This is a genomic window from Lysinibacillus sp. KCTC 33748 (genome assembly GCF_002237755.1).
Lineage (GTDB): Bacteria > Bacillota > Bacilli > Bacillales_A > Planococcaceae > Lysinibacillus.
The window spans coordinates 1-57,671 of sequence record NZ_MWSJ01000021.1 but is presented as its reverse complement, the minus strand read 5'-3'; the positions used below and the strand labels follow the sequence as shown (position 1 = coordinate 57,671).

The 57,671-nt window shown below is 35.6% G+C and carries 57 protein-coding genes (1 of these 57 running past the window's edge); 22 read left to right on the top strand and 35 right to left on the bottom strand.

Annotation, left to right across the window (positions count from 1 at the left end; translation table 11 throughout):
* The 8 genes from B1B04_RS19905 to B1B04_RS19870 form a co-directional block, all read right to left on the bottom strand.
* On the bottom strand, nt 1-36 hold the 5' end (the start) of the coding sequence (locus B1B04_RS19905) for an S-layer homology domain-containing protein (RefSeq protein ID WP_079563118.1). 1,416 nt of this gene lie to the left of the window's left edge; the window shows 36 of its 1,452 coding nt (coding positions 1-36); it begins with the start codon at nt 34-36; its stop codon lies off the left edge, out of view.
* 282 nt (nt 37-318) lie between these two features.
* Nucleotides 319-1,986 (bottom strand): hypothetical protein, encoded by a 1,668-nt coding sequence (locus B1B04_RS19900; protein WP_240518351.1) that lies wholly within the window; start codon nt 1,984-1,986, stop codon nt 319-321.
* 160 nt (nt 1,987-2,146) lie between these two features.
* Nucleotides 2,147-2,320, bottom strand: a complete 174-nt coding sequence (locus B1B04_RS19895) for a YjfB family protein (RefSeq protein WP_079563116.1) — start codon at nt 2,318-2,320, stop codon at nt 2,147-2,149.
* A gap of 118 nt (nt 2,321-2,438) precedes the next feature.
* Nucleotides 2,439-3,020: a ribosome biogenesis GTP-binding protein YihA/YsxC gene (yihA, locus tag B1B04_RS19890; RefSeq protein ID WP_079563115.1), complete on the bottom strand. Its 582-nt coding sequence runs from the start codon at nt 3,018-3,020 to the stop codon at nt 2,439-2,441.
* Nucleotides 3,021-3,024: 4 nt separating this feature from the next.
* On the bottom strand, nt 3,025-5,349 hold the full coding sequence (gene lon / locus B1B04_RS19885; RefSeq protein WP_079563114.1) for an endopeptidase La: 2,325 nt from the start codon (nt 5,347-5,349) through the stop codon (nt 3,025-3,027).
* A gap of 229 nt (nt 5,350-5,578) precedes the next feature.
* A complete protein-coding gene (gene clpX, locus B1B04_RS19880; RefSeq protein WP_079563113.1) occupies nt 5,579-6,850 on the bottom strand; it encodes an ATP-dependent protease ATP-binding subunit ClpX in 1,272 nt (423 codons plus the stop codon).
* A gap of 757 nt (nt 6,851-7,607) precedes the next feature.
* Complete coding sequence (gene tig, locus B1B04_RS19875; RefSeq protein WP_079563112.1) at nt 7,608-8,897, bottom strand: trigger factor; 1,290 nt, start codon at nt 8,895-8,897, stop codon at nt 7,608-7,610.
* A 111-nt stretch (nt 8,898-9,008) separates the two neighbouring features.
* Complete coding sequence (locus tag B1B04_RS19870) at nt 9,009-9,998, bottom strand: hypothetical protein (protein ID WP_079563111.1); 990 nt, start codon at nt 9,996-9,998, stop codon at nt 9,009-9,011.
* A 575-nt stretch (nt 9,999-10,573) separates the two neighbouring features.
* Here B1B04_RS19870 and B1B04_RS19865 point away from each other — a divergent pair.
* The 7 genes from B1B04_RS19865 (at nt 10,574) to B1B04_RS19835 (ending at nt 18,466) form a co-directional block, all read left to right on the top strand.
* Entirely contained in the window at nt 10,574-11,041 is a 468-nt protein-coding gene (locus tag B1B04_RS19865; protein ID WP_079563110.1) for a hypothetical protein, read from the top strand.
* Nucleotides 11,042-11,324: 283 nt separating this feature from the next.
* Nucleotides 11,325-12,167: a DUF2785 domain-containing protein gene (locus tag B1B04_RS19860; RefSeq protein ID WP_079563109.1), complete on the top strand. Its 843-nt coding sequence runs from the start codon at nt 11,325-11,327 to the stop codon at nt 12,165-12,167.
* An 833-nt stretch (nt 12,168-13,000) separates the two neighbouring features.
* Nucleotides 13,001-13,960 carry a cytochrome aa3 quinol oxidase subunit II gene (gene qoxA / locus B1B04_RS19855; RefSeq protein WP_079563108.1) on the top strand — a complete coding sequence of 320 codons (960 nt, stop codon included), beginning with the start codon at nt 13,001-13,003 and terminating at the stop codon, nt 13,958-13,960.
* 32 nt (nt 13,961-13,992) lie between these two features.
* Entirely contained in the window at nt 13,993-15,936 is a 1,944-nt protein-coding gene (qoxB, locus tag B1B04_RS19850; RefSeq protein ID WP_079563107.1) for a cytochrome aa3 quinol oxidase subunit I, read from the top strand.
* Nucleotide 15,937: 1 nt separating this feature from the next.
* Nucleotides 15,938-16,537, top strand: coding sequence for a cytochrome aa3 quinol oxidase subunit III (gene qoxC, locus B1B04_RS19845; protein ID WP_079563106.1), 600 nt, complete (start codon nt 15,938-15,940; stop codon nt 16,535-16,537).
* The gene (qoxD, locus tag B1B04_RS19840) at nt 16,537-16,821 is read left to right on the top strand and encodes a cytochrome aa3 quinol oxidase subunit IV (protein ID WP_079563105.1); all 285 of its coding nucleotides are present in this window, start codon (nt 16,537-16,539) and stop codon (nt 16,819-16,821) included. The genes qoxC and qoxD overlap by 1 nt, the downstream gene beginning before the upstream one ends.
* Before the next feature lie 799 nt (nt 16,822-17,620).
* Entirely contained in the window at nt 17,621-18,466 is an 846-nt protein-coding gene (locus B1B04_RS19835) for a DUF6612 family protein (protein ID WP_079563104.1), read from the top strand.
* A gap of 458 nt (nt 18,467-18,924) precedes the next feature.
* On the opposite strand, the gene B1B04_RS19830 is transcribed toward B1B04_RS19835, so the two are convergent.
* From B1B04_RS19830 to B1B04_RS19810, 5 genes are all read right to left on the bottom strand, one after another.
* A complete protein-coding gene (locus tag B1B04_RS19830; protein WP_079563103.1) occupies nt 18,925-19,479 on the bottom strand; it encodes a GNAT family N-acetyltransferase in 555 nt (184 codons plus the stop codon).
* A gap of 61 nt (nt 19,480-19,540) precedes the next feature.
* Nucleotides 19,541-20,002: a tRNA (N6-threonylcarbamoyladenosine(37)-N6)-methyltransferase TrmO gene (tsaA, locus tag B1B04_RS19825; RefSeq protein WP_079563102.1), complete on the bottom strand. Its 462-nt coding sequence runs from the start codon at nt 20,000-20,002 to the stop codon at nt 19,541-19,543.
* Nucleotides 20,003-20,235: 233 nt separating this feature from the next.
* Entirely contained in the window at nt 20,236-21,435 is a 1,200-nt protein-coding gene (locus B1B04_RS19820; RefSeq protein ID WP_079563101.1) for a Ger(x)C family spore germination protein, read from the bottom strand.
* Nucleotides 21,432-22,529 carry a spore germination protein gene (locus tag B1B04_RS19815; protein WP_079563100.1) on the bottom strand — a complete coding sequence of 366 codons (1,098 nt, stop codon included), beginning with the start codon at nt 22,527-22,529 and terminating at the stop codon, nt 21,432-21,434. Before B1B04_RS19815 ends, B1B04_RS19820 begins: the two co-directional genes overlap by 4 nt.
* A 25-nt stretch (nt 22,530-22,554) precedes the next feature.
* Nucleotides 22,555-24,249, bottom strand: coding sequence for a spore germination protein (locus B1B04_RS19810; protein ID WP_079563099.1), 1,695 nt, complete (start codon nt 24,247-24,249; stop codon nt 22,555-22,557).
* A 313-nt stretch (nt 24,250-24,562) separates the two neighbouring features.
* Between B1B04_RS19810 and B1B04_RS19805 the strand changes: the two genes are divergently transcribed.
* A complete protein-coding gene (locus tag B1B04_RS19805) occupies nt 24,563-25,567 on the top strand; it encodes a nucleoid-associated protein (RefSeq protein ID WP_079563098.1) in 1,005 nt (334 codons plus the stop codon).
* A 178-nt stretch (nt 25,568-25,745) separates the two neighbouring features.
* Nucleotides 25,746-26,048, top strand: coding sequence for a hypothetical protein (locus B1B04_RS19800; RefSeq protein ID WP_079563097.1), 303 nt, complete (start codon nt 25,746-25,748; stop codon nt 26,046-26,048).
* Nucleotides 26,049-26,124: 76 nt separating this feature from the next.
* On the opposite strand, the gene B1B04_RS19795 is transcribed toward B1B04_RS19800, so the two are convergent.
* From B1B04_RS19795 to B1B04_RS19780, 4 genes are all read right to left on the bottom strand, one after another.
* Nucleotides 26,125-26,847, bottom strand: a complete 723-nt coding sequence (locus B1B04_RS19795) for a metallophosphoesterase family protein (RefSeq protein WP_079563096.1) — start codon at nt 26,845-26,847, stop codon at nt 26,125-26,127.
* 27 nt (nt 26,848-26,874) lie between these two features.
* Entirely contained in the window at nt 26,875-27,378 is a 504-nt protein-coding gene (locus tag B1B04_RS19790; RefSeq protein WP_079563095.1) for a DinB family protein, read from the bottom strand.
* Nucleotides 27,379-27,472: 94 nt separating this feature from the next.
* Entirely contained in the window at nt 27,473-28,018 is a 546-nt protein-coding gene (locus tag B1B04_RS19785) for a TlpA family protein disulfide reductase (protein ID WP_079563094.1), read from the bottom strand.
* Between the two features lie 49 nt (nt 28,019-28,067).
* Nucleotides 28,068-28,445, bottom strand: a complete 378-nt coding sequence (locus B1B04_RS19780; RefSeq protein ID WP_079563093.1) for a hypothetical protein — start codon at nt 28,443-28,445, stop codon at nt 28,068-28,070.
* Between the two features lie 494 nt (nt 28,446-28,939).
* Between B1B04_RS19780 and B1B04_RS19775 the strand changes: the two genes are divergently transcribed.
* Entirely contained in the window at nt 28,940-30,316 is a 1,377-nt protein-coding gene (locus B1B04_RS19775) for an MATE family efflux transporter (RefSeq protein WP_079563092.1), read from the top strand.
* Between the two features lie 62 nt (nt 30,317-30,378).
* Here B1B04_RS19775 and B1B04_RS19770 read toward each other — a convergent pair whose 3' ends face one another.
* On the bottom strand, nt 30,379-30,717 hold the full coding sequence (locus tag B1B04_RS19770; RefSeq protein WP_079563091.1) for a hypothetical protein: 339 nt from the start codon (nt 30,715-30,717) through the stop codon (nt 30,379-30,381).
* Nucleotides 30,718-30,994: 277 nt separating this feature from the next.
* A complete protein-coding gene (locus B1B04_RS19765; protein ID WP_053484870.1) occupies nt 30,995-31,195 on the bottom strand; it encodes a cold-shock protein in 201 nt (66 codons plus the stop codon).
* A gap of 491 nt (nt 31,196-31,686) precedes the next feature.
* Between B1B04_RS19765 and B1B04_RS19760 the strand changes: the two genes are divergently transcribed.
* Complete coding sequence (locus B1B04_RS19760; RefSeq protein ID WP_079563090.1) at nt 31,687-32,739, top strand: ABC transporter ATP-binding protein; 1,053 nt, start codon at nt 31,687-31,689, stop codon at nt 32,737-32,739.
* Nucleotides 32,740-32,800: 61 nt separating this feature from the next.
* Here B1B04_RS19760 and B1B04_RS19755 read toward each other — a convergent pair whose 3' ends face one another.
* A complete protein-coding gene (locus tag B1B04_RS19755; protein WP_079563089.1) occupies nt 32,801-33,721 on the bottom strand; it encodes a helix-turn-helix transcriptional regulator in 921 nt (306 codons plus the stop codon).
* Between the two features lie 164 nt (nt 33,722-33,885).
* Between B1B04_RS19755 and modA the strand changes: the two genes are divergently transcribed.
* Nucleotides 33,886-34,671, top strand: a complete 786-nt coding sequence (gene modA / locus B1B04_RS19750) for a molybdate ABC transporter substrate-binding protein (RefSeq protein ID WP_079563088.1) — start codon at nt 33,886-33,888, stop codon at nt 34,669-34,671.
* A gap of 3 nt (nt 34,672-34,674) precedes the next feature.
* Nucleotides 34,675-35,331 carry a molybdate ABC transporter permease subunit gene (gene modB, locus B1B04_RS19745; protein ID WP_079563087.1) on the top strand — a complete coding sequence of 219 codons (657 nt, stop codon included), beginning with the start codon at nt 34,675-34,677 and terminating at the stop codon, nt 35,329-35,331.
* A gap of 110 nt (nt 35,332-35,441) precedes the next feature.
* On the opposite strand, the gene moaD is transcribed toward modB, so the two are convergent.
* Genes moaD through B1B04_RS19720 form a run of 5 tightly spaced genes read right to left on the bottom strand, consistent with a single transcriptional unit; the run spans nt 35,442 to nt 38,952 of the window.
* Nucleotides 35,442-35,675: a molybdopterin converting factor subunit 1 gene (gene moaD / locus B1B04_RS19740; RefSeq protein WP_079563086.1), complete on the bottom strand. Its 234-nt coding sequence runs from the start codon at nt 35,673-35,675 to the stop codon at nt 35,442-35,444.
* On the bottom strand, nt 35,668-36,147 hold the full coding sequence (locus tag B1B04_RS19735) for a molybdenum cofactor biosynthesis protein MoaE (protein ID WP_079563085.1): 480 nt from the start codon (nt 36,145-36,147) through the stop codon (nt 35,668-35,670). The genes moaD and B1B04_RS19735 overlap by 8 nt, the downstream gene beginning before the upstream one ends.
* Entirely contained in the window at nt 36,144-36,668 is a 525-nt protein-coding gene (mobB, locus tag B1B04_RS19730) for a molybdopterin-guanine dinucleotide biosynthesis protein B (protein WP_240518350.1), read from the bottom strand. Before mobB ends, B1B04_RS19735 begins: the two co-directional genes overlap by 4 nt.
* Entirely contained in the window at nt 36,629-37,921 is a 1,293-nt protein-coding gene (locus B1B04_RS19725; protein WP_079563083.1) for a molybdopterin molybdotransferase MoeA, read from the bottom strand. Before B1B04_RS19725 ends, mobB begins: the two co-directional genes overlap by 40 nt.
* A 14-nt stretch (nt 37,922-37,935) precedes the next feature.
* On the bottom strand, nt 37,936-38,952 hold the full coding sequence (locus B1B04_RS19720; protein WP_079563082.1) for a thiazole biosynthesis adenylyltransferase ThiF: 1,017 nt from the start codon (nt 38,950-38,952) through the stop codon (nt 37,936-37,938).
* 119 nt (nt 38,953-39,071) lie between these two features.
* On the opposite strand from B1B04_RS19720, the gene B1B04_RS19715 reads away from it, so the two are divergent.
* From B1B04_RS19715 to moaC, 3 genes are read left to right on the top strand one after another with little or no spacing between them, the layout of a single operon-like run.
* On the top strand, nt 39,072-39,566 hold the full coding sequence (locus B1B04_RS19715; RefSeq protein ID WP_079563081.1) for a MogA/MoaB family molybdenum cofactor biosynthesis protein: 495 nt from the start codon (nt 39,072-39,074) through the stop codon (nt 39,564-39,566).
* Nucleotides 39,563-40,153 (top strand): molybdenum cofactor guanylyltransferase, encoded by a 591-nt coding sequence (mobA, locus tag B1B04_RS19710; RefSeq protein ID WP_079563080.1) that lies wholly within the window; start codon nt 39,563-39,565, stop codon nt 40,151-40,153. The genes B1B04_RS19715 and mobA overlap by 4 nt, the downstream gene beginning before the upstream one ends.
* Nucleotides 40,146-40,628 (top strand): cyclic pyranopterin monophosphate synthase MoaC, encoded by a 483-nt coding sequence (gene moaC / locus B1B04_RS19705; RefSeq protein WP_079563079.1) that lies wholly within the window; start codon nt 40,146-40,148, stop codon nt 40,626-40,628. Before mobA ends, moaC begins: the two co-directional genes overlap by 8 nt.
* A 356-nt stretch (nt 40,629-40,984) precedes the next feature.
* On the opposite strand, the gene moaA is transcribed toward moaC, so the two are convergent.
* The 3 genes from moaA to B1B04_RS19690 are packed head-to-tail and all read right to left on the bottom strand — an operon-like array spanning nt 40,985 to nt 43,222.
* Complete coding sequence (gene moaA, locus B1B04_RS19700; protein ID WP_079563078.1) at nt 40,985-42,001, bottom strand: GTP 3',8-cyclase MoaA; 1,017 nt, start codon at nt 41,999-42,001, stop codon at nt 40,985-40,987.
* Nucleotides 42,002-42,031: 30 nt separating this feature from the next.
* Entirely contained in the window at nt 42,032-42,862 is an 831-nt protein-coding gene (gene fdhD / locus B1B04_RS19695; protein WP_079563077.1) for a formate dehydrogenase accessory sulfurtransferase FdhD, read from the bottom strand.
* A 12-nt stretch (nt 42,863-42,874) separates the two neighbouring features.
* Nucleotides 42,875-43,222: a Na-translocating system protein MpsC family protein gene (locus B1B04_RS19690; RefSeq protein WP_079563076.1), complete on the bottom strand. Its 348-nt coding sequence runs from the start codon at nt 43,220-43,222 to the stop codon at nt 42,875-42,877.
* 617 nt (nt 43,223-43,839) lie between these two features.
* Between B1B04_RS19690 and fdhF the strand changes: the two genes are divergently transcribed.
* From fdhF to B1B04_RS19675, 3 genes are read left to right on the top strand one after another with little or no spacing between them, the layout of a single operon-like run.
* Nucleotides 43,840-46,773, top strand: coding sequence for a formate dehydrogenase subunit alpha (gene fdhF / locus B1B04_RS19685; protein WP_079563075.1), 2,934 nt, complete (start codon nt 43,840-43,842; stop codon nt 46,771-46,773).
* A gap of 4 nt (nt 46,774-46,777) precedes the next feature.
* Nucleotides 46,778-47,254 (top strand): helical membrane plugin domain-containing protein, encoded by a 477-nt coding sequence (locus B1B04_RS19680; RefSeq protein WP_079563074.1) that lies wholly within the window; start codon nt 46,778-46,780, stop codon nt 47,252-47,254.
* 12 nt (nt 47,255-47,266) lie between these two features.
* A complete protein-coding gene (locus B1B04_RS19675) occupies nt 47,267-48,313 on the top strand; it encodes an Mrp/NBP35 family ATP-binding protein (RefSeq protein WP_079563073.1) in 1,047 nt (348 codons plus the stop codon).
* A gap of 197 nt (nt 48,314-48,510) precedes the next feature.
* Here the strand turns inward: B1B04_RS19675 and B1B04_RS19670 are convergent, their stop codons facing one another.
* The 6 genes from B1B04_RS19670 to B1B04_RS19645 all read right to left on the bottom strand — a co-directional run bounded on the left by B1B04_RS19670 (nt 48,511) and on the right by B1B04_RS19645 (nt 53,757).
* Complete coding sequence (locus tag B1B04_RS19670) at nt 48,511-48,798, bottom strand: hypothetical protein (RefSeq protein ID WP_049667586.1); 288 nt, start codon at nt 48,796-48,798, stop codon at nt 48,511-48,513.
* 157 nt (nt 48,799-48,955) lie between these two features.
* Nucleotides 48,956-50,314: a lytic polysaccharide monooxygenase gene (locus B1B04_RS19665; protein WP_079563072.1), complete on the bottom strand. Its 1,359-nt coding sequence runs from the start codon at nt 50,312-50,314 to the stop codon at nt 48,956-48,958.
* A gap of 448 nt (nt 50,315-50,762) precedes the next feature.
* Nucleotides 50,763-50,963 (bottom strand): hypothetical protein, encoded by a 201-nt coding sequence (locus B1B04_RS19660; protein ID WP_079563071.1) that lies wholly within the window; start codon nt 50,961-50,963, stop codon nt 50,763-50,765.
* Nucleotides 50,964-51,687: 724 nt separating this feature from the next.
* On the bottom strand, nt 51,688-52,662 hold the full coding sequence (locus B1B04_RS19655) for a hypothetical protein (protein ID WP_079563070.1): 975 nt from the start codon (nt 52,660-52,662) through the stop codon (nt 51,688-51,690).
* A 402-nt stretch (nt 52,663-53,064) separates the two neighbouring features.
* Nucleotides 53,065-53,397 carry a hypothetical protein gene (locus tag B1B04_RS19650; RefSeq protein WP_079563069.1) on the bottom strand — a complete coding sequence of 111 codons (333 nt, stop codon included), beginning with the start codon at nt 53,395-53,397 and terminating at the stop codon, nt 53,065-53,067.
* Nucleotides 53,398-53,499: 102 nt separating this feature from the next.
* Nucleotides 53,500-53,757, bottom strand: coding sequence for a helix-turn-helix domain-containing protein (locus B1B04_RS19645; protein ID WP_240518349.1), 258 nt, complete (start codon nt 53,755-53,757; stop codon nt 53,500-53,502).
* Nucleotides 53,758-53,916: 159 nt separating this feature from the next.
* Here B1B04_RS19645 and B1B04_RS19640 point away from each other — a divergent pair, with 159 nt between their 5' ends.
* Complete coding sequence (locus tag B1B04_RS19640) at nt 53,917-54,627, top strand: hypothetical protein (protein ID WP_079563068.1); 711 nt, start codon at nt 53,917-53,919, stop codon at nt 54,625-54,627.
* A 326-nt stretch (nt 54,628-54,953) separates the two neighbouring features.
* Here B1B04_RS19640 and B1B04_RS25435 read toward each other — a convergent pair whose 3' ends face one another.
* The gene (locus B1B04_RS25435) at nt 54,954-55,166 is read right to left on the bottom strand and encodes a hypothetical protein (protein WP_139376990.1); all 213 of its coding nucleotides are present in this window, start codon (nt 55,164-55,166) and stop codon (nt 54,954-54,956) included.
* A 16-nt stretch (nt 55,167-55,182) separates the two neighbouring features.
* Between B1B04_RS25435 and B1B04_RS19635 the strand changes: the two genes are divergently transcribed.
* Nucleotides 55,183-55,500: a tyrosine-type recombinase/integrase gene (locus B1B04_RS19635; protein ID WP_079563067.1), complete on the top strand. Its 318-nt coding sequence runs from the start codon at nt 55,183-55,185 to the stop codon at nt 55,498-55,500.
* Between the two features lie 479 nt (nt 55,501-55,979).
* Nucleotides 55,980-57,440 carry a serine hydrolase domain-containing protein gene (locus B1B04_RS19630; RefSeq protein ID WP_079563066.1) on the top strand — a complete coding sequence of 487 codons (1,461 nt, stop codon included), beginning with the start codon at nt 55,980-55,982 and terminating at the stop codon, nt 57,438-57,440.
* Nucleotides 57,441-57,671 lie beyond the last annotated feature (231 nt).

Sequence of the window (57,671 nt, the reverse complement as noted above, 5' to 3'; positions counted from 1 at the left end):
AACTACTAACATTATTTTATATAAATGTTTTCGCATTCTTTTTCTGTTCCTCTCTTTCATTCCATGCATATCCGCATCTGGAGCTGTCAATTATTTAAGATAATAAAATAATCAGGTGTGTTGATGTAAGCAAAATGATAAGAAGTCTCCACGACTTTTGGTGATGAACCTAATCAACACACCTAAAAAATTTAAGGTTAAATTTGCTCGCCTTCTACTCCTAGCGCGACAAAGTCTTTCATCATTAGCAAGTACTAAAAAATTCGCTTAAGGCTGAATACCTTCGTCGTAAATATACTCGCAGAAAACTCACAGATATTAATCGACTAATATTAAATGAGCTTTGATAAAACGATCTGATAATACTACTAAACGATCAGAAGGTTTTAAATCAGATGCTTGAATAACTTTACCAGCTTTAATAATTGTTGCTTGGTCAATATTCATATCAATCATTTCACCAGCTTCATACCAACGACCATTTTGCCATTGACTAACGCTCTTCACATTGATTACAGCTGGGAATTTCGATTTAACTGACTGTAGTTTACCTGTTAACATTAATGGTGCAACAGGTTTCGCCTTATTCAGAATATGAAGGGCCTGTACATGTCCATCCTTCACATAGAAGTATCCATATTGACCTTCATATAAATGAAGTTCAATATCAGGAACAACACTGTATGTTTTGTTACCGTCATCTACTATTGCCTTTGTTGAATTACTAACAGATAGTACAGTACGATCTGTTTTCTTGAAGACATTTGACTCGATCTTCATTGCATCATCAATTTCGATTAAATAGCCATCTGCTTGTGATAAACGTCCATAATATAACTCATGACCTGCTAAGTTTGGTGACATAAAACTATCACTTGTTATTTGCACAACTTGGGCATAATGATCACGTGCAGCACCATCCGAAATAACAAAGGCTGTACCATAAGCTAATAGGCCTGTAGGTTCGATTAAACGACCATTTCGAATTAATATCGTTCCATCGTGGAAGTATATTGTACCTGCAGATTTAAGTTTAAATAGTTGATATTTAGAATCTACAGAAAGCATAGGCTCGTAGTAAGTTCGCTCGTTGTTTTTCAATACAACAATCTTTTCAATCACTTCTTTGCCAAATTGTTTAACTGTTGCATAATATGCTTCACTACCAATGTAATTTTTCAACTGATCTTTATTAATTTTTGTGTTTCCAACATATACTGGAACTTTCGATGAAAAATTCATCGTTGATAAAGCCTTTGTTGTATCAGAACCAAACTGCCAATTTATAAAAGCATGTTGATTTTTTACAGTTAATTTATTTGCATTGGCATTAACCGTTTGTATTTCACCTTTATATAGGTTTTCAACTAATGTACCTGTATCACTAATTTCGATTTTTGTGACAATGGATGCATTTTGATTTTTAAGGCTTAGCTTAACACGATCCCCTACATATAATGCGCTAATATCGGCTGCAGAGGAGTTTTTTTGGTAGCTTGTATCTTTATTTATATAGTAAGTCGTTTCTTTTCCAAAATCCGACTTCAACATAATAAATAGTCCATTTGGATCGATACTTGTCACTACCCCGGCAAGTGTTTTCGTATTGTGTGCAACTGTTGGAGATTCTGTTTCCTTTGTAGAATCAGAAGTACCTCGAAGCTCAACAACACTTCGAAGGGAAATGTCCGCTTCTACTTTCATCCCCATCTTAAAGCCTTCGATTGTTGTCTCTGTCTTATTAATATAAAGGCGGGCATTATTATTTATATTGTATGTAACTTGACGACCGCTATCATTTTGCAAAGTAATTTTACTAAGCTTTTTTTCTATTACTCCATTTGAATTTTCATATTCTGAAAATGTTACATCTACAAAAGTTCCAGTCACCATTTGGGTAGCATGTGCTGTTTGATTTGATGAGAACCCGAGAACCGCTAGTAACAAAATCATTAGTATGTATGGAATTTTCTTCAACAATCCCACCTCCTAAAAAAATGTTATTAATTATTATTAAATAGTATATCGTACTATTGGTAGTTTTTACTATCTAAAAAGATACATTTTAGTACTTTTAATTCCTTTTTTAATCTACCGTTAGACACAAAGATAGAGGTAGCTTCCAATTACAAGCTACCTTCCTTCATCAAACTTGAACGTCAATTGTATGTCCAGCTGTTGGATGTGGAGCATCTAACATTTCAACTAATTGTTCTGAATTTTGCTGTTGCATCTCCATAGCCTGTTTCGTTACAGCTAGAGATACATTTTGCATTAATGTTGCTTGATTCATTGCCATTGATAAAGCTGCGATATCCATTAAGTCCACCTCCTATTTAATTTATCGGTCAGTTATTTCATTCATCAAGCAATTCCATCCATTTTAATAAAAAAAACATCTACTGTCCTAAATAATAGACGCAATAGATGTTTTCTTATTACATTTTATTTTCGATAGTACGCCAAGCTTCTTCAAAACCAAGTCCTGTTTCTGAAGAAAAGACAATAATAGGATCATTTTTATCCATGTCTAGCGTTTCTTTCACGATTTTTTTGTGCTTATCCCATTTACCTTTTGGAATTTTATCTGCTTTTGTTGCAATGACAATACAAGGAATATTGTAATGCTTCAAAAAATCATACATCATGCGATCATCAGCTGTAGGTGGATGACGTAAGTCAATAATTTGAACGACTGCCTTTAATTCCTGACGCCCAGTTAAGTAACGCTCAATCATTTTTCCCCATGCTTCACGCTCAGTCTTTGAAACCTTTGCATAACCATAACCCGGAACATCTACGAAAAACAATTGCTCTTCAATCTTGTAAAAATTAAGCGTTTGTGTTTTTCCGGGCTTAGAAGAAATACGTGCTAAAGCTTTACGACCGATCATTCGGTTAATAAATGAGGATTTCCCCACATTTGAACGACCGGCTAGTGCAAATTCTGGCAGTCCATCTTCTGGATATTGGTCTGGTCTTACAGCACTTATGACCATTTCGACGTTATGGACTTTCATTTTCTTAAATACCTCCGTCCAGTGCAATGGCTAATACTTCATCAGCCGATGACACTAGTTTAAATGTTAGTTGTTCGCGTACACTTTCAGGAATATCCTCAATATCTCGCTCATTATCTTTTGGACAAATAATTGTCGTTAAGCCTGCTCGATGCGCACTGAGTGTCTTTTCCTTTAAGCCCCCAATTGGGAGTACACGCCCACGTAAAGTAATTTCACCTGTCATGCCGACCTCACGGCGTATTGGACGGTGTAAAATCGCGGAAACAATTGCGGTTGCCATTGTAATACCTGCGGAAGGACCATCTTTCGGCACTGCTCCTTCAGGAACGTGAATATGAATATCATGTGTTTCAAAATATTCCGCATCCACTTTTAGCTCTTCCATTTTTGAGCGGACATACGATAAGGCGGTTTGAGCTGATTCCTTCATGACATCGCCTAGCTTCCCAGTTAGCTGCAATTTTCCTTTACCAGGTGTTAATGATACCTCAATTTGCAATGTATCACCACCCACAGTTGTATAAGCAAGTCCAGTAGCTACACCGATTTGATTTTCTTCCTCGGCTTGTCCATATCGGAAACGATGTTTACCGAGTAATTCCTCTAACGATTTCGAGCTTACTGTTACTCGTTTTTTCTCACCAGAAACAATGATCTTAGCGATTTTACGACATAGGGTTGCGACTTGACGCTCTAGTCCGCGAACGCCCGCTTCACGAGTATAGTAACGGATGATATCCACTACTGCTTCGTCTTTCATAATAACTTGTGTTTTTTTCAAGCCGTGCTCTTTTAACTGTTTTGGTATTAAATGATTTTTCGTAATTTGCTCTTTTTCAATTTCAGTATAACCAGCAATTGAAATCACTTCCATACGATCTAGTAACGGTCCAGGAATTGTACTTAAATCATTAGCAGTTGCTATAAATAATACATTTGATAAATCATAAGGTTCTTCGATGTAATGATCACTAAATGTATTATTTTGAGCCGGATCTAAAACTTCAAGCATTGCTGCTGCTGGATCTCCCCTGAAGTCATTAGACATTTTATCAATTTCATCTAAAAGGAACACAGGATTAATTGTCCCTGCCTTTTTCATCCCTTGGATAATACGCCCTGGCATTGCACCAACATACGTACGACGATGCCCACGAATTTCTGATTCGTCTCGTACCCCACCTAATGAAATACGTATAAATTTACGATCCAAGCTTTCTGCAATAGATCGTGCTAATGACGTCTTACCTACACCCGGAGGGCCAGCCAAACACAAAATAGGTCCACGTAATGATGCTTTCAATTGACGTACAGCTAAATATTCTAATATACGTTCTTTTACTTTTTCTAATCCATCATGATCACGATTTAAAATATCTTCTGCATGTGCGATATTCATGCGATCTTCTGTCGCATTTGTCCATGGTAGTGCTACAATCCAATCAATATAGTTTCGAATTACGCCACTCTCTGCACTAGCTGCCGGTAGCTTCTCGTAGCGATCCAACTCTTTAAGCACTACTTCTTTCGTGGATTCAGGCATTCCTGTTGCGTCAATACGTTTACGTAATTCAGCGACCTCGCCAGTTTTCCCTTCACGGTCCCCTAGCTCAGTTTGAATAGCTTTCATTTGTTCACGTAAATAATATTCTTTTTGAGTACGCTCCATCGATTGCTTAACTTTTGTATTAATTTTCTTCTCTAGATCAAGTACTTCTTGTTCATCATGCAAACGGATAATTAAATGGTCTAAACGTTTTTTTACACTGAGCATTTCTAATACTTCTTGTTTATCTGCAATCTTGAATGGCAAGTGTGAAGCGATGATGTCCGCTAAACGACCTGGCTCTTCAATGTCTGCCACAGTACTGATGGTTTCGGAAGTAATCTTATTGGAGGCTTTCGCGTATCTTTCAAAATACGTTAACAGCGTCCGCATTAAAGCCTGTGTTTCAATATCCTTATCGATTGTTTCTTCCTTATCATCGATGTCAACAACCGTATATTTTTCTAACGCCCGATAGTTAGACCATGTTGCACGTGCTACACCTTCCACTAAAACACGCAGAGTTCCATTTGGTAATTTAAGCATCTGTTTAACATATGCCATCGTACCAACTGTGTAGAGATCTTGCTCATCAGGCTGTTCATCATGCATTTCTTTTTGTGTTACTAATAATATCAGTTGGTCCTCTAACATCGCTTGTTCTAGCGCCGCTACAGAACGATTTCTACCCACATCAATATGTAACACCATCGACGGGTATACTAAAAGTCCACGTAAAGGCAATAATGGTACATTTGTTGTTTTTTGTATTGTCACCATGCGGGTATTCACCTCCGTCAAAATTTTCTTATTCACTCCCACGCTACTAGTATGTGTCTAAAAAGCTGATTCACACTAGTTAATCAATTGAGCCAAAAATTTCATTTAATTACAGTTGGCTTTATGTATGAATGAATAAAAAGCTGACTGTCGAATGTGCGAATATTACACAATCGAAGTCAGCTAAATTACTCTTTATCTCATAACAATAGACAGCCACGTCTGTTCGTTATGCTGAAGTTTTTGTGTCGCTACCTTCATCGAGTTCAGTGCCATCTTCAAGAAGCAATTTCGGTTTTTCTTTATCCGTAATTGTTTTTGCCGTAATGATACATTTTTTCACGTCTTCACGTGAAGGTAGTTCGTACATTACATCAAGCATTGTTGACTCAATAATTGAACGAAGACCGCGTGCACCTGTTTTTCGCTCAATTGCTTCTTTTGCAATTTCAGAAAGGGCACCTTCATCAAACTCAAGCTCAACACCATCTAATTCAAGCATTTTTTGATATTGCTTAGCTAGTGCATTTTTAGGCTCTGTTAAAATTTGTACAAGCGCAGCCTCGTTTAATTGCTCTAGGCTTGCAAGTACCGGTAATCGACCGATGAACTCTGGAATTAAGCCAAATTTCAATAAATCCTCTGGAATCAGCTTTGCCATAATTGAGCCTTCATCCACATCAATTTTGTTAGGATCTGAACCGAAGCCAATTACTTTTTCACCCTGACGACGTTTAATAATGGATTCTATTCCATCAAACGCTCCACCCACAATAAATAAGATGTTCGTAGTATCGATTTGTAAGAACTCCTGATGAGGATGCTTACGGCCACCTTGTGGTGGGACACTCGCAACTGTACCTTCTAAGATTTTAAGAAGTGCTTGTTGTACACCTTCACCAGATACATCACGTGTAATGGATGGATTTTCAGATTTACGTGCAACTTTATCGATTTCATCAATATAGATGATCCCTTTTTCAGCACGCTCAATATCGTAATCTGCTGATTGAATTAATTTTAATAAGATATTCTCAACGTCCTCACCAACATAGCCAGCTTCAGTTAGTGAAGTAGCGTCTGCAATAGCAAAAGGAACGTTTAATATACGCGCCAATGTTTGGGCCAATAAAGTTTTACCGCTACCAGTTGGGCCGATTAACACAATGTTCGACTTCGCTAATTCTACATCATCAATTTTACTATTTGTATTAATACGTTTGTAGTGATTGTAAACCGCAACTGCTAAAGCTTTTTTAGCACGTTCTTGACCTATTACATACTCATCTAAAATCGTTAAGATTTCTTTCGGTTTTGGAATATCTTGGAATTCAATTTCTTCTTCAACGCCCAGTTCCTCTACAACGATTTCTGAACAAAGTTCGATACATTCATCACAAATATAAACACCAGGACCCGCAACTAGTTTACGTACCTGTTCTTGTGGTTTCCCACAGAATGAGCATTTTAAATTGCCTTTTTCATCATTAAATTTGAACAATATGTTTCACCCCTATTCAAGCAACAATCTTACAAGATTATTGAATCATTATCAAATAAATTGTCTGCATCCATTTACACCACGGCGTTTATGGTTCAAGATTTTTGACACTCATTGTACAAAAAACATGAATATTGCCACAAAGTTTCCATTTCATTAACTTAATAAATTCCAGCTCACCATCATAGCGTGTAGTTTAACAAATGCTATCCACCACTTAGGGCGAGTCCGAATTATACCAATCATACCTTTTATTACCACACGAGTGTAAGTGACTGATTCTTCAGAAAGCTCTAGCGACCAGAGACCTTACGTTTAGCCAATCTACCTGACCTTCTTCAGTTGGTATTGACTCGTGACTTCACGTTTATACTCGGTAGTATAAGTTACAATTTTTTTTAAATCTATTACATTCGCCAGAGGCTTAACTTCATTCAGAAGAGGATGTATTTCGTTGTTCCTCATTTGGAAGAATTGAGACATCAATCAATTAAACCCTATCTCTGCTGAATAAAGTCAAATTTTAGCATCGTGTGATAAGTCAAACAACACTATGTATTAGAGAAATGTAAAGGCTTTGCCTATCCCCTCTTCAAAAAAGCACTTCCTTTTGGAGGATGCTTTTGCGGTGAAAGTAGTCGTAAAACTAAACCTAACGTGGAATCAAGCTACACCTAAACACACAATATGTGATAAAACAAGGCACGGTATAATGCCGTACCTTGTTTTCATTTTTCTATCCAGTTACAAAAAAATCCTATTCAGTAATTTTAGCGTTTTCTACTAAAAATTCAACTGTTTTTTGAATTTTAATGTCGTTTTCAAGAACTGCTGTGCCACCTAAAGCACCAGTAATTTGCTCTTTTGTCATGTTAAATTGAGCAGTCATTTTTTCTAATTCTGCTTCGATATCAGCTTCAGTAGCTTCAACTTTTTCAGCTTCTGCAATTGCTTCAAGAGTTAAAGATACACGTACACGGCTTTCTGCTTCTTCTTTCATTTGTCCGCGTAAATCTTCTTCTGATTGACCTGAGAATTGATAGTAAAGGTCTAAGTTCATACCTTGCATTTGTAAACGTTGACCAAATTCTTGTAACATACGATCAGTTTCAGAGTTAATCATACCAGCAGGTACTTCAAAATCAGCATTTCCAGCTGCTTTTTCAACTAATTCGTCACGAAGTGCTGCATTTGATTCAGCTAGTTTTTGTTCTGCAGTTTGCTCTTTGATTTTAGCGCGTAAAGCTTCAACACCCTCAACTTCTGGGTCTAATTCTTTAGCGAATTCATCGTTTAGTTCTGGAAGAACTTTTGTTTTAACTTCTTTTACTGTTACTTTGAAAGTAGCTTCTTTACCAGCTAATTCAGCTGCATGGTATTCTTCTGGGAAAGTTACAACTACATCTTTAGATTCGCCAGTTTTAATACCTACAATTTGCTCTTCGAAGCCAGGGATGAATGAACCTGAACCAATTTCTAGTGGGTAGTCTTCACCTTTGCCACCTTCAAACGCTTCTTCACCTACGAAACCTTCAAAGTCGATAACAGCTGTATCGCCTTCTACGATTGCTTCGTCTTCTTTAATTTCTAGCTCTGCTTTACGAGCTAATTGTTCTTGAATTTGTGTTTCTACTTCTTCATCAGTAACTTCTACTGGAAGTTTCGTAACTTCTAAACCTTTGTACTCACCAAGTTTTGGCTCTGGTTTCACTGTTACTTGAGCAGTAAATGTGAAATCTTTACCATGTGCGAAGTTTTCTGTACCAGAAATTTCTGGGTAATCTACTGGCATAATACCAGCTTCATCGATAGCTTTTGAATAAGATTCAGGAACGATGATTTCTAATGCATCTTGGTATAAAGATTCGATACCAAAGCGTTGTTCAAACATATTACGAGGCATTTTTCCTTTACGGAAACCTGGTACGTTAATTTGTTTTACAACTTTTTTGAACGCTTGGTCCATTGCTGCGTCTACTTCTGCAGCAGGTACTTCAATTGTAAGAGTACCGATATTACCTTCTTGTTTTTCCCATTTTGCTGACATGTATAAATACCTCCAAATAAATAATCAAGTTTATTGTTAGACAATTCATTCGTAACTACGATTTTGACAACCATTTTAGTATAACATAGATGCGTATAGTTTCAACTTATTTCACACTTCATGTAGTTCCGTCATTTTTTCTAACATTTGTAAAAAGTCAATGATTTCATAGTTCATTTCCTGTACTTTTCCGAGCATAGATTGTACAAAGTCAATATAACTATAGGCAATATCATCAGCTTCATACTGGTGCCATTCAAACGGATATGTCACAATGGCATGCTTCGCCATTAAGTATTGTACCATTTCCAACGTCGATGGGTCTTGCTCTAATTTATTTTCGATTATTTTTTTTACTTCCCTATACTGAGGCAACTGATTTGGCAAGACTAAATTGATAGGGTTAATAATCTTTGTTCCATTAAATTTTGAGACCGTAATCTCAATTGACACTTCTTGTTCCACTAATAGAATTAATGCTAAACTCTGAACAAATGGATGGATTGTAGGAGATTCAATAATATCTTTCAATGCTGTCTTTAATTGCCTTACATTCGTCTCCATTAAACGATGCAGTCGAATAGATTGTTCATTTGCCGTTAAGGTACTAAATTCCGAAAGTTCATATTCTTGCTCTTCTAACAATCGTTTTGCATCCTCTTTTTTTTGGAGATTCATTGCAACATCTTGATTCAAGCTTCTTAAGCGTTCAAATTTCTCAAGCCGATCTTCCGGAAGTACATTTTCTTCTATTAATGTCGAAATTAACGACTCTACTTGGTGGTATTCCTTTAATTGCATACATACAGTAACATACAGCTCCATTACTTCCACATATAAAGTCGTACCCATAGCAAATAATTGCTCACAAACATTTTTAACCTTATCGTATGCTTTTAATTCATATAAAGCATACGCGTAAGCACTTAATGCCATTTCGTCTCCATCTTCATATAAAAATGCTTTTTCAAAGCTCGCCACTGCCTCTTCATATTGATAATTTTCCGCATACATATGTCCTTCACGTATTAATGTCTGAACAGCACCAGGAAAAACAACAATATTGTCATGTTTTATAACATGTCGTTTTCGCTTTGTCATTTTTCTCACCTCTTTACGACTATTTTACTTATTAGTTTCTATATGAATCATCACACTATCATGGAGTTGATTTACGAATCTGACCGAGGGCTTTACGAAGAGTTGCGATAAGCTACTGGGGGTTAGTCACAAAAGCGTTATTACTGAACTTTGTGCGTTCCTCTATTGATTCCCACCAGGGTCTCATCTGTAATGCTCCCCTCATTTACTCCAATTCAATCTTATTAAACAGTATACGTTTTAACATATATCATTTTTAACATTCAACGATGACAATATAAATTTACTCCCTGCTTATTTTAAAAAAATCATTGCTTTAGCATTACATATTTTGTAATAAATTGTATTATAATTAATAATATCTTTCATTTATTACTATTTACAGGCATTCAGCTTTCAGCAAACTACAGACAAAAACATGTGCTGCTGACGCTTCGCTTTCGCACAAAAAACATCTGTTGCTGACGCTTCGCTTTCGCACAAAAAACATCTGCTGGAATGCACAAAGCTGATTCCTGACGCAATTATGCCGTAGCATAATTGATGGCAAAAGTTCTTCACAAGGAGTGGAATACATGCAATTAATAGATACAGTTAGTGAATTCGGTAGTAGCATCTCTCCTATGTTTGAGGCACTACCAATTAAAGTTGTTTCGTTTTCTACAGCGGACAATCCTTATCAGAAGGATTACCCGATCGAATTTGAAATACTCACACGGACAAAGATTGATTTATACACGCAAGAAGCAAATACACATATTATAAGTATCCAAGGTTACATTCCTGGCTCCATTTCAATCGGGCACCAACATGAGTCACTTTTTATTATTCCCCAAAGTGTACACATTGAATGCAACTATAAACTTCTAAGTATCGACCAAAAAGATATGCAACGAATCTTACAGCACGCCGAACCGAATCATCATTATAGCGAATGGCTAATCGAAACCATTAAAAATGCAAATATTCTTGTTGAATTAAAAACCAACCAAAATACTTATACTGAATGGCCGCTCGGTATAAAGTCAGCCCTTATATCATGACTAAGATGAGACATACTTAAATAGGTATGTCTTTTTTATGTGCTCCTTGAATAAGTCTTTCCCTTTTTGTTGCTTGTCTATCATATCAACTTTTTGTTGTTTCTGGAATTCCCATTGCCAATATACTTCTATATCACTAGAAAACTTTACAAATCAACAAATTCATCGTTGAAGCGTTATAATAAAAAGACCTAGCTCCATATAAGCATTTTTACTATGTTCAACTAACACTTCGAAAAGAATGCTCTTATAGAGAATTAACTTAACCTCGGGGGAATTACATATGGATATTAAAAATACATTACAATCATTCTCAACCATGACATCTTCAGAACGACAAGAATTTATGATACAAAATGGCGAATGGTTGTTACAAGAAATGTTAACTCACATTGGTTCACCAGATGCTGAATTACGAGACAAATTAATTTATCGAACTTTTATTGATCTACTTAGCGACAATTTACTGAGCAATGAACAGCTACAATACTTATTTGATACTGTAATAAGCGATGATTATTTATTTTTAAACATAGGTGAAGAAATGACAGATAGTGTCTTCACTCGCTCGTTTTCTGCTTTACTTGTTGCAGGTATTCTCGTAAAAGATGCTGAACTACTAATTTTAAGTGATGAGCGTTTACAAATTTTCTTTAAAAAGATCGGTCGCTATTTATTATTGGAAAAAGATACGCGAGGACATGTTCAAGATAAAGGTTGGGCGCATAGCATTGCACATGGTGCAGATTTAGCGGCTATGACAATTAAACACCCCAAATTTGATTTACAACATGCGCCTTTAATCTTGCATGCTTTGAAACTTGTTACTTGGAAAGATACTGTTTTTGTCAACGACGAGGAGGAACGCTTAGTTACTATTATTGAAGCGTTACTAGCTCGTGACTACTCTGAGGAAGCATTAATAGAATTTGCCGAACAAGTATTTGATAAATTTGAACTGCATTTAATGACTCAAGGTTATAACGAAGCCTTTTTCAGTGGACGTACATGTACATTAAATTTAATGAAAACATTGTATTTTGCTTTAAAGATGCATAACCTAGCCCCAAAACTTCAAAATACTATATATGGCCAAGTCGCAAAATGGCTAAAACTAGGCGCATAAAATGTCTGGCGTAATTAGACGAACTTAAGCGAATTTCACTTTCTTTCTGCTTCATACATTTAATTTCGTTCCCATACCAAATTTAGCAAACTAAGAATCTCCTTAGTTTGCATTTTTTACTTTTTAAGTAAAATATCAAAAACCCAATAAACGGAAGTACATAATTATATTAACATAATTTATATTCGTTTCCGAAATACTCCTTTCCAATCATCCCTTACATTGAAAGTTTATCCTGATATATCCACATCTCTACTTTTTGTTTACTCATATTTTTTTAAAACGCAACAATAAAGCATTCAACAACCTAATTTAACAGCGATTTTATTACAAAATGAAGTCTAAAATGTGAAATGACATTTTCACAAAAAAAACTATTTACTTAGTTAAGGATAAGAAACTCAGTGTTTTCAACGTTTAAACAGTGTTTATTATATTAAACACAAAAATACTAATATTGAAATAACGATTTTCGTTCAAAGAATGTTCATATTTATCCCCAGTTTACTATTAAAAATATAAAAAAATAATTTTTTTTCTTTCAAACGGGGCGTATAATCCTATATGCAAACAACGACATTTGTGTCGATCGATTATGACACATTGTTTAAAAATCGATTACACAGATTAATGACTTTGCGAACGCTTGCATTAGACCAATCAAATACTACATTCAATGTTTCATAGTGAACCATGCCATTGTAAGTATTTCTGATTATTTGATTGGTACAACAATTAAAAGAGGTGACCGTATTACCCACTATTTATAAATTCGAATCTATATATAAACATATGAAATTTATGAATAGCCGTTTTATAGAAAGGAGTCAAACATGAAGAAAAAGTTAAGCTTAATGTTTGTTGCATTTAGTGCGCTAGCAATTCTTGCTGGCTGTGAACCCCTAACAGTTTTTGATCCTAAAGGGCCAAATGCCAAAACATTATCAGACACAATTATTTTATCCATTATTACAATGGCCTTTATATTACTAGTCGTGTATGTGCTTTTAGCATTTATGCTAACTAAATATCGTGCTTCAAAAGCATCTGCCGATTATGAGCCTCCTCACGAAGAGGGTAGTCATCTACTTGAAATAATATGGACAGTTATCCCTATTATCATAGTGGCATTCTTGGCAGTTGTTACTGTAAGAACAACAAGTACTGTCGAGACAACACCAGAAGGTTATGACAATAAAGAGCCACTTGTTATTTACGCATCATCTTCTAACTGGAAGTGGCATTTTAGCTATCCAGAGCAAGGTGTTGAAACTGTAAACTATGTAAATATTCCAACTGACCGTCCAATCGAGTTCAAACTTTACTCTTTCGGACCAATCACAAGTTTCTGGATTCCACAATTAGCTGGTCAAAAATACGCGATGAGTGACATGTTAACAACTATTCACCTTGCTGCAGATGAGGTTGGTTCATTCATGGGCCGTAACTCTAACTTTAACGGTCGCGGTTTTGCTGAAATGGAATTTGAAGCGCAATCTATGACACAAGCAGACTTCGACGATTGGGTTTCTAAAGTAAAAGCAAACGAAAAACCATTAACAGAAGAAAAATTTGATGAACTATTAAAAGCAGAACACGTTGGTCGTTCAAGCTATTCATCTACACACTTAGAATTTAGACCTGCTCCAATGGAACACAGTGAACACATGAAAATGGGCGGCATGGATCATAGTGATATGGACATGTCCGAAAAAGAAATGGATCACTCTAAAATGGATCATGGGAATCATTCTGATTCAGAGAAAAATTCTGAAGAAACACATTCACATTAATTTTATTTTCACACCTGAAAGGAGCGCATCCAATGAGCATGGAAGAAGTATTCCATCCTATGCAAGAACCGATGATTTTAGCGGCAGCTATTAGTATCGTAGTTGGAGCAGTGGTTATCGTAGCTGGCCTTACATATTTCAAAAAATGGGGCTATTTCTACAAAAACTGGCTATCAACTGTTGACCATAAAAAAATCGGTATTATGTATATCGCTACAGCACTTTTGATGCTAATGCGCGGCGGTATCGATGCACTATTAATGCGTGCACAAACGGCAGTTCCTGATAATGGACTTCTTGATGCACAACACTATAATGAGATTTTCACAACACACGGTTTATTAATGATTTTATTCATGGCTATGCCATTCGTAATTGGTTTAATGAACATTGTTATCCCACTGCAAATTGGTGCACGTGACGTTGCCTTCCCACGTCTGAATGCAGTCAGCTTCTGGTTATTTGCAGCTGGTTGTGGTTTATTAAACCTATCATTTATCATTGGTGGTTCACCTGATGCTGGTTGGACAGCTTACTTCCCATTAGCTGGGACAGAATTTAGTCCAACTGTTGGGAACAACTACTATTCTTTAGCTTTACAATTATCAGGGATTGGTACGTTAATGACTGGTGTTAACTTCATCGCAACAATCATTAAAATGCGTGCACCTGGTATGACATTAATGAAAATGCCAATGTTCACTTGGTCAATTTTAATTACAAACATTATTATCGTATTTGCATTCCCAGTATTAACTGTAGCACTTGCATTAATGATGCTTGACCGTCAATTCGGTACACAATTCTTTGCAATGCAAAATGGTGGTATGGATATGCTTTGGGCCAACCTATTCTGGGTTTGGGGACATCCTGAGGTTTATATCGTTATCCTACCTGCTTTCGGTATCTTCTCTGAAATCATTGCGACATTTGCACGTAAAAACTTATACGGCTATAAATCAATGGTTATGAGTATGGTCGTTATTTCGTTACTATCATTCTTAGTATGGGCCCACCACTTCTATACAATGGGTCACGGTGTAATGGTAAACAGCGTATTCTCTATTACAACAATGGCAATCGCTGTTCCGACAGGGGTTAAAATATTTAACTGGTTGCTCACAATGAGACACGGTAAAATTCAATTTACAACTCCTATGCTTTATGCTCTTGGCTTTATTCCTATCTTCACAATTGGTGGGGTTACAGGGGTAATGCTTGCAATGGCAAGTGCTGACTATCAATATCATAATACGATGTTCTTAGTTGCCCACTTCCACTATGTATTAATTCCAGGTACAGTATTCGGTGTACTTGCAGGTTACCACTACTGGTGGCCAAAAATGTTCGGTTTCCGTTTAAATGAAAAACTAGGTAAAGCTGCTTTCTGGTTTATCGCAGTATGCTTTAACGTAACATTCTTCCCTCTATTCATTTTAGGTTTAGATGGTTACGCTCGTCGTATGTACACTTACTCTGAGTCAACTGGCTACGGTCCATTGAACATGCTATCGTTCATCGGTGGTATTGGTCTTGCTGTCGGCTTTGCGTTAATCGTATATAACATTTACTACAGCTGGAAACATATGCCACGTAATGAAAAAGCAGATGTTTGGGATGGTCGTACGTTAGAATGGGCTACTCATTCTCCAGTTCCAGAATATAACTTTGCAGTAGTTCCAACTGTTACACGTTTAGATGAATACTGGTTCGCGAAAAAAGAAGGTCGCGATATTACAGCCGGTAAAATTGAAAAAATTCACATGCCTAACAACACTGGCACACCATTCTGGATGAGCGGATTCTTCTTCCTTGCAGCATTCTTCGCTGTATTCAATCTATGGGTTCCAGCAATCATTAGTATGATTGGTGTATTTGGCTTTATGATTCATCGTTCATTCGAAAAGGATCATGGTCGATACATTTCAGTTGAAGAAGTTATGGCAACTGAAAAAAGCTTGAGAGGTGATAAATAATATGAAAATCGATTCTTCACTTCCATTAGAATATAGTACAGAAGAAAATCGCCTGAAAATTTTCGGTTTCTGGATTTTCCTTGGTGCCGAAATCGTATTATTCGCCACACTATTTACAGTGTATTTCACACTTCAAACACGTACAGGTAGTGGCCCAAATGGCGCTGAGATTTTCGAATTAACACCAGTCTTATGGGAAACATTCTTATTATTAACAAGTAGTTTCACAATTGGTCTTGGTGTTCATGCAATGCGTATTGGCAATAAAAAAGCGATGATGGCATTTTTCATCATCACACTTCTATTAGGTCTTGGCTTCTTAGGCATTGAGATTGATGAATTTGTCACATATGTTGAAGAAGGTGCGACTATTCAAACAAGCGCATTCTTATCGGCATTAATGACTTTACTTGGTACGCACGGTCTCCACGTAACATTCGGTTTCTTCTGGGGCGTTGCAATTTTAATCCAAGTAGCTAGCCGTGGTTTAAACCCACAAACAGCTAACAAAGCGTTTATCTTCTCACTGTACTGGCACTTCCTAGACGTTGTTTGGATTTTCATCTTCAGCTTCGTCTACTTGAAAGGACTGATTAGCTGATGAAGGATTTATTCCCAAAACAACACGTGATGGGCTTCGGCTTCTCACTATTACTAACACTTGTAGCTTTAGCTGTTATTAAATTCGATATGTCTTATAACATGGCATTTGGTGTTTTACTAGTAACTGCTCTTGCACAAGCAACTGTACAATTAGTATTATTCATGCACATCGGTGAATCTGAAGACAAGAAAACGTTATATACAACGATTTTATATTCAGTATTCGTAGGTGTTGTCACAATCATTGGTACATTATTCGCAATGATCTGGGGCTATAATTGATAAACAGAGCCGAGAAAATGGTGTCATTTTCTCGGCTCTTTCTTTTTGTAAATATATTTTTCAACACTGGAAGACCAGCCCTATTTAAAAATACCACCCCTTCTAATATCGAACAACACTCTCCCTGTACATACTTATTTCTGTCTTATAAAAGCTACCAGCTGTAATGCTCCCTTACTACAACGTAAAATCATTAGAATCCTCCAAAAACTAATCAACTAGTGATAGTTTATTACCTTACCCCATTGGCTTATCACCAAATTCGTGGATGTCATTTCTTAAAACACATGACATGTTGATTGAAGTGAAGATTGAGCGACTCCTTCGGGATCAGCATCACACAGATAAGACCCTGCAGCGAACGAAGGTTTAGAGCATCAGGTCCTGTGCTAATGCTCTCATGACCAACATCTTCTTGTTGTCGCTACACTTCGCGCAAAAAACATCTATTATTGCCGCTACATTGCACTGATTTTCACAAATAAAACGTTTCTTGCCCGATGTTCGGAGGAAAGCGCCCAGCCAGAACGGAAATCAACCATGCGTTATGATGATGAGCTATACCATTGCGATATTTTACAATGCCAACAATAAATTTATTGATCGTCTCTTAATATTCATGAACTACTTTTCTTGAGACTTATCATAAGCATGGAGGCTTATAAATAAAGTTATGGGTTGGGCATTTACTATTATTTTACTATCAGACTAGTATTTTTTAGTAAAAAAAGAAATTTTTCCTATAATAGTTATGTATACTAGTAGATAATGTTTTCCCCAAGAATAGGAGATGAAAGTAATGAACAAAATTTTTAAAGTTTTGAGTGTTGGAGCATTGGCACTGACACTAGCAGCTTGTAACAGTAGCGCTACCCCAACGAAAGGTACTACTAAAACCAGTGACCTTACTTTAGAGCAAGTATTTGACAAAACAATGAAGCGTCTAGCAGACATTAAAAGTTCGAGTGCAAAAATGGATGTTACTCAAGAGGCAAAAATGGGGTCAGGTGAAAAAGCAAAGGAATTTACTAGTGATACCAAAATAGCGGTAGATTTAGTTTACGAACCACTTGGTACACACTTCTCACTTACAACAACATCCCCAGATACGCCAAGCGAAGAAGCGTCAGTTGAAATATACATGGAGCAGGATCAAGGTATTTTCGTAAAAGACGAAACGACTGGCAAATGGTTAAAGTTACCAGACGATAATTTCGATTCGATTTTAAAGGAAACTACATCATCTTCAAACGCGAAGGAAACATTAGAACAACTTAAAAAGTATGTAAGTGATTTCAAATTCGAGCAAACAGATGATGCATATGTCTTAACTTTAAATGCAAAGGACAATAAATTTAAAGAACTTATCGATTCTCAAATAAAAAAATCGATGAAAGGTATTAACCTTCAAGAAAATCCTCTTGATAACTTAATGATTAATAAAATGAACTACGTGCTATATATTGATAAAGAAACTTTTGATACAAATAAAATAGAAGTGGATATGGATTTGAAAATAAAAGTGGCCGATGAAGAATTATCTTCGAAAAGTAAGTCAGTTGTAACATACACTGATTTCAATAGCCTAAAAACAATCGATATTCCAAAAGAAATTATCGATAACGCACAAACTGTTGCACAGTAAAAAATACAAAAAAAGGAATCTGATACTTTAACGCAGGTTCCTTTTACTTTGGGTACTACTTCAATTAGATCATTTTTGCAAATTTAGTAGCTTAAAATCTATTAAAGAAGGCCATTACGATTTAAAACATATTACGAACAAAATCGCTGTCATTATGGATTTAAGAGAATTAACAATCAATATGTAAAACTTGCATTTAGAAACTGAAGGCTAAAAATCGTTCCCATGCTATTAGCTTACTTTATCAGCAAGGCATTATTTTATAAAATAAATGAAGGGGATTTCCCTCTCCCCTTCGTTGTAAAGTTTATTAAACCATTCTATTTGTACTCTGTTCTTTACATTTTAAACGACCATTAAGTGACCAATTCGGCCACATCCTTAAAACCTACTCAAATGGTCACGCTTAAGGATTTCTTTTATCAACTAAACATATACGCTTTACAAATTTAATTACTTCATTGACATGCTTTAGCCTCTATAGCGTAATGAAGTAATCCTTCAAAATCCTTCAACTCCGGATTAAGATTTATATACGTATATTCATAGTTCATTCCTAATTTAGCCACAATTCGTAAAGAAGCCGCGTTTTCAGGGTGAACGACTGCAATAACCTTAAGTAAACCAATCTTATTAAACGCATAATTTAGTAAAGCTTGTGCAGCCTCATACGCAATTCCTTGCCCTCTATAAGCTTTCGAAATACCATAATATATTTCGACCTCAGTTTCTTTTACATCATCTGGACCAAGGCCGCAGTAGCCAATTAACGTTTGTCTTTCTCTATCTACTATGGCTAGATTCAATTTATGTATTTTGGAAAGCGTATTTTTTTTGTTGCATTGAATGGACCACTCTATTATCCGCTGAACATCACCTCGACTAGGTACATCCTCTGGGATAAATTGATAAAAATCAGGCTCAGAAACGACTGCATACAATTCATCCAAATCCGTTAAAGCATATGGGCGAATGATTAGCCTCTCGGTTTCAATATGTAGATTTAAAAACATATTGTTTACTCCTTCAATTGAATTGAAATGAATAAATCTTCATTTCTTTTGTGTACATATACTAGTCCCAATAATTCTTCATTAAATCAGTTGCCCAACTTGGCTGCTTTAATTCACTTTTCGGTAAAAACTCTTTCATGACAGGTTTAATATCAATAATTGGTGTTCCATCAATAGCATCAAGGCCGCTAACGATTAATGTTCTATCCTTTAATTCCAATAATTCTACAACCGTTACACCTATTTTATTAGGTCTATTTTTACCTCTCTGAGCGAAAATACCGACTTCCGGATAATCCTTATTATTTCTTGGATGTCTCGCTTCAAATTGAATTTTCTCATCTGCAACTTTATCAAAATAAAAAATTATTTCTAAATGAGAAAAATCATCAATCCCTTTTAAGGACGATGCATGTATATCTTTTGTCAATTCAACAGTAGAAATGACGTCACCCCAATTGTCATCTTCAATCATTTTTCGACTATTGCTCACTACAGCTACTGGTTTAATACTGTATTCCATACAAAACGACCTCATCTATCGTTGTTTTCACTTGCGTATTTTCCGTTAAATTCCAGTATACTCCAATAATTACCGATGTCAATCTTGGGAGATTACCTGCTTTTATTCTTTATCTACAGTTTTTTAGGGATTAAGTGGTAGTATACCGAACTTAATCCCTTTTATATTTCCTAGCATTATATAAAACTTCACTACCATGTACATTTATTATCCTTCATAAAACGAAATCAGTTTTATTCCCCTGACGTCCCATAGTCTTTTATCGTTATTTTTACCTCACACTGAATCGGTACTTCGCTAAATGTTTGATCCCAATCTTTTTTTAGCTTTTTCCATACTTTTGGATACTCTATTCTCAGTCTTGTTCCAAACCCTGATACGTCCGTTTGATACTCTTTTTGTATCTTCTCTAAAACATTTTTCACAAGACGCTCTACCTCTTTTTCAGTAGCTCTTTCTGCTTTTTTCAAAAACTTATTATCAAATGTTTTCTCAGATAGAACCCAATGCTCAGCAATTCGCCCTTCAGATTCGATTTTTACATTAAATGAGATATTGTCTCCATCAACATGGGGTATAATTTTACTTTTCATTGACAGTATCTCGTATATAATCGGCTGATCTGTCCCTTCATAATAACTTGGTACTAAACCACCTTTGCCCTCTCCTGTTATCCACGTAATACCCTCTAATTCTTTTCCCGTAAGAAAACCCCGAAGTTTTTTAGTTTTACCTTCTATCACAGCTGCACCAGCAAATTTCATTTCTCCATTTTCTGAAGTTACACTTTGCAACAAAAAACTCGCTCTAGAATTTAATTTTCCTTGTAGCTTTGCAAGCGTCATCGGTGGTAGTATCTTTGTCGTCCTTTTATGCCCTTTCATCATCTCAACAAGTTGAAACGCTGGAATTGTAGTTGGTTCGATCGATTCAAGTATATTACTTGCACGATTTTTAGCGATGAGAAGAAGCCCACTTGGTCTCATTTCTATTTCTCTAAGAAAAAAATCCATTGTTTGTGTTAGATTGAATGTACTGGCAAAATTCTCTCCTATGACAATGACCTTTGAATGTTCTGCAAAAGCACGTTTGTCGTTTTTTTCTATCATACTACGTAAAGTGGGAAGAACAGCCTCTCCAGTTTCAGAAACATTTTTGTAAGCTTTTTGTTCCTTTTTACCTTCTTTTGCACCAGAACCAGTTGTCTCTGAGGTAACGAATTGATTGGTAATTGTAATGAGCTCTTTATTAGAGTTATTAGCTTCTTGTTCCTCCAATACCTCCCTAGAACTACTATCTGTTTCTAAATCTAGCGAAGTACCTACAATAAGACCTAAGTCTTCAATTTCTTTACTGCTCCAGCAGCCTGTAAGAAGTAGAAGAGATAACAGCAAACCTAGACGAAATCGTCCCTTCATATTGTTTAGTTTCATGTTTTTCTACCCTTCAACTTCGAAATAAAAAGTAAGATTACTGGAAAAACACCAAATAAGTATAATGCAGCATTCCCAATCATATCACCGAACTTAAAGAGGTCATTGATATTTTTAGGCGTCATAGAAATAATATAAATAATCGGTAACAACCCGAATATAAAGGGCTGTATGTTCTTTTTAAAGAGTTGAGCTAATCCTAAAGCTGCGGCAAAATAGGTAATAGTAAAGGTGGCGAATATTTGCATGATCCAAATCACGAGTAAAAAAGACTCAAATCGTTCAAAGATTAATCCTGGAATTTCAAAACTTCGCATAAGTTCTAATGTAGGCCATGTTCTCGTAACAACTCCATCGATTGATAAAGCTCCTATTACCATTACAACTGTTATGACATAAAAGATTAAAGGAATCGTTAAGCCTACAAGGACGACTTTTACTGCTTTCGTCTTCTCTGACTGCTTCATTAATGCGACAAGCAACAGCATAATTTCAGGACCTAAAAATGCAAGGGTCGCTGTCTTTACTCCTTTTAATACTGGCATGACTCCCAATCCTAATACCGGACGTAAATTATCTATTTCAAATATGCCCATGCTCATTAAAGCGACCAATAAAAAGAGGACAAACGTAATAGGAAAGATGATTTCAAATAGTCGAGCAATCGCGTTAATTCCACTACTAATCAAATAAAGGCCTATCCACAAAAAGGGCAAAATGATTGCCCAAGTTGGAGTACCTTCGAGCAAAAAGATTGAGGTTACTTCAGCCATTATTCTGACTTCAAATGCTGAAATTGTAATAAAATAGACTATAATAAGTAAACTTAAGAACCAACCTGCCCATTTTCCTACAATATCTTGGCTATATTGATAGAAGGTTTTATCAGGATATTTTTGGCTTAATTTCACGATAATCACGGCTGCGATTATCGCAATAATCCCTCCTAAAAAAACACTAATCCACACATCCGGTGATTTGACCTTTTCAACAGATGTTCTTGGCAAGGTAAGTATTCCTGTAGCCAAAATATAATTAACGAGGACAACAACTGCTTGTGAAGCCGTAATTTTGTCTTGTGAATTAATCATCATGCCAGTTTATTTCCTTTCCTAGTGACTAATCTTGACGGCTAGAATCTTTTGAATGCAACATCTTCGGACGACGTTTCATCATCATCAGTGGCATACGAACCATAAAGTCTTTCCAATCACTTGCTCTATAAGGAACCGTCGGACTAACAAAAGGGATGCCAAAACTCTTCAACTTCACCAAATGGCTGCAAAGAAGTAAGAAAAACAGTATAACCCCATATAAACCAAATAAAGCAGCAAAAAACATTGCTACGAAACGAAGCATGCGCAACGAAATTCCCGCATTATATTGCGGAATAGCAAAGGAAGAAATAGCTGTTAACGCAACAACAATTACCATAATGGGGCTAACAATCCCTGCTTGTACCGCAGCTTCCCCAATAACAAGCCCTCCGACTATTCCCATTGTAGGACCAATAGGCTTAGGCAAACGAAGCCCAGCTTCTCGTAAAATTTCAATAGCTACTTCCATAATTAGTGCCTCAATTATTGCAGGAAACGGAACACCTTCCCTCGTTCCCATCATAGACAATGCTAGCTTAGTTGGAATTAAGCCCTGATGAAACGAGACAAACGATATATAGATGGATGGTGCAAAAAGCGTAATAGCTGCAGCTAAATAACGTAATAGTCGAATGAGTGTACTTGGCAACCATCGTTCATAATAGTCTTCTGGTGATTGCAATAACATACTAAATGTCACTGGCACGATTAATGCAAAAGGTGTCCCATCTAATAAAATTGCCACTCTTCCTTCCATCAAGGCAGCAAAAACACGGTCTGGACGTTCCGTATTCTGGACTTGTGTAAAAGGGCTGAGATAATTATCTTCGATTAGTTGCTCTACATAGCCCGATTCCGCAACATCATCAATATTAATTGTTTGAATTCTTTTCTTAACCTCTTCGACCAAGTTCGGGTCTGCAATCTCTTTGACATAGGCGATAACCAATTCTTTTTTTGTACGTTTACCTACTTGAAAATTGATAATTGATAAATCACTATTTTCACCATGCTGTCTCAAAAGAGCCGTATTATCACTTAACGTTTCTGTAAAGCCTAACCTCGGGCCTCGAACCAATGCTTCCGAAACCGGTTCTTCAATATTGCGCGATTTTTCTTTGACTGTCCCGAGCATTAATACATTTGGCATTCCATCAATTATCAAGGCGGTCGAGCCTGCTAATATTTTGCCTACAGATTGCTTTACATCATACTCTTCTGTGAGGTCACTCACGGAAAGAACTTCATTTTTAATAAACTTCTGTAAAAAGTCTCCTTTTTCATATAAAGACTCCTGCTCATCTTTTTGTGAAAAATCCCCCATTAAAGATGTCAAAATATGTTTATCAATCAGCTCTTTATCTGACAGTCCATCAAGAAAAATAATCGCTGCACGTATGTCTGTGTTCCCTATGTGAAACTCCCTAAAATGCACATCCCAGTTATGACCAATCTCTTTCCTAACAAGTTCAACATCTAAGTTGAAATCGCCCGTATAATAATCATATGACTCTTTGGAAGACGACTCTTTTTGATATTCCAACTCATTTTTTTGTGTAGTTTGATCTGTCATTTTCACCATGTCATCGTCATTCATCTCTTGTTTAGATACTATCCCATTAAACAATTTGAAAATAATATAAGGAATGAAAAATACAATAAAACCTTGCATAAATACTTTCCATTCTGGAATGTAGGCTAAGATCTTTTCCCACATATTTAACACCCTCTTAAGCTGATAATAAAGCGGATTACAGCTATCACTATTTATATAGTTCCATCATTATCTAAGCAACGGCATTTTAAACTTATTTCATTCAACATTCTTCGCAAGATATGAATAAGGTTGCATTTATGTTGAAAATTCCTTTTGCGTAAAAAACAAAAAAATCTTTTGCCATTGTTGTGCAAAAGATTTCTCTTATATGGTGAACACTATTAATTACAAACTACTAATAAATTACATTAAAATATTGTCCTATATATGATATGGTATATTATCTACAATGCTATTTTAGAAGGTGGAAAACATGCTAGAAGTAAGTGAAAGTAAGTTAGCACAATATATTATACATTTTATTGACGATACACTCGTGTTAGGTGAAGAATCATTATCACAACCAGAGGTTATGCTAGAGGCAGCTTTTACACAGCTTGCGTTTAGCAAAATTGATTTGGAGCAGCAATTTGAATTTTTTCACGAAACAGATATTGGGTTAAATGAGGTTTACACATATGTGAGAGCAATTTTTGAGCAAGAGAATAGTTTCCTTGAACAATCAATAAACATTGCTAAACACTTACATAGTGTATCTCAGCACCCTAACATTAAAAGTGGCGAATTGTTTATTGGATTATTTGACAATTGTTTTCTGTCTACAGAAGCTAAAAAAATAATCTCCATCGTTAAAATTGATGAAAAAGAAATGTTTTTAGATGTAAAAAACGACCAAAACAAAATGGTTATAAATGGTATTGATGGCATCAATGTAAAGAAAGTCAACAATATGACCATCATCGTAGATATGGGGCCGGAACAGGCACCTGCTGTCTTTATGAAAACGAAAAGGAAAGAAGATATTATCTATTGGCAAGAACGTTTTTTAAAGATTAAAGCTGCAGATGAACATTATTATAAAACGAATTTAGCCTTAACAGAATGCAAAAAATATATTTTAAAAGAAGAAAGCTTTACAAATACTGAAAAGCTAGGTCTCTTAAATAAAACGCTTGATTATTTTAGAAATGAAGAAGAATTTCAAGTAAATAATTATATTGAAACAGTGTTTGAAAATGCGGAGCCAACACAAAAAGACATTATTATCAATTCGGTAAAACCTTATGAGACTGTTATTTCTGAGAGCGCACTTGAAAAGGCTAAAAAAAAATATAAACGTAAAATTAAACTCGACTCCAATATTGAAATCCAGGTAAATGTACAGGATATCGAGCAAGTAGATGAACTAATTGAAGTAGGCTACGATGAATCGACAAATCGAAAGTTTTATAAGATTTATTTCCAAGAAGAACTATAATTACATGTATGAGCCTCTCCTAGTTTAGGGGGGTCTCTTTTTTTGCGCATCACAATAACATGTGATTGATTTCCGTTCCGACTTGGCGCTTTGTAGCTGCCGCTTCGCTTTCGCTACGCACCAAATTTGTTAATGTGTTACAATTTAGTTAAATTTAAAATAGGGGGGTCTTTTTAAAATGTCCTATGTTAACGATTTACAATATTATATAGATAGTTCTTCAATCGGGATTTTACTTGAACTTCTTTTGGTGACAACTTGTATTTCAACTATTATTTATGTAGTAACTAAAAATCAATATATTTCGTACTTATCGTCTGCGCCAATATTCTATTTTCTTTCAATGCTTTTGTATCACAATTCCCACTTCATTCTGCTTGTATTAGCAATGACAGTACAAGCCTTAGTTATTTTATTTATCCAGAAGAAGGACCTACTAAAGGTAATTTCAATAAAAGACAAAGCTCACGACAATATTTAAGATGATAAAATAAAGGACTTGTTTTTATGATTTATCAACAAGTCCTTTTACTCTTTTAAACTTCTAAAAAACCACCTTATACTCTTCCATATTGCAATGCTCTTGCCCAATCAGATCTATTTTGGGCTTCACTTTGTTTAATAACGTCCATAGTATCATAAGGGATGCTTACCTGCTCAATTATCCATTCACCATTCCTTTTTTCTACAACTGTATAATTCGCAAATGGTGTGCCTGATTCAATCTTATAATAGAACGGTTCAACCTCTTCATAAGCAGGCAAACCGACACTGCCTGGATTTATAATAATTTTATTAGGTAAATAAACAATCGTTGGTAAGTGGGAGTGACCACAAAAAATAATATGTTGAGGTATATCTTTTACTAAATTCATTATTTCTTCTGTTTGTTTTAATGTAACACCATCTGGCGTAATTTCATTCAACATATACAGCTCATCATTTTCAGGTGATGCATGACAGAAGTAAAAGTCATCTGTCTGAATTGAAAATGGAAGGCTAGTTAACCAGCATTTATGTTCCTCAGTAAGCATGTCTAGTACATATTGAACGGTTGGATTTTCAGATGAAGATTGCAATAATATCCGATCACAATTCCCACTTATACTTTTCATATCTATACGCTTTATCATTTCAAATGTCTCTAGCGGGAATAACGGTCCATAAAGAGTGTCACCTAAATTATAAACGCAATCGATATTTCTATTTTTCACATCTTCTAACACTGCTTTTAATGCATCTTTATTTCCGTGAATATCTGATATAACGGCTATTTTCACAATATCCTCATCCTCATTTATTTCATTTTACATTTCCGGAGCATCCATACCGAAATTTGCCCATTCCTCTTTAGCCGGACCATAGATGCCAGGGACAGCTAACCCCGCCTGTCGCATAAGAACCGTCATTTGTCCACGATGGTGATTCTGATGTTGAATCAAGAACATTAAAAGTATACCAATTTGCATGTCTTGACCGAAAAATTGGATATGCTCGTGAAGGGTTTGATCAGTCCAATTTGTTTTTACCGCTTGCACAAACGCATTATTAGCTTGAGAATAGCTATCTGCAATAAATTGTGCTGAAGTAGGAACAGGATAATCTTTAGTTGGAGCATCAAATGTTAAACCTGTATTCGAAGTAATAATGCGAATTGCAGTGACCGTATGCCAAGCAATACGTCCTAAAGTCCAATTTTCAGACGTTATTTCCTGCTTTAGTGATTCATCAGTTAAATTATTCAATAACTTCTGCGTACAATCGGCTTCAAACTCCCAAGACTTAAAAAAACCATTTAATGTCTGATACATAATAATCCCCCTCTTACTTGCGTTAATAATTTCCTTAAAAATGACGCCAACATATAAATGATCCCACCGTAAAGGAACTGATTATTTTTACAGATTAGTAGAGTTTATCAATATAATCATTTAATTGTTGTTGATTCATCGATCCCTTTATCTTGTTCTTTAATATACCTTTAGAATCAAAAATAAAAGTTGTTGGATATGCCACTACTCCAAATGATTTTTGAAGTGTACCATCTAAATCAAGAAATATAGGGAAATTTAAATTGTATGACTCTTGAAATTCCATAGCATTTTCACTACTATCAACAGAAGTTGTATTAATCGCTAACAGCTCAACATTTTCAGATTTATTGTTATAAAATTCCCTAAATTCAGAAGCCTCTTCTTGACAAGGTCCACACCAAGATGCCCAAAAGTTAACGATTAAGACCTTTCCCTCGTATTCTTTAAACGTTGTTGTTGATTCGTCTAATCGTGTTAACTTTGCATCAAAAGCAAGCTGTTTCGTTCCATCCCCATTTTCTACCAACGGGTTAACTGTTGCTTCTTCTTTTAGGAATACATCTTTCAAAACAATTCCAACAAGTAATACGATTAACAAAACGGAGAAATATAAACCTAAACGCTTTTTAAATTGCATAAATGATCACCTAAATTACCCTTTAAATATTATTTTTCTTCAAGCATACCTAGATTGAATTTTGATAGGATACTATTAACTTTTCTTTGGCTTTTTGACCAGCTAATCCTGTTTTAAATAATTCAGTAGATTTTTGATGATCTACTATTTTTGTAAATTGTTTTAATAAGTTTTCTATTAAAACATCGGGCATCTCGCCTGCGCTTTTATCTGTGTCTTGTCCCTTTGGTAATTTGACTTCTTTAATCATTATTCTTTCACCATCTAATTTTGTGACATAATGACGAATATAACCATTTTCTTTTTTAATTTCATATTTCGCTTTACTCTGTTTATGTTTATCTAAAAATAAATTTGGAGATAGTCCATTTAGTTCATCTTTTTTTATTGTATTTATGTAATTATTATTTGTAGATGGGATCATCATTCTATTGACCTCCTTCACTAATTTTTTTAGAGGATACCCATTTTAATTCGAGTATCAATCATTACTTACTTTTACCATTATATAAATAATTTACCACATTAATCAATTCCCTAAATTCGCTCTACTCTATAACCGCAACGAGCCCTTTAAAGACCTTCGTTGACTCATTATGTCATAGCATGAAAAAATACCCAACTATTATTGACTTCATTTTTTTCTGGTGGTACATTTACTAAACTAAATTTAAATATTTCCAAGGGGTTGAAATTGATGTAAATAACTATACATTTAAGGCAAGTATAAGGAAGCTTATTGCTACGAACATTTTTATGATGAAGAAAACCCTATTATTGGCTTATAGGGGATGCAATAACAGTGGAAGTCGATCTCTAATCCAGTTTTAAGTACGGATGGTGGGCTAATTGGCAAAAGCCTGCGCACGCCATCACATATTTTAAAGGAAATGGGTTATTCAAACCTAAGAGGGCAAAAAAATGGACCAACAAATTTTACATGATGATAAAAAGCTACAGAAAGCTTTTTTTAACTTTCTAATACCTGTAATGCTAGCGAATGTGCTGCAATCTTTAGGGCAAGTCTTTGGCATGTTTATAGTTGGGCGTAATTTAGGAGTTGATGCGCTAGCAGCGATTTCAGCATTTTTCCCATTCTTCTTCTTTTTAATGGCATTTGCTATTGGAATTGGCTCTGGTAGCTCGATTTTAGTAGGGCAAACATATGGGGCTGGCAATCATGAGAAGATGAAGGAAGTTGTTGGGGTAACACTAGCCTTCACGACGATTATATCCATTGTCGTCGCAATTTTTGGTGGCTTTTTCATTGAATGGATTTTACGTTTTATGCAAACACCTGCAAACATTTTAGATATGAGTATTAGTTATGCTCAAATTTTATTTTTCACCCTACCGATTATGTTTTGGTATATGGTGTACACTACCTTTATGCGTGGTGTAGGTGACTCTAAAACACCTTTTCTATTTTTAGTTATAAGCGTTATTTTAAATATTGCATTCCTACCACCATTAGTTTTTGGCTGGCTTGGTCTGCCTGAATTTGGCTTAAACGGCGCTGCTTATGCCTCTGTTTTATCCAATCTAGTAACGATGTTATTATTATTTGCCTACTTGCATAGAACAAAGCATATTTTGCGCTTAGACAAATCGGTATTACAGCACTTTAAATTAAAGAAGGATATTTTAGCTTCATTATTAAAGTTAGCCATTCCAGCAAGCATTAGTATGGTTGCGATCTCTGTAGCAGAAATTGCTGTAATAGGTTTCGTTAATGTTTACGGCTCCGATGCAACTGCCGCTTACGGTGTTGTCAATCAGGTGGCTAGCTATGCACAGGTGCCTGCGATGAGTATCGCGATTGCGACATCTGTATTTGTGGCGCAAGCTTTAGGGGCTAACTCCACAGAAATGATTAAAAAAATTCGTCAACTAGGTGTGTTTATTAACTATATTTTAGGTGGTACGATTATTTTAATTATGTATTTATTTGCGGAGCCTATTTTATCTTTTTTTATTGATCAACAGAATACGGTACTGATCGCAAAGAATTATCTATATATTGCATTTTGGAGCTATTTAATTTTTGGCCATACACAAACAGTTTCGGCTACAATGCGTGCTACAGGTGTTGTCTTATGGCCTACAATTTTCCTAGTTATCGCGATTTGGGTAGTCGAGGTGCCATTAGCGTTTGTTTTATCGCACTACACTACATTCGAGCTAAATGGTGTTTGGTTAGCTTACCCTGCTGCCTTCTGTGTGCATTTTGTATTACAATACGCATACTTCAGGCTAGGCTGGCAAAAACGGACATTAAAAGCAATGCTAAGCGATTAATCATTAAAATTGCTGTAGACAAAGCCACACATTACTTTGTCTACAGCAATTTTATAAGTATTTCAAGCTTCCACCGGAGGAATTATTCCCCAAACTAATAAGAGAAAGAGTACTAAACCAATTAAAAAGAATATAACTGACGTAATAAATATCGGACCTAGTTGATAAGTAAACTGTTCCCTTTTCTGAATTATGCCTGTTTGCCCACTAACTTGAGATGCAAATAACCTAGTCATAGCTCCACCACTACTCGAAAAGTAAAAAGTGCCACCAGCAAAGGCTATACCAGTGAAAAACATTATCTCAATAAACCTTACGGAGAAAAATGAAGCAATAAAATACGTAATTAAAACTTCTACAATAAATGCCACTATCATAATAATTAAATTTTTACTACGCATATAAACTCTCCCCCCTAAATTTTATACATCCTATTACTTTGTATACGATTAAACAGGAATTAAGTTCCATTTTAAGTTAAATTTCATTACTATTTTTTCGCTTTCTTTTTTCTGTTAATGGGAAAGAAATTAAATTAATGTTTGATGAGTTGAATTTTGAGATGGAATAAAAACAGGTAGTGCTAACCCACTTTTTTCCACTTTCTATCACTTCCTTTTATGCATAAAAAAAGGCATCCTATTGAAAGGATGCCTTTTTATGGTTACATCATTAAAATTAAAGTTTTACGATGTTTGTAGCTTGAGGTCCACGTTGACCTTCTTCTACTGAAAATTCAACTTTTTGACCTTCTTCAAGAGTTTTGAAGCCGTCACCTTGGATAGCTGAGAAGTGAGCGAATACGTCATTTCCACCTTCTACTTCGATGAAACCGAAACCTTTTTCTGAGTTAAACCATTTTACTGTACCTTGTGTCATTTGAATGACCTCCATTAATTGTATTAATTAAAATCATATTACCAAAAGAAAATTCACATATTACAAAAAGCATCAAATAAAACACGATTACTCTTTGTAATATGTGAATTTATTGTTCTCTTGAAAACGATTTTATTAATTATACTATATATAAAAAAATCATATTTGTCTAGTGCAAAAGCTAAATTTTTTTAAAATCTATTCACAAACCAACTTACTCCATTACTAAAATCAGTTCAACTAACGAGGTACAGTAACGATTTTAGATCAACAAACCTCGTTAATTGAAATCGAAATAACCACTCAATACCTTTAAAAATGTTCAGCGCAAGCGTTGAATCACTTAGATTAATGAATGCTGAATCCTCTTTGAACTACTCAGCTTCTTTTTAAGATTTTGTCCTGCGTTAATTTCTCTATCATAATGTGTGCCACAAGAATATGTTACAATGACTTTTGTTTTAGTTATCATTTGAAATGAGGTTTAACAAATGAGTTTTATTAAGCTAACGCATGTCGAAAAAGCATATAATGCCCAACCACCTGTATTAAAAGATATTAATATTACGATTGAAAAAGGTGAATTCTTTGTATTAGTAGGTCCATCTGGTTCAGGTAAAAGTACACTTCTGCGCCTTATTGCTGGCTTAGATAAAATGACGAGTGGCACAATACAAATAAATGGGGACACATTAGATATGGCTTCCCCTCAAGAACGAAATTTATCAATGGTTTTCCAAAATTACGCACTATACCCACATCTAACAGTGGAACAAAATATTTTATTTGGTTTAAAAAGAAAAGGCGTTCATAAACAAGAGCAGCAGAAACGTTTGCAAGAAAGTGTTGAATTGCTAAAGCTGACAGATTATTTACATCGAAAACCAAAAGCTTTATCCGGAGGTCAACGTCAACGTGTTGCTCTTGCACGTGCTATCGTAAGCCAATCTCCGCTGTGTCTGATGGATGAGCCTTTATCCAATTTAGATGCACAATTACGAACGCAAATGCGGACAGAAATCAAACAACTACAAAAAAAATTGGGCTTAACAACTATTTATGTAACCCACGATCAAACAGAAGCGATGACCATGGGGGATCGAGTAATGGTTTTACATAATGGATGTATTCAGCAAATTGGAACACCTCTAGAATTGTATAATCAACCCAAAAATTTATTTGTCGCAAGCTTTATAGGCTCTCCAGCTATAAACATGGCAAGTGCAGTTCTAGAAGATACTACGCTCATTATTGAAAATCAATTTAAAATGAAGCTTTCAAGCGGTGTTTATGCACGTTTACCTCAACATACACCATTATCAGTCTGCGTTCGGCCTGAGCATCTCCAAAAAGGAGACGTTTTGCATCTTCCTATAGTAAATATTGAACAGCTAGGACATGAAACGCATATCATTGTCCGATTGGCAGATCAAACATGGACAATTAAATGGAGTGGCCAACATAGCTTTAACATCGGAGAAACTCTTTCTCTCCAGCCTCAACACCTACTATTTTTTGATGCTGAAACTGAAGTATTATTATAATTTCCCCGATTAATGTAAAAAAACTTGCCTTTTCGGTAAGTTTTTTTCACACCATGCATTATTAAAGTGTTTCATATATAACGTGTCCCATTTGACTGACGTCATAATCTCCTAATGCGACTACTTCCGCTTGGAAATCTGGTGAATTTAAAATCTCTTTTACCGTTTCAAGCAGCTGTTGATTTTCGGGAGTTTTTAATAGGACAATATCATATCGTTCTCTAACAAGTGGTATAAAGTCAACATCTATAAGTTTTGATATTTTTTCAATGCCTATTCCAATGTCTGCATTTCCATTTGCGACAGCAGAAGCTACATCTATATGGCTCATTTCTTCTTCATTATACCCTTCAATTGAGGATGGAGATATGTGATGAATGCGTAATTGCTCATCTAGGAAAGTACGAGCACCTGAACCTTTTTCACGATTCATCAATTTTAGTGTTTTAGTCTTAAAATCATCCATTGATTGAATTTGCATTGGATTTCCTTTTTTCACATAAAAGCCTGCTTGGCGTGAAATCAGATTGATAAGAATATAAGAGTGGCTTACAAAAATCTTTTTCAAATACGGTGTGTTATAATCCCCTGTATCACCATCGTACAAATGTAAACTAGCAATATCACTTTCCCCATTATACAGCCCCATAATACCATTAAAGCTACCTTCATGAGAGCGCAATACTTTATTCGATTGTTTTTTCTCTATATATTTTCCTAATAAGTCTAAAGCTAAGTCTTGTCCGCTAATAATAACTTTTTTGTTTGTAGAAGGAATAGTCGAGGTAGTAGATGCGGTAGTAGTTGCTCCTGACTTGCTCTTTTGTATATATAATTGTAAATCGGTTCTATCTACGCGCATTTGTCGACCTACACGAAAAACAGGTAAATCTCCCTTTTTCACTAAATCGTAGATCGTTAATTTTGAAACCTTTAATAATTGAGCAACCTCTTCAATCGTATAGGAATGTTCATGTGGCATGTAAAAAATCTCCCCTTATGCTTCTATTGATTACAATAGTAACGTAATTATAATATATTTAACATCTTGAATGTTTCTAACGATTTGGTATTTCTTTTTTAGACATAACTAATTATAATTAGTTATGTCTTGTTATAACGAGTTATAAAAGGAGTATAATCAAAGTGAAAAAGTATTATAATTTGATAGCTTCATTGTTACTACTAGTCAGCATTTTAGCAGGCTGCAGTAGCCAAGAAAACAGCAACAAAACAAAAGAGCCCGTTGAGTTAACGATTTCCGCAGCAGCTAGTTTACAAGAATCATTAGAAGAGCTTCAAAAAGCATATGAAAATGAACACGATACTATTAAAATCACATTTAACTTTGGTGGCTCTGGTGCATTACAACAACAAATTTCAGAAGGTGCTCCTGTTGATCTTTTCTTTTCAGCAGCAGAAGATAAGTTTGATGAGCTAGTTCAAGAAGATTTAATCGATAAAAAACAAGGAACAGATCTTTTAGCGAACGAATTAGTATTGATTGTTCCTAAGAAAAATGAAAAACAGATTCAATCATTTGAAGACGTAACGAAAGCTGATAAGATTGCCATTGGTACACCTGAAACGGTTCCTGCTGGCAAGTACGGTATAGAAATATTGAAAAACATGAAGCTTTTGGAACATGTAGAATCAAAAGTAGTGTATACAAAAGACGTACGACAAGTTCTTACATATACAGAAACTGAAAATGTCGATGCAGGCCTAGTTTATAAAACAGATGCTCTTGTATCAGAAAAAGTCGATGTCGTTGCTACAGCCAAAGAAGATATGCATACACCTATTATTTATCCTGTAGGTGTTATCAAAGATAGTAAGCATGCAAAAGAAGCGGAAGATTTTTATCACTATTTACAAAGTGATGAAGCGATGAAAGTATTTAAAAAATATGGGTTTCAAGGGACTCATTAATAGATGAGTACTGATTTCTGGTCACCTCTAAAACTTTCTATCGAAATAGCTCTTGTGTCAGGAATAATTGTGATAGTAACTGGTATTCTATTTGGTAAATGGATGGCAAAACGTATGTTCAAAGGAAAATTATTTCTAGAAACAGTGTTACTTTTACCACTAGTATTGCCCCCTACTGTAATAGGGTTTCTTCTAATTATTATTTTTGGTAAGAACAGTGTACTAGGTAACTTTATTACATGGCTTTTTAACCAACCCGTTATGTTCACATGGTGGGCGGCAGTCATAGCCTCTACTGTCGTTGCATTTCCTTTAATGTATCAATCAGCAAAAACCGGCTTTGAATCTGTTGATGAGGACATCGAGAACGCTGCACGTGTTGATGGTGCAAAAGAATGGCAAGTCTTTTTCTTTATTTCTATTCCTCTTGCATTAAAATCAATTGTCTCTGGTGGAATTTTAAGTTTTACACGAGCTTTAGGTGAATTCGGTGCAACCTTAATGTTTGCTGGTAACCTCCCAGGCAAAACGCAAACGACGCCACTTGCTATTTACATGGCGATTGGTTCAGGTAACATGTCACTCGCTTGGTCATGGGTGATTTGTATGATAGGTATTTCCTTCCTTATGCTTCTGAGCGTTCATCTCATAAAGGCATAAAGTAAAACTTTAACCAGTAGAGTATCTTCCCCTACGACGAGCTTTTTCTGGATCAAAATAATAAAAGATGTAGTCGGTTCACTAAACTGGACCAACTACATCTTTTCTTTTTACCCTCCACTAATGGGTGGAATGAACGCGACTGTATCCCCTTTTTTTACGACCGTTGCATCTGTTGCAAATTCCTCATTTACCGCTGTCATAACATGTTGTAAAGAAACCTGTGGATATTGTATTTCCATCCATTCTTTAATTTGTCCAATTGTTCTATCTGACAGGTCTACACATAATTTTGACTCGCCTATACTTTCTTGTAAGTGAGCAAATAATAATATGTTAATCACAAGATTCCTCCTCACTGATTGATGGATTTCCTTTTGGATAAGGGACATTTTCTAATTGATCACCAATCCATTCGGTCCCATCTTCCCAATACTCTTTTTTCCAAATAGGCACAATTTGTTTTATACGATCAATAGCATATTCATTTGCTTCATAGGCTATTTTACGATGTGGTGATGAAACCGCGATTACTACGGCAATATCCGAGATTTCTAAATGACCAACACGATGTGTAATGGCTACTTTTGCTTCTGACCATCGCTCTTGTATTTCTTTAGATATTTGTTCAAACATTTTAATAGCCATAGCTGGATAAGCTTGATATTCCAAATGTAGTGTTTTCTTTCCTTTTGTCATTTCACGTACTGTTCCGATGAAAACAGTGATCGCACCAGCATTTCGATCTGATACTTTTTGTCTAACTTCTTCAACATCAATTGGTTTATCAATAATTTCAAACAACGATGTAGTCATGATTTCTGCCTCATTTCTTGCATTAAAAATTTTATATATTGTTCCTTCTCATGAATTGAAAAAGTTGGGTAATCTAGTGGTTTATTTAGTGGATAGGTTGGCCAATAAAGAACACAGATGATATTACTTACTTTTTGTAGCAAAGATTCATCTTCCGCCTGGCGCAAAAGAACAACCTTCGGAAAGTCTTCATTTTTATAGCCTTCAATAAAAATGATATCCATCTTAAATGTTTCATAAATAGCTAGTATATCAGCAAGCTGCCAGTTACTTTGGTGAATACTCATGCGCAAAGTACCTTCTCCCTCAACTGCTGTGACACTTGCACCCGCTTTCTCATGACGAACACTATCTTTTGAACTTTCGATCATAGGGATACCACCATGTCCATGGTGCTTGATTGTTCCTACCCGAAAACCATCTATGGTAGCTTGTGTAATGAGCTGTTCCATTAACGTCGTCTTGCCACTATTTTGATAGCCTATGATTTGTAGGATTTTTCGATGTTGTCCCATGGCCACTCACTTCCCTGCAAATCTTCTAACATTAAGACAACAACTTGCATTCCTTTTTCGTATCCACGTGATCCACCTGGTAATACAATAAAGGCATTAGCTTCCGCTAAAGAAGAAACCGCACTAGATTTATCAAAACCAGAAGGAACTGCAATTAATTGACCGTTTTCGTACGAGGCATTAGCACGTACAAAACGAGTAAACGGATTCGGTTTTTTAAAGTCCGCACCTAAAACAGCCTGCTCTCTACGTAGATGTGGTTGCTTATTACCGAATGCTGTTCGAATAATAGGTCGGGTAAATAGTTCAAACCCAACATAGCAAGCTGATGGATTACCTGAAAGTCCAAATAATAATTGACCATTTCGAGCCGCAACAGTTGTTACACTACCTGGTCGCATTGCCACTTTATTAAACAGTACCTGTGCGTCAATGGCTTCATAAATGGCAGGTAAGTAATCGTAATCGCCTACTGATACTCCTCCTGTTGTAATCAATATATCTACTTCCTGAAGAGCTTTTTCTACAGCTTGTATACATAAATTTAACTCATCGCTCAATTTACCAAAATATTTGACGGTTGCCCCAGCACGTTCAATTTGAGCCATTATCATATAGGCATTACTATTACGAATTTTCCCTGGCTGTAAAGCATCACTTGGTTCTAGTAATTCACTTCCTGTTGCAATAACGCCTACAATTGGTTTTTGAAAAACGGGTACTTGATCATAACCAAAAGTAGCAAGTAATGCGACAACACCCGGATTGATGTATTGTCCTTTTTCAATAAGAATTGCGCCTTTTTGAACGTCCTCACCTTTATAGGAAATATTTGTTCCTGCTTCATAAGAGCGTTTAATTGACATATAACGTTGACCGTCTTCTTCAAAGGTGCGTGCTAATTCTAGCATAACGACTGCATCGCAACCGCGTGGGATAGGAGCTCCTGTCATAATGCGCACCGCTTCTCGATCACCCACTGCTCCCTCAAATACATAGCCCGCCCCAATTTCCCCTACTACTTTGAAGGTTACTGGATTTTCTGAACATGCTTCCTGACTATCGACCGAGCGAATAGCATAACCATCATATGGTGAGCGATCAAATGATGGTACATCTTGGTCAGCTGCAATATCTTCTGCTAAAAAACGTCCATGTGCTTGCTGTAGTGATACGGTTTCTACTTTTTCTAGGAATGCAAACTGCATGACCCGTTGAACAGCTTCCGCAACAGCAATTGGTTTTCTTTTTTCTAACATTTTAGAACACTCCTTTATCCGAATAAACGATAATAAATGGTTTTAGCCTTTTGTATATCTTTTACACCGTGAATAACAACTCGTCCATCTTGAAAAATCACTAGTCGATAATCTTCTGCTTGGCAAGATAATAAATAGGGATTTTGTTGAATATCACCATAAGGACGAAGTTGGACAGCGAGCTGATCCAAATTATAGTGAATCGGTTTAGGTGGACGTATTTGAATAGCATCCCGACCACATAATACATTTAATTTTGTTTGATTTTCATATGACAAATACGGATACGTCGGATTTTTTCCACAGGATGGACAATCATGATTACGAATTTTTTCAACGTTTATTTCATAGTGTTGATTTTGCCAAACATCAAAAGTTAAATAACTTTTTCGTAATGCTTCTTCATTACCTACTAAATACTTTAAAACCTCAGCTACTTGATAGGCTGCTACGATTTGAACAGTCGGACTGATTATTCCTACTGTATCGCATGTCATCCCCGTATTGGGTATCGCTGCTAGCAAACAATGTAAACAAGGTGTTGTACCTGGCACAATCGTATAAGTAGCGCCATAACTGCCAATACAAGAACCATAAACCCAAGGAATTTGATATTTTTGTGCAAGATCGTTCATCATAAAGCGAATATCAAAATTATCCGTTGCATCTACCATCATATCTACATCTTCAAGCAGTGAAACTAATTGCTCTGTACACGCATCAACTATATATTCGTTGATTTCTACCTCAGAGTTAATGCTTTGTAGTCGTTGTTTTGCAGCGATGACTTTAGGGACTTTTTCTTGTGCATCTTGCTCAGTATATAGTTGTTGTCTTTGTAGATTACTCCACTCTACATAGTCACGATCAATAATCGTCAATTTTCCGATACCGGCCCTTACTAGAGCCTCTGCGCTAGCACTGCCTAAAGCACCAACCCCTATCATTAAGACATGCTTTTGTTTTAGTAATAGCTGCCCTTGTTCTCCGATTGGGCTGAATAATTGTTGTCTAGAATATCTATTATGCATAAACGTTTTTGCCTTTCTTTCTATGAATTTTAGTTTGACCTTTTCATTTATAGCTTTATAATAAAAGCAATGTTTTTCAGCAAAAACAATATCAACTCTTTAAAAGGAGGCCTTTTATCTTGCATCCTACACATAGTCAACTTTCTATACGAGCTGCCATTTTAACAGTAAGTGACACACGCACGAAGGCGGATGATCATGGTGGTCAGCGTATTCAATCATTGCTTCAAGAAGCTTCATTTGAATTAGTAGACTATCAAATATCAAAAGATGAACCACTTGAAATCTCAAACCATGTACAAAAATGGTGCGCTGATTCTACCATTAATACCATTATCGTAACAGGTGGAACAGGGTTTACACCTAGAGACCAAACTTATGATACGATTCTCCCTCTTTTCGAAAAAGAAATGATGGGATTTGGTGAGTTATTTCGAACATTAAGCTATGAAGAAATCGGCCCAAAAGCTATGTTTAGTCGTGCAACAGCAGGTAGTCGCAATAAAACGGCTATCTATGTGCTACCGGGTTCCACGAATGCCGTAACACTTGCCATGACAAAACTGATTCTTCCTACTGTGCAACATTTTGTCGGTGAGTTGAATCGCATATGAAAATAGCTGGTGTTGTCTTAGCTGGCGGTCAATCTTCTCGGTATGGTCAAGCGAAAATGTTTGAATTATTTGCTGGTCTGCCTTTATATAAGCAAAGTCTCATAGCCTTACAAAAAAATCAACTACATCCTTTAATTATTGCTACAAATGCTAGCTTGCAATCGAAGTTTGTAGAAGATGATGTCCAATGGAGCATTGAAAAACAGCCTCATCAAGGACCTCTATTTGCCTTGCATCATATCATGACAAACTTCCCAGAAGTAGAGTGGTTTTTCGTAATAGCAAGCGATATGCCTTTTATTAATGCAGAATTTGTCCAAACTATGCTAACATTTATCGATGACCGTTATGAGGCTATTGTTCCTAAACAAGCTTCAAGATTACAACCTCTTGCTGCTTTATATCGACGCAGTGCTTTACCAAAAGCACATCAACTAGTCCAACAAAACAAGCGAAGTATGAAAGTCTTGTTAGAGCAACTTCAAGTGTGTTATGTTCCCTTTGAAGACGACAGCTCAACATTCATCAATATCAATTCACAACAAGATTGGCTACAAACATTTGAAAGGAAATCTAATAATGAGTAATTTTACACACTGGAACGAAGAAGGTCGTCCTAAAATGGTCGACATTTCAGAAAAAACAAGCACAAACCGTACAGCGATCGCTCGCAGTACAATCACGTTATCTGATGAGGTCTATGAAGCCATCCAACAAGGAGGCATAAAAAAAGGCGACCCAACTCATGTGGCACAAATTGCTGGGATTATAGGTGCTAAAAAAACGGCTGATATTATCCCAATGTGCCATCCGATTATGTTACAAGGAACCGACCTTCAATTTGACTATACAAAAGCAGAGGTTGGTTACGAACTACACATTCAAGCTACAGTGAAATGTAGTGGTAAAACAGGTGTCGAAATGGAAGCACTAACTGCTGTATCCATTGCTGCACTGACTTTTTATGATATGTGTAAAGCAGTCGACAAGTCTATGGTCATTAAAGAAACTTACCTTGTTCAAAAAACAGGCGGAAAAAGTGGCGACTTTGTGCATAAATAAACATCAAATCAATTTTGCCTTGGCGTAATTGCGTCCGGATTTTGAATTGTGCTAAGGCCTGCAGGATGCAGGTCAGTTAGCCGTTTTCGCAGGATGCGAAGGTTTTAGGCTAACATCCTTATATTCATTCCTTTGAAAATCCGTGACATCCGCCGGAGGCTTTATCTTCACTCAGCAGGTACTTGGACACCCACTGAAAAAAACCTCATACGCATCCATATCACCACCTTCTAGGTAGTAGTTTTCTGCTGAATGAAGATAAAAATCCGGCATTATTGTGCCGTTTTTTTTCTGCTCTTTAACTATAAGTCACTAATACTAACAAGCTAGTACCAACTAATATCACTCTATTTTGTCTAACCACCGATGTGTGACATTTCAATTTTTGAGTTTCTTCGTTTTTCCATCGTCTGTTCATTTCGTTCATCGGAATAGCGATCTTTTCTATTTTCCCACACATTCGAAATGCATTGGGTAATAGTTTCATCATCTTCCCCAGACCTTAATAATTCTCGTAAACTCGTTCCCTCTGTTGCAAATAAACACGTATATAATGTTCCTTCTGCCGAAATACGGGCACGCGAGCACGTTGAGCAGAAAGAATCTGTTACAGATGATATCACGCCAATTTCACCTTTGGCATCCTCATATTGATAACGAGTAGCTACTTCCCCTTTATAATTAGGGTCGACAGGATGCAGTGGAGAAAATTGATGGACTTGGTCAACGATTTCTTTCTTCGACAGAACGTCATCTAGCCGCCATCCATTTGAATTACCGACATCCATATATTCAATAAAGCGAAGAATATGCTGTTTCTCTTTAAAATATTCTGCCATCGCAACGATATCTTGGTCATTTTTTCCTTTTTGAACGACCATATTGATCTTAACTTGTAAACCTGCTTCTGCTGCTTTTTCTATACCTTCTAATACCGCTTTCACTTTTCCTCGATGACCGTTCATCTCGAAAAAGCGTTCCTCGTTTAGAGAATCTAGGCTAATAGCTACTCGTGATAAACCAGCTCGCGCCAATTCATTTGCATATTTTTTCAACAATGTGCCATTGGTCGTTAAAGCAATATCCTCTACTCCAACTATGCGATGTATACGTTCAATTAATTTTGGCAAATCACGACGTAGTAAAGGCTCACCGCCAGTAATGCGCACTTTTTTCACACCTAATGAAACGAAAATCTTTACTAATCGTTCGATTTCTTCAAAACTCAATATTTTATCGGACGGTAAAAAAGCATAATCAGGACCAAATACTTCTGCAGGCATGCAATATTGACAACGAAAATTACAACGGTCTGTTACTGATATCCTCAAATCTCTTAATGGTCTTTGTAGTTGGTCTCGTAGATTAGTAATTTTAATCTCTTCCTTTCATTTTGATCAATTTCACCTTGGAGTAATTGCGTCCGGGGGCTCTAACTCATTTGTAGGTAAATGAATACGTTCCTTATGTGTATAAATATTAAGTGTACTTTGGCGAATAAAGCCTACCGTCGTAATACCGAGTTGCTCTGCCAATTGCAATGCCAATTCTGTAGGAGCAGATTTGGACAAAACAATTTCACAGCCAATTTTCGATACTTTAAGTAAAATTTCTGATGAAATCCTTCCGCTAAACACGATAATTTTGTCCTGAATGCTAATATTATTTTTTAGGCAATAACCATAAATTTTATCTAAGGCATTATGGCGCCCAATATCCATTCGGCTTAATAAAACTCCATTCGTATCACATAGTGCTGCATTATGAACACCACCAGTTTGTTTGAAGATTTCAGCCAAATCTTGCATATCGCGCATTAAACGAAAACAATCATCTGTTGTAATACGCACATGAATGCCTTCCATTGTTTTTGCTACTAATGCATCATTAGCAAAAACAAAACCTTGACGGCTCATGCCACAACAAGAAGTTATGTAACGTTTATTTTGAATTTGTTGAAAGTAAGGATTCACACGCTTTGTTTTAACATGTACAAAGCCTTCTTTTTCTTGATGCCAAATTTCTTCAATATCATCGTAATTACGAATAATTCGTTCAGAAGCCAAATAGCCAATAACCATATCTTCTACATACTCTGGTGTGCAAACCATCGTCACAAATTCTTGCTCATTAATCTTCACTGTCACAGCATATTCTGTAACAACAGTATCTTTTATTTCTTTGATTTGATTACCTTCAACACGTATTATGTCTCTAGCTACCGCTCGCTCCATATGGCATCCCCTTTATTCACTAATATTATTTTCAAAAACAAATACGGAAATAGCAAAATCTTCTTCAATTTTAATATCTGAAAATAAATGGAGTAACTTAGTGCCCATCAGTTCTTCCATTCCTTCTGGAGGTGATTTAGTATACAAATCTTGAATCATCCTAGTACGTGCAGCATGGACCATTTTTAACCCTTCAGGTGTACTCGCAATAAATTTTTCTGTCGGTGTGATATTCCCATATAAAGTTGACACAGCCATGTTCTCGATGAAAACCGTATGAATACGCTCCGGTCCTTTTCCAAATATATCTTTTCGTAGTTTTCGAATAATGTCGTTGAATTCATGCACTTTTTTTGACATTTTAACGATTCTCCCAACGTAATTAATCTTTTTATCCTATGTTCATGGGGGTCACCCTTATAGTTTGTTAATAATATAGCAACTTAAATAAAAATTAAAGAGAAAATATTCAATGATAATTATTCTCAATCAATAATTTTTATTATAATTATTGTCCATTTTAGCTGAAAAGGCTATAATAAGTGATATTATGTATGGAATGAAAGTATTTTGATTCTTATGTCATGGTTTTATACAAATAGGTTTGAACTTTTGGCATGGTGGTTTTAATATTTATATTCTATAGTTATATTGAATAAAAAATAAAAGTAGATTGAATTTTTAGCAAGGCCTGTTAAGAATTTTATCCACCATGACGAATCAGCATGTTTTAAACGTGCCTTTTCATGGTGGATTTTTTTATTTTTCAGCAATATCAGCAATAACAACTCGTGATACATGTTTCTTCATCTATCTTAGTGTAGAAATTGGATACATCGGGAAATGACATTATAACAAGACCATTTTTTAAATGAACAAGACATTCAACATAAAAAACTCGCAGTCCTATTCTCGGTTTATCCCCAGTATTAACCTGTTGCCAAAAAAGTCTCTAAGAACAAAAGGAGGAAATCACCTTGAGTAAAATTAACATTAATGGCCAATCGTATAATGTAGCAGAGGGAGCTACAATACTTGATACCATTAATCAAAATGGCATCGCCCACCCACAAATTTGTCATGTACCATCTGTTGACCCTATCAAAACTTGTGATACATGTATCGTTGAAGTAAACGGACAGTTAGTTCGCTCTTGTTCAACAAAAGCTATAGACGGCATGGATATCCAACTTACTTCTGATAAAGCGAAAGCTGCACAAACGGAAGCGATGGATCGTCTATTAGAAAACCACCTGCTGTATTGTACAGTTTGTGATAATAACAACGGTAATTGTACATTACATAACACAGCAGAATTAATGGAAATCGAACATCAAAAATATCCTTATCAACCAAAAGTTGAACCTCACGAAGTAGACATGTCGCACCCATTTTATCGATACGATCCAAACCAATGTATCGCATGTGGACAATGTGTAGAGGTTTGTCAAAACTTACAAGTTAACGAAACATTATCTCTTGACTGGGAAGCGGAAAGACCAAAAGTAGTATGGGATGAAGGCGTTGCCATTAACGATTCTTCATGTGTAGGCTGTGGGCAATGTGTTACCGTTTGTCCATGTAACGCATTAATGGAAAAATCAATGCTTGGTGAAGCTGGTTTTATGACTGGGCTTAAGCAAGATACATTAGATCCGATGATTAATTTAATTAAGGAAGTTGAGCCTGGTTATAGCGGTATCTTCGCTGTTTCTGAAGTCGAGGCTGCTATGCGTAGTAAACGGACGAAGAAAACAAAAACAGTTTGTACTTTCTGTGGCGTAGGTTGTTCGTTCGAAGTTTGGACAAAAGACCGCAAAATTTTAAAAGTGCAACCTTCTGACGGTCCTGTAAATGCAATTTCTACTTGTGTAAAAGGAAAATTCGGTTGGGACTTCATCAACTCTGAAGAACGAATTACAAAACCATTAATTCGTAAAAATGATGCATTTGTTGAATCTTCATGGGATGAAGCTCTTGACTTAATTGCTACTAAACTAGGTGGCATTCAAAAAGAACACGGTTCTGGTTCTGTCGGCTTTATTTCTTCTTCAAAAATTACAAATGAAGAAAACTACTTAATTCAAAAAATGGCACGTCAATTATTTGAAACAAACGACGTTGATAACTGCTCACGCTATTGTCAATCTCCAGCTACAGATGGCCTACTACGCACAGTTGGTATAGGTGGCGACGCTGGAACGATCAAAGATATCGCAAAAGCCGGCCTTGTTATTATTGTTGGGGCTAACCCTGCAGAAGGTCACCCTGTTTTAGCTACTCGTGTAAAACGTGCACATAAGTTACACGGTCAAAAATTAATTGTTGCCGACGTTCGTAAACATGAAATGGCTGAGCGTTCTGATATTTTCATGCGCCCAAAACAAGGAACAGACCAAGTATGGTTAATGGCCGTTACAAAATATATGATCGATCAAGGTTGGCATGATGAAGCCTTCATTAAAGAGAACGTGCACTTCTTTGATGATTTTAAAGATGTACTTGAAACATACACATTAGAATATGCAGAAAAAGAAACGGGCATTTCAAAAGAAACGTTGATAAATGTTGCTGAAATGATTCGTGATGCTGACGGTACATGTGTACTTTGGGGTATGGGTGTCACACAAAATACAGGTGGCTCATATACATCAGCTGCAATTTCTAACCTACTTCTAGCTACTGGTAACTATCGTCGTCCAGGTGCAGGTGCCTACCCTCTTCGTGGTCACAACAATGTTCAAGGTGCTTGTGATATGGGTACACTACCAAATCTATTACCAGGTAATCAAAAAGTAATAGACAACGAAGCACGTAAGAAATTTGAAGAAGCATATGGTGTGAATATCAAACCTGAACCAGGTCGTACGAATATGGCAATGTTAGATGCTATCATGGAAGGTAAAATGAAAGCAATGTATTTAGTTGGGGAAGATATGGCACTTGTAGATTGCGATGCTAACCATGTAGATAAAGTACTTTCACAATTAGACTTCTTTGTTGTACAAGATTGCTTCCTTTCACGTACAGCACAATATGCGGATGTTATTTTACCAGCAGCACCTTCTCTTGAAAAAGAAGGTACTTTCACGAATACAGAGCGTCGTGTACAACGACTATATCAAGTATTACCAACACTTGGTGAATCAAAAGCCGATTGGGAAATCCTTCAATTAGTAGCACGTCGCCTAGGTGCTGACTGGAATTACAGTCACCCAAGTGAAATCTTTGCTGAAATGGCTAGTCTTGCTCCATTCTTCTCGCAAGCGAACTATGATGTATTAGAAAATTGGGGTAGCTTCTGTTGGGGTAGCCATGATGGTAAAGACACACCATTACTATATGAAGATGGTTTTAACTTCCCTGACAAAAAAGCTCGTTTTGCTTTAAATGATTGGATCAGACCGGTTGAATATGAAGCGCAATATGATTGCCATATTAACAATGGCCGTATGCTTGAACACTTCCATGAAGGTAATATGACAAATAAATCAAAAGGTATTCAATCGAAAGTACCTGAAATTTTTGTTGAAGTATCACCAGAATTAGCAAAAGAACGTGGCATTGAAGATGGAGCTCTTCTTCGTTTAGTGTCTCCTCAAGGCGCATTAAAATTAAATGCCCTAGTAACAGATCGCGTACAAGGAAATGAACTTTTCTTACCTATGAACTCTGTTAGCAAAGATTCGGCGATTAATTTCTTAACAGGGCCAGCTGGAGACATCAATACATCGACACCTGCATACAAACAAACAAAAGTACGTGTAGAAGTATTGAAACAAAAAGGAAAATCTCCACTTCCTAGAACAAACCCGCGCTATAAAAAACGTCATCCACAAAATGGTGTTGAGGTAGAACGCAAATGGAATCGTCCTGGCTACGTTCACTTAACAACTAACGAAAGGGAGTGAGTTCATGGCAGCACCAATTACGACAATTCAAAAAGCGCAAAAAACAGAAGAACAATTAAAGGAAGAAAAGCTAGACAATTTAAAGCAACTTCTTTCTGAAAATGAAGAAATGGTTAACCAGGTCTTTACGATCATGGCAGAACTAAATGATATTGGAGCACTAGAAGCAGCTACGAAACTACTAGAAGCAAAAGAAGAGGTTACCCATATTGCTCTTGGACAATTAACTCGTAAGCCTGTTACGAATATCATCAACAACTTAATGGGTGTTGCGGGAGCATTAACCGAGCTGAACCCAGAAACAACAACAAAGCTAATTGAAGGCTTAAATTCTGGCTTAGATGAAGCAAACAAAGCTGTTGAATCTGATGAAAAAGTTAGTGCCTTTAAGCTGTTCAAAATGCTAAACGACCCTGATGTTAATCGTGCTGTAAATTTTGGCGCTCACTTCTTAAAAGGGCTTGGCAAAGGCCTAAAATAGGAGGATGGTTATATGCTAACGAACGAGCACATTTTAAAAACTTTGCAGAAAGTTGATGACCCAGAGCTTCATAAAAGCATTGTTGACTTGAATATGGTACGTAATATTCAAGTCAATGGTACGCATATCTCACTTGATATTATCTTAACTATTCAAGGTTGTCCTTTAAAAGCCAAAATCCAACAAGATGTTGAAGAAGCGTTGAAAGCGATCGGCGCAACAAATGTCTCCATTACATTTGGTTCTATGACAGATGACGAACGTCGTAGTTTAACAGCTTCTTTAAAATCAGAAAAAGTTACGGATAAAGGTATGCCTACAATGCTTCTACCCGATTCTGGTGTCAAATTTATTGCAATTACTAGTGGTAAAGGGGGCGTCGGTAAGTCTACTGTGACGATTAACTTAGCAGTGGCCCTTGCCCGTCTTGGTAAACGTGTAGGTATTTTAGATGCCGACATATATGGATTTAGTATTCCAGCTATGATGAAGATTCATCAAAAACCAACGATGCTTGACCAAACAGCTATTCCAGTAATAAGTCATGGTGTAAAAATCATGTCGATGGGTTTTTTCACAAACGAAAACCAACCTGTCATGTGGCGTGGTCCAATGCTTAACAAATGGATTCGCAATTTCCTTGTTAATACACATTGGGATGAATTAGACTATCTCCTCATAGATTTACCACCTGGTACAGGAGATGTTGCCATTGATATGGCGGCAATGATTCCACAAGCACAAGAAATTATTGTCACAACACCGCACCTTGCAGCTTCCCATGTTGCTTCTCGTGCAGGTTTGATGGCTCAACATACGAAACACTCGATTCTTGGTGTTGTTGAAAACATGGCTTACTTTGAAAATTCGAATGGTGAAAAGAACTATCTATTCGGTCAAGGTGGCGCCGAAAAATTGGCAGATGAGCTTCAAACAAGTATCATTGCTCAAGTTCCATTTGCGCAACCTGAGGAAAATACAGGCTCTTCTGTTTACGACGAAGACTCCATCATCGGTGAGGTATTTACCCACCTTGCAGAAGATTTAATGTATCAATAAAGTGGACTTTTTCAGCAGTAGGCGTTTTCTTCATCCCCTACTGCTGAATTAGCCTAAACTAATCAGGCTTTTACAGGCAGTTAATCTTCCGCCTAAGGGCATGATAAAACCTAAAAATCCTTGTCTCGCTTTTAACACGAGACAAGGATTTTTTAATGGAGCCATGTTCAACTTTGAAACACTCCCTACTATTTGGTTCAATAGCCAGCCTTCTTTAAAACTTGCATAAAATAAAAACGGTACGTATTTTTAACGAAAGAATCTAAAGGCAGTCCAACATTTAATTGATACTTAGTAAAAATAAAATAAAAACGCTTATCCCATTTTAATCTTAATAATTCCCCAGCATCTTCACCGTATTTCTCTGTAAACTCCTCAATTAAAGGTTCAATCATATAGTAGCAATAGTCTTTTAAGTTTGCGAGAGCCTCTATATCTTTTTCCTTTTGAAAACGTGTAATCCAATCTACTAATTGTTCATTCATTTTAAAATCCATCTTTCTATCTTGAGTTTCTTCCTATTATACCTCTTTTTATAAGTTTTCTCTTCTCTCGTTTCTTAGACATTTGGATTGATAAAGTCATTAACTAAATTTGAAAAAAGCCTTGCATAAGCAAGGCTTTTTATTAGGACTTTACTTTTTATTTAACTTCTTTCCATAAAGACAATGCAAAAATCCAATTTGGATCTCCATATCCTTGATAGCTTTGAACCGCTTCATATACTTTACCTTGGTGCTCTACTTTATCACCTTTTGTATATGCCTTATATGAACTCCATTGCTCATAAGACGCCCCTTGCTCTTTTGTAGTCACAGTTAAAACGGAACTTTTAATAGATTCATTTCCAGCTGCATCAACAGCAGTGACTGCATACTTATAAGTTGTATTAGCTTGTAGATTCATGTCCATAAAAGATGTAGTTTTAGATGTTCCAACTGCAGTCATTTGCCCTACTGGTGTTTCTCGGTAGATAACATAATGGTCAACTGCTACATTATCCTCTGATGCACTCCACATTAAGTCTACACTTGATGATGTTACTGCCATCGTATGTAGTGTAGTTGGTTGCGTTGGTGCTTCCGTATCTGGAGTTGCTTTCATTGTCTCTACAAATGTAGATTCACTTTCTTTAGAAACATTTCCAGCGGCATCCACTGCCTTTATTGTATATGTATATTTTGTTTCCGCTTTTAAATTTTTATCTGTGAATGTAGTTCCCGCTACATTTCCAACTACTTTACCATCACGGAATACTTGATATTCTTTTACACCTACATTGTCTGTAGAAGGATTCCATTTTAGTTCAGCGCTGTTAGAAGTAACTTTCGTTGCTTGTAATCCATTTGGTTGAGATGGAGCTTCCTTATCTATATCCACATTATTAACCAAATTAACATCAATGACATTGTAGAAAGCATTTGTAGTATCAGCTACATCCCAAACAGCTAAAATAACGTGGTAGCCACTACGGTCCGTTGGTACGTTAATTGTATGCGTTAAATTATTTGATGCAGCAGAACCATTATGTTCAACAGTTCCAATTGGCTCAAGATCAGCGCGAGTTAATGGCTTATTAGAATCCCAGCCCTTTTTCGTAATATAATAGTGCCATTTGCTTGTTAAATGTGCTGCAGTGTACTTCCATGTAAAGGTATTCGGTCCACCAGTAATCGTATTTTTAAACCAGCGATTTGCAGTTTGCTGATCGAGGATGCCACCAAACTTACCACCTGCAGATGCAATTTGTCCATCAATTGGTCCACCTTGTGGGAATCCTTTTGGTGCCTCTAGACTTTGTGGCTCATACATAATGCTTCCACAACTCAAGTTAAGCGCGCCATAATTTTGGCTACATAAAGCGGAGCGGCTAGCTGGTTTCTCAACAAACCCATGGGCCGATGCATTTGGTGCCATTGTAACCCCCATGATTCCAGCTGCTAAAATGGCAGCACTTATCCCCTTTGTACTCTTACTTAGTTTTGTGAATTTAATGTTCATATTACTAATCTCCTTACTTTTAAAATTGTGTTACTACTGGTATGATAGCTATGAATTTATTAATAAGCAAACTATGCATAAACATGATAAAGGGTGTATTATGTTAGTATGTTTTTTCTTGAAATACGTAGATAAATAGTGCTAAATATAATAAATATCTTATCATTTTGTTATATTCTATTTGAAAGTGCTATGAATTTTAACAAAACGTTCATAAAGTGTTCAAGTTAAATTTGTCATTTTTACGATTTCAACAAAGAAATAAAGACTAAAAAACAGCTCATGCTTCTTAGGCATGAGCTGTTTTCACAAGAAGTACTTTCAATTTCAAGCTGACTCTTTTGCTTCTTTACTATCTATCTAAAATATATATAAACTATTAGTAATATGATTAGCAATATTTTTATTTATTCTTTACCTATTTGAACGAAGAAAACTACGCCTTATTCTAATTTGCGAGCCCTTTATTATATTCAACCCACTTTTCCATTTCTCTCTCCACAGCTCGATTTTGCCATTCAAACCAAATACCCGAACATTCACTACAATGACTGTCTACCCCACTTTTATTATGCGTATCTTTACGTGTAAATAAAGTTTTTTTACGACAGCTGTAGCAGTAAACTTCATTCTCTTTATCAAATTCCATACCTATCAACTCCAACATTTTTACCCTATTTCTTTCCGTTTTTTATATAAATTATTCTAATTTACAAAAGAATCTTTCTGAAGGAAGAATGATAGTAACAAATGGTTTAGTGAGAACATCTCTAATTATATGTGAATAATTCCTTCATTGAATTACACGTGCAATTCTGTTCATTTAGCGACGAAACGCTGTCCATGATCAGATAACGTAGCCTAACGATATTAAACTTCTGTCAGCTTTATTTAGAAAGATAATTGATATGTTGTACGGCTGTTCCGCCAAAACCGTTTTGAGATAGGTTTTTACTATTCAACTAAAGTTGGAGGTTAATGGATGTATCATTATACTATGTGATAAGATTTGTATATTATACAATTTTATACTATAAGGTTTTTCAATTATAGGAGGTATGATATATTAAAGCTAACCTTAACTTAACCCTCCCTACAGTAGTCAGTCGCGACCTGCCACATAAAACTTCTGTGCTACCATAGCAGTACTTATACGCATGTTCTGCTATCCTGATTTAGTTCTGCAACCTTTTGAATGATTGCTTAGCTACCTGTCTCATTGTAGCAAGCTCAGTTTTATGCAATAATAACAAACCACTTACTCTGCCTAGTACCTTTGAACGATTCATGTATTCTGCTTTGAGCTTTAGGTTTCTAATTAATAGTTTTCACCAACACAAAAAAGCACACCAAATTAATGATGTGCCTATACATTACTCTTGAATCGTAGTTAAAATTCCATCTTCAAAATACAAATATTTATAATTATCATAAACCCATTGTTCATTAATACTATTAGATGTTGTAGTACGGTTAACATCCTTTGGTTTACCCCATTTAGATTCCAAAACTTCTTCCTTTCTCATCCCAATATAAATATCACTTTTTTGATTTTCTTCATAATAATACCCCCACATATTGTGGAAAATTCCAACAACTCCTTCTTTATATTCAAATTCTTCATTTATTTCAGCACTCATTCTCCCTGTATAATTCGGGTTTACATTTTGCGCCAATTCTTCTTTCGCTTCAAATGATTCATAACCATAATTATTCTGTTTTAATAATGCATAATAGTATAAAGCATTACCGTCCTCACTATGTTGTATCAGTTCTTTTTCTTTATACAAACTTATCGCCGCTCCATACCTCCCTTTTTTCACCATTTTTTCCATTCTATCCAAATATTGTTTCGTTTCCTCCGTCTCAACTCTCGCCATTATTTTAAGTAATATAGATTTATTTTCCTCGCTAATATGTTCTGATTCCTCAATGAAGTCAATAGATTCATATTGACTTAATGTTATATAAGATTCCAATAAAGCTGGTACTGCCAAATTAAGATTCTTAATTGCAAGTTCTCTTAGAGTATCTATGTAATCATTTCCTTCTTCAAACTCGCTATAATATCTTACTAATTCTTTATCATCAGAAAGCTTATTTAAAACATCCTCTGATTCTTCTATCACTCTAATGACTGTTTCAACATTTTTTGCTACATCAATTTCATCCATAGATTCTTTATAGTTACTATAAATAGATTTTTTCATTTCGAAAGCATATTCTCTCTCTTCTTTTTTTCTTTCTATTTTGCTTGAGATAAATAGATATGAAAAAAATCCACTTATTAGAAAAAATGTTATTGTTACTACTATGATAATTTTTTTGTGTTTACTGTTTGCTAGCATAATAATACCACCCATTCAAAATACTGTAATTAATATATTACACTAATAAATAGTTATTATGATAGAAAATCTTTATTTTTTTCTTTTAGCCACTTACCTGAATTTGATTGATGTGTTTGGTTGTCAGTGTGGCAAAAATAAGGAAAGTCGTCAGATATTATTCGGTGGCATTTCGCAATATAGTTATAGTACGGAGAAAAATTAGTAACGCAAAACTGACGCAAGTTAAGATTTATAGTAATATACGACCAACAACTGCAGATTCAGACATTCGAGACAGCCAATTATCCGATTCAACGATTCTTGATGCGTTTACAGTACTGAATATATTAACCATCCGAGTTTAAAAATTAAAGCGAAAATTTCCGAGGGCAAAATAAATTTATAAGGAAAGCTAACTTATTACTCTCTTAAATCAATTTTCCATAAAAACTCATTTGAAATTTTCTGTGCAATTTTCAATATTTCATCCTCCAAAGCACCATCAGAGTTATCTGGAAAGTCAATCTCAATTAAATTTATCTCAGTAAATTCATCAGCAGAATCATACGCATAATTACCTTGTAAATTAGCATTCATTCCTCTAATTATTATACCTGAGCCACTTAACCCCTCAGTAAACAGCAATGTACTTAGTTTAGTGCAATTCATATTTAATATTAAAAAATTTTCAATGACATCAGTTTTAATAAATGAAGCAAATTTATCTGAATGAATACTTTTGTAATCGTACATACACATCCCCCTAATTGAAGATATTTAGGTATTCGATAATCATCTTACTTATTCCTTTATCTTATAGAACTATCATGCCCCTGTAGTTGATTTTAGTCGTGACTATTCCGTAGTGCGTTTGATGATATATCCTTCAAATTCATCTTCCAATAACTTAACAAATTCAGAAGGTTTCATTTCCGAAGCTCCTGCTAATAGAAATATCGTTGTTATTGTCAGTTGTTTGATATTTCTTTCTAGCATACTGATGTATGCTCTATCCAAACTGCTTCTATGTGCTAATTCTTCTTGTAATAGTTTTAGATATTTACGAACTCGTTTTAATGCTGCATCAATTGTTATATTTTCAAATTCATTCAAAGTATAAATCTCTTTTTAAATTAATTACAATAGTATGGTGGGTGATAAGACATTACGGTTTACAAAATGGATTAAAATTGAAATTTTCATACTAATATAGTAGTAAATGTAGTAAACTAACTTAGTAGACCAAAGTATTAGTTTTTGGAGGAATCAAAATTGCAGGAAAACCAAGTCGATGTTGTGAAAGTAAATAATCAATACAATAAGTTCATAATATTAATTTTATGCTTATTCACTCTTGTTGGTTGTACTAATCAAGAAACTACAAAAAAGTTAGAAGAAAAAGAAGAATCAATTGAAACGAAGCAAACAGAAGAAATATCAGTTGAAGATCAAAAGCGTCAAGAAAAAGCTAAAAATATTGAAAAAAATATGATCAAGCTTATAGATGAAGAAAGTTACTTAGATGTAATTTCCTATTATAAAGAATCGTTTATTCAAAGTCCTGATTTAGAAATCAGACCAACAGATAAAACGATTGAACTTTATAATCTTGCCGTTCAAAGGTATTATGAAAAAGCGGAAACGTTTGGTCCCTTTGGTTACGAAATTTTAACTTTAGATAATGGAGATTTAAGTGAAAATGTTAAATCATTTATATATCAAAAATTTTCAACAGATATAGAAGAACTTGAAGCATCTATAAAAAAAGAAAAAGCTGAAAAAGAAGCTAGGAAAATTGAGAAAGCTAAAAATCGTATTTACATAGGAATGACAAAAGAGCAAGTTCTCGATACCAATTGGGGAGAACCCGACGACATTAACCGAACAATTACTGCTAGTCATCAATCAGAGCAATGGGTGTATTCAGATTATGGGAAATATTTGTATTTCGAAGATGGAATATTGGTAAAAATACAAGATTAGGATTCAAGATTTACCATATTGTTGAAATAATTTGAAGATAGAGTGACCTGCTCTATCTTTTTTTTATCTGTCCTGTAAGAAGTCCCCAGTCATGTTACGCTTAACGAAGCCATGACAATTTGATTGACTGCTTCAACAGAACATCATTGAGCAGAGCCATTTTTCACCTTTTAGATAAATTTCTTTAGCAGGAATTAACTATATCACAAACCCAAAACCTTACTTCATAAATACTGATTCTTAGTATTAGATACTTTACCAAAGTGAATTTTCTAAGTTCGGTCTGCTATTTTATTTGTGTACAATCATTACGTTCATAAAGCCAGTTATAAAACGGTACTGATCGTTCTCTTTTTGGTGTTTCTTCTATCATATGATGATTTACTAGACTTAGTCCGTAATTGCTCTACAGCTTTACGATATGCCCCTACAAATACAGCTCGTAATGTACTAGTAATTGTTAATGTACCGTTCGCAATCTCACGGATAATGTTAGCTATAACGTCTTTAGCGTTCACAAAATCACGTATATCGTTCATTTTTGTGGCCAGTAAAATGAACAATCAGAGAAAAAATTTCTATAATAAGAAAGGTATGAATGAATTCAAGAAATTAATATTAGCTGTAACAAATGAAGGTGGTAATAAATTATTACGAAAAACACTAGATGCATTGGAGATCGAACATATTTATATTCATGGTTTACGCCATACTCATGCCAGTGTTTTGATTTACAAAGGTGCTAATATTTATTCTGTTTCAAAACGTATAGAACAATCTGATATTCAAACAACACTTGATCATTATTCGCATGTATTAAAAGAGATGGAAGAACGAGATAAAGAAATAGCAATCAATGTTTATTCATCTTAATTTTTTTGTTTACCTAAAATAGATTTTATATGTTATTCAATGCGATTTTTAATATTTATCAAAATATAAAAAAACGCTCAAAACCTAGTATTTATAAGGCTTTAAGCGTTTTTCTTTTCGGTTGAAAATCAACCTTTATTTTGTTAAAGACGTCCCAGGAGGGAGTGGCATACTCTGCTGAAACCTTGGTATTATAGGGTTTGTTAAGGTGATTGTGTAGAAAATGTGTAGAAAAATTACCTAATGGATTATTTGATGCTAATCTTTTCTTTTATATTAGACGAACGATTTGTATAATGGGTACGATATATTTGTGAAAATGTACCCTGCTTATTAAAGAAACGCACCCGTTAGTTTAAGTGTAACTCTTCACAATTACTTGATATTATATAGGTAAGTAGAAATATAAATTAGAATTTAGTTTATAATTATAAAAATAAGTTTTTTATACTCTTATAATTCTTCAAAAAGGAGAGTTTATGAAAAAGACTATTGTTTTTGTATTAACGATACTTATATTATTCTCAGGATTCGCAACACAAAGTTATGCGTTGTCAGATTCGAAATCTGTGGCAATACAAGCGTTGCTAGATGATGCCTCTCGTACATCAGGTGTGCCTGGAATGTCAATCTCAATACTTGCTAATGATGAAGTGTTCTACTTTTCTTCTGGGTATGCAGATATTGAAAAGGGGTTGTCTGCAAGTGAAAATACACTCTATGAGTTGGCCTCGGTGAGTAAAGCTTTTACTGGTATGGGGATTCTGCTATTGGAAGAGCAAGGGCTGCTATCAATGACTGACCCTATCCAAAAATATTTACCTTGGTTTACGTTAAAGTATCAAGGTAAACCTGTTGATATGCAAAGCCTTACACTAAATAACTTCCTTCACCATACTAGCGGCCTAACAAATATTAGACATACTCAAAATATTCCACAAGGCAATACGCCTGATATGTTGCAAAAGACTGTGGAAACGCTGGTAGATGCTGAATTGGCGTTCTCTCCCGGTGAACAATATAACTATGGAACCGTTAATTATGACGTATTGGGTTTGGTTATTGAGATTGTATCACGACAAAGCTATGAAGACTTTATGAGGGAACAGGTATTTCTACCCTTAGGTCTTCACCAGACGTATGTTTATAAAGAAGATGCTCAAGCCACTGGACAGTTAGCGCAGGGCTACCGTTCTTCCTTTTTCATAACAACTCCATTTAACGCTCCGGATTATGCTGGGAATAAACCTGCCGGCTATATCATTTCTAATACAAAAGATATGGCGCGTTGGATGGGCATACAGATGGGTATCTTGCAGGACATACCCGAAATATTTCACAGGGTTATCGAAAAATCACATAGGGGTGATATGTCTGTTTCGGCTGTCAACGATATGTATTATGCGGCAGGTTGGTCGGTAAACGCCGAACAAACGTTTATAGAACACACTGGGGGTAATCCGAATTTTAGAACCGAAGTAGCCATACTGCCAAATGAACGAACAGCCATCTGCTTACTGAGCAACGGCGCAAATACCAATATAAACCTGGTACTAAAAGTTAAAAATATATTAAACGGCAATCTAACTCAGTCATATGAGATAAGCGGCACACAGCTTTTGGACATCATTTTGTCGTCTACCACAATTATTCTTTGCCTATTGGCCGTTCTGTTATTTCTCTTAGGATTAAGAAAAAGGAAAACGAATGAGCAGCAGCCAATGACAAAAAAGAGAACAATCGTAACAATTATTTTCCTAATCGCTACGATTGCCCAGTGTATAATGTTTTTTGCCTTCGATTGGTCAACGATACTTATTTGGCAAACATATAGTGTTCTTACAGCTTTGATTTCGTCAACATTATTAACAGCAAGCATTACTTGGTATATACTCACCGATAAGATGCCTCGCTCCGAAAATAAGTATAATGTTAAGTAATTAAATTCCAATTTATCAATATTCTTAATTTAAAAAACATAAGACACCTCGGTGTCTTCTTTAATGTCATCGACACTTCTCCTAGTTAAACCCACTTGCTATTTCTTCCACTAACCTGCTCCGTTAGTTCAATAAGAAAAACATACTAAGATTAGTAGTGCAGACCAAGGCATTGGTTCGTACTACTATTTTTTTATATAGTAGAGGTGAAGAATAGGTCGGGCAGCTCTT

Excerpts from the sequence above, each read along its gene's own strand:
- B1B04_RS19895 (WP_079563116.1), bottom strand. The coding sequence starts at position 2,320 with ATGGATATCGCAGCTTTATCAATGGCAATGAATCAAGCAACATTAATG.
- yihA (WP_079563115.1), bottom strand. The coding sequence starts at position 3,020 with ATGAAAGTCCATAACGTCGAAATGGTCATAAGTGCTGTAAGACCAGAC.
- lon (WP_079563114.1), bottom strand. The coding sequence starts at position 5,349 with ATGGTGACAATACAAAAAACAACAAATGTACCATTATTGCCTTTACGT.
- tig (WP_079563112.1), bottom strand. The coding sequence starts at position 8,897 with ATGTCAGCAAAATGGGAAAAACAAGAAGGTAATATCGGTACTCTTACA.
- B1B04_RS19870 (WP_079563111.1), bottom strand. The coding sequence starts at position 9,998 with ATGACAAAGCGAAAACGACATGTTATAAAACATGACAATATTGTTGTT.
- B1B04_RS19865 (WP_079563110.1), top strand. The coding sequence starts at position 10,574 with ATGCAATTAATAGATACAGTTAGTGAATTCGGTAGTAGCATCTCTCCT.
- B1B04_RS19860 (WP_079563109.1), top strand. The coding sequence starts at position 11,325 with ATGGATATTAAAAATACATTACAATCATTCTCAACCATGACATCTTCA.
- qoxA (WP_079563108.1), top strand. The coding sequence starts at position 13,001 with ATGAAGAAAAAGTTAAGCTTAATGTTTGTTGCATTTAGTGCGCTAGCA.
- qoxB (WP_079563107.1), top strand. The coding sequence starts at position 13,993 with ATGAGCATGGAAGAAGTATTCCATCCTATGCAAGAACCGATGATTTTA.
- qoxC (WP_079563106.1), top strand. The coding sequence starts at position 15,938 with ATGAAAATCGATTCTTCACTTCCATTAGAATATAGTACAGAAGAAAAT.
- qoxD (WP_079563105.1), top strand. The coding sequence starts at position 16,537 with ATGAAGGATTTATTCCCAAAACAACACGTGATGGGCTTCGGCTTCTCA.
- B1B04_RS19835 (WP_079563104.1), top strand. The coding sequence starts at position 17,621 with ATGAACAAAATTTTTAAAGTTTTGAGTGTTGGAGCATTGGCACTGACA.
- B1B04_RS19830 (WP_079563103.1), bottom strand. The coding sequence starts at position 19,479 with ATGTTTTTAAATCTACATATTGAAACCGAGAGGCTAATCATTCGCCCA.
- tsaA (WP_079563102.1), bottom strand. The coding sequence starts at position 20,002 with ATGGAATACAGTATTAAACCAGTAGCTGTAGTGAGCAATAGTCGAAAA.
- B1B04_RS19820 (WP_079563101.1), bottom strand. The coding sequence starts at position 21,435 with ATGAAACTAAACAATATGAAGGGACGATTTCGTCTAGGTTTGCTGTTA.
- B1B04_RS19815 (WP_079563100.1), bottom strand. The coding sequence starts at position 22,529 with ATGATGATTAATTCACAAGACAAAATTACGGCTTCACAAGCAGTTGTT.
- B1B04_RS19810 (WP_079563099.1), bottom strand. The coding sequence starts at position 24,249 with ATGTGGGAAAAGATCTTAGCCTACATTCCAGAATGGAAAGTATTTATG.
- B1B04_RS19805 (WP_079563098.1), top strand. The coding sequence starts at position 24,563 with ATGCTAGAAGTAAGTGAAAGTAAGTTAGCACAATATATTATACATTTT.
- B1B04_RS19800 (WP_079563097.1), top strand. The coding sequence starts at position 25,746 with ATGTCCTATGTTAACGATTTACAATATTATATAGATAGTTCTTCAATC.
- B1B04_RS19790 (WP_079563095.1), bottom strand. The coding sequence starts at position 27,378 with ATGTATCAGACATTAAATGGTTTTTTTAAGTCTTGGGAGTTTGAAGCC.
- B1B04_RS19785 (WP_079563094.1), bottom strand. The coding sequence starts at position 28,018 with ATGCAATTTAAAAAGCGTTTAGGTTTATATTTCTCCGTTTTGTTAATC.
- B1B04_RS19780 (WP_079563093.1), bottom strand. The coding sequence starts at position 28,445 with ATGATGATCCCATCTACAAATAATAATTACATAAATACAATAAAAAAA.
- B1B04_RS19775 (WP_079563092.1), top strand. The coding sequence starts at position 28,940 with ATGGACCAACAAATTTTACATGATGATAAAAAGCTACAGAAAGCTTTT.
- B1B04_RS19770 (WP_079563091.1), bottom strand. The coding sequence starts at position 30,717 with ATGCGTAGTAAAAATTTAATTATTATGATAGTGGCATTTATTGTAGAA.
- B1B04_RS19765 (WP_053484870.1), bottom strand. The coding sequence starts at position 31,195 with ATGACACAAGGTACAGTAAAATGGTTTAACTCAGAAAAAGGTTTCGGT.
- B1B04_RS19760 (WP_079563090.1), top strand. The coding sequence starts at position 31,687 with ATGAGTTTTATTAAGCTAACGCATGTCGAAAAAGCATATAATGCCCAA.
- B1B04_RS19755 (WP_079563089.1), bottom strand. The coding sequence starts at position 33,721 with ATGCCACATGAACATTCCTATACGATTGAAGAGGTTGCTCAATTATTA.
- modB (WP_079563087.1), top strand. The coding sequence starts at position 34,675 with ATGAGTACTGATTTCTGGTCACCTCTAAAACTTTCTATCGAAATAGCT.
- B1B04_RS19735 (WP_079563085.1), bottom strand. The coding sequence starts at position 36,147 with ATGACTACATCGTTGTTTGAAATTATTGATAAACCAATTGATGTTGAA.
- B1B04_RS19725 (WP_079563083.1), bottom strand. The coding sequence starts at position 37,921 with ATGTTAGAAAAAAGAAAACCAATTGCTGTTGCGGAAGCTGTTCAACGG.
- B1B04_RS19720 (WP_079563082.1), bottom strand. The coding sequence starts at position 38,952 with ATGCATAATAGATATTCTAGACAACAATTATTCAGCCCAATCGGAGAA.
- mobA (WP_079563080.1), top strand. The coding sequence starts at position 39,563 with ATGAAAATAGCTGGTGTTGTCTTAGCTGGCGGTCAATCTTCTCGGTAT.
- moaC (WP_079563079.1), top strand. The coding sequence starts at position 40,146 with ATGAGTAATTTTACACACTGGAACGAAGAAGGTCGTCCTAAAATGGTC.
- fdhD (WP_079563077.1), bottom strand. The coding sequence starts at position 42,862 with ATGGAGCGAGCGGTAGCTAGAGACATAATACGTGTTGAAGGTAATCAA.
- B1B04_RS19690 (WP_079563076.1), bottom strand. The coding sequence starts at position 43,222 with ATGTCAAAAAAAGTGCATGAATTCAACGACATTATTCGAAAACTACGA.
- B1B04_RS19680 (WP_079563074.1), top strand. The coding sequence starts at position 46,778 with ATGGCAGCACCAATTACGACAATTCAAAAAGCGCAAAAAACAGAAGAA.
- B1B04_RS19675 (WP_079563073.1), top strand. The coding sequence starts at position 47,267 with ATGCTAACGAACGAGCACATTTTAAAAACTTTGCAGAAAGTTGATGAC.
- B1B04_RS19670 (WP_049667586.1), bottom strand. The coding sequence starts at position 48,798 with ATGAATGAACAATTAGTAGATTGGATTACACGTTTTCAAAAGGAAAAA.
- B1B04_RS19665 (WP_079563072.1), bottom strand. The coding sequence starts at position 50,314 with ATGAACATTAAATTCACAAAACTAAGTAAGAGTACAAAGGGGATAAGT.
- B1B04_RS19660 (WP_079563071.1), bottom strand. The coding sequence starts at position 50,963 with ATGGAATTTGATAAAGAGAATGAAGTTTACTGCTACAGCTGTCGTAAA.
- B1B04_RS19655 (WP_079563070.1), bottom strand. The coding sequence starts at position 52,662 with ATGCTAGCAAACAGTAAACACAAAAAAATTATCATAGTAGTAACAATA.
- B1B04_RS19650 (WP_079563069.1), bottom strand. The coding sequence starts at position 53,397 with ATGTACGATTACAAAAGTATTCATTCAGATAAATTTGCTTCATTTATT.
- B1B04_RS25435 (WP_139376990.1), bottom strand. The coding sequence starts at position 55,166 with ATGAACGATATACGTGATTTTGTGAACGCTAAAGACGTTATAGCTAAC.
- B1B04_RS19635 (WP_079563067.1), top strand. The coding sequence starts at position 55,183 with ATGAACAATCAGAGAAAAAATTTCTATAATAAGAAAGGTATGAATGAA.
- B1B04_RS19630 (WP_079563066.1), top strand. The coding sequence starts at position 55,980 with ATGAAAAAGACTATTGTTTTTGTATTAACGATACTTATATTATTCTCA.